Source organism: Planctomycetota bacterium, assembly GCA_035384565.1.
Lineage (GTDB): Bacteria > Planctomycetota > PUPC01 > DSUN01 > DSUN01 > DAOOIT01.
The window spans coordinates 1-57,671 of the sequence record DAOOIT010000004.1; the positions used below are offsets into that span (position 1 = coordinate 1).

At 68.9% G+C, this 57,671-nt stretch carries 40 protein-coding genes, 3 pseudogenes and 1 riboswitch (1 of these 44 running past the window's edge); of the genes and pseudogenes, 18 read left to right on the plus strand and 25 right to left on the minus strand.

Annotation, left to right across the window (positions count from 1 at the left end; translation table 11 throughout):
- Window positions 1-223: 223 nt before the first annotated feature.
- The 8 genes from PLE19_02415 to PLE19_02450 all read left to right on the plus strand — a co-directional run bounded on the left by PLE19_02415 (window position 224) and on the right by PLE19_02450 (window position 8,955).
- The gene (locus tag PLE19_02415; protein ID HPD13773.1) at window positions 224-2,008 is read left to right on the plus strand and encodes a phosphoenolpyruvate carboxykinase (GTP); all 1,785 of its coding nucleotides are present in this window, start codon (window positions 224-226) and stop codon (window positions 2,006-2,008) included.
- Window positions 2,009-2,145: 137 nt separating this feature from the next.
- Entirely contained in the window at window positions 2,146-3,543 is a 1,398-nt protein-coding gene (locus tag PLE19_02420) for an alpha-L-fucosidase (protein ID HPD13774.1), read from the plus strand.
- Window positions 3,544-3,587: 44 nt separating this feature from the next.
- Window positions 3,588-3,893: a BrnT family toxin gene (locus tag PLE19_02425; protein HPD13775.1), complete on the plus strand. Its 306-nt coding sequence runs from the start codon at window positions 3,588-3,590 to the stop codon at window positions 3,891-3,893.
- A complete protein-coding gene (locus tag PLE19_02430) occupies window positions 3,868-4,155 on the plus strand; it encodes a BrnA antitoxin family protein (GenBank protein HPD13776.1) in 288 nt (95 codons plus the stop codon). The genes PLE19_02425 and PLE19_02430 overlap by 26 nt, the downstream gene beginning before the upstream one ends.
- Window positions 4,156-4,261: 106 nt before the next feature.
- Window positions 4,262-4,954 (plus strand): hypothetical protein, encoded by a 693-nt coding sequence (locus PLE19_02435; protein HPD13777.1) that lies wholly within the window; start codon window positions 4,262-4,264, stop codon window positions 4,952-4,954.
- A 50-nt stretch (window positions 4,955-5,004) separates the two neighbouring features.
- A complete protein-coding gene (locus PLE19_02440) occupies window positions 5,005-6,288 on the plus strand; it encodes an acetylxylan esterase (protein HPD13778.1) in 1,284 nt (427 codons plus the stop codon).
- Between the two features lie 655 nt (window positions 6,289-6,943).
- Entirely contained in the window at window positions 6,944-7,528 is a 585-nt protein-coding gene (locus PLE19_02445) for a sigma-70 family RNA polymerase sigma factor (protein ID HPD13779.1), read from the plus strand.
- Window positions 7,525-8,955, plus strand: a complete 1,431-nt coding sequence (locus PLE19_02450; protein ID HPD13780.1) for a zf-HC2 domain-containing protein — start codon at window positions 7,525-7,527, stop codon at window positions 8,953-8,955. Before PLE19_02445 ends, PLE19_02450 begins: the two co-directional genes overlap by 4 nt.
- Window positions 8,956-9,029: 74 nt before the next feature.
- Here the strand turns inward: PLE19_02450 and ribE are convergent, their stop codons facing one another.
- From ribE to PLE19_02465, 3 genes are all read right to left on the minus strand, one after another.
- Window positions 9,030-9,503: a 6,7-dimethyl-8-ribityllumazine synthase gene (gene ribE / locus PLE19_02455; GenBank protein ID HPD13781.1), complete on the minus strand. Its 474-nt coding sequence runs from the start codon at window positions 9,501-9,503 to the stop codon at window positions 9,030-9,032.
- Window positions 9,504-9,620: 117 nt separating this feature from the next.
- The gene (locus PLE19_02460; protein ID HPD13782.1) at window positions 9,621-10,511 is read right to left on the minus strand and encodes a glycosyltransferase family 2 protein; all 891 of its coding nucleotides are present in this window, start codon (window positions 10,509-10,511) and stop codon (window positions 9,621-9,623) included.
- Window positions 10,512-10,565: 54 nt separating this feature from the next.
- Window positions 10,566-11,810, minus strand: a complete 1,245-nt coding sequence (locus tag PLE19_02465; GenBank protein HPD13783.1) for a hypothetical protein — start codon at window positions 11,808-11,810, stop codon at window positions 10,566-10,568.
- A gap of 176 nt (window positions 11,811-11,986) precedes the next feature.
- Here PLE19_02465 and PLE19_02470 point away from each other — a divergent pair, with 176 nt between their 5' ends.
- Window positions 11,987-13,210 (plus strand): hypothetical protein, encoded by a 1,224-nt coding sequence (locus PLE19_02470; GenBank protein ID HPD13784.1) that lies wholly within the window; start codon window positions 11,987-11,989, stop codon window positions 13,208-13,210.
- A gap of 60 nt (window positions 13,211-13,270) precedes the next feature.
- Here PLE19_02470 and PLE19_02475 read toward each other — a convergent pair whose 3' ends face one another.
- On the minus strand, window positions 13,271-14,059 hold the full coding sequence (locus PLE19_02475) for a sulfide-dependent adenosine diphosphate thiazole synthase (GenBank protein ID HPD13785.1): 789 nt from the start codon (window positions 14,057-14,059) through the stop codon (window positions 13,271-13,273).
- Window positions 14,060-14,125: 66 nt separating this feature from the next.
- Window positions 14,126-14,240: riboswitch (TPP riboswitch) on the minus strand.
- 164 nt (window positions 14,241-14,404) lie between these two features.
- On the opposite strand from PLE19_02475, the gene PLE19_02480 reads away from it, so the two are divergent.
- Complete coding sequence (locus tag PLE19_02480) at window positions 14,405-15,085, plus strand: cyclase family protein (GenBank protein ID HPD13786.1); 681 nt, start codon at window positions 14,405-14,407, stop codon at window positions 15,083-15,085.
- A 92-nt stretch (window positions 15,086-15,177) separates the two neighbouring features.
- On the opposite strand, the gene PLE19_02485 is transcribed toward PLE19_02480, so the two are convergent.
- The 18 genes and pseudogenes from PLE19_02485 to PLE19_02570 all read right to left on the minus strand — a co-directional run bounded on the left by PLE19_02485 (window position 15,178) and on the right by PLE19_02570 (window position 41,640).
- Complete coding sequence (locus tag PLE19_02485) at window positions 15,178-16,191, minus strand: TlpA disulfide reductase family protein (GenBank protein ID HPD13787.1); 1,014 nt, start codon at window positions 16,189-16,191, stop codon at window positions 15,178-15,180.
- A gap of 303 nt (window positions 16,192-16,494) precedes the next feature.
- On the minus strand, window positions 16,495-18,192 hold the full coding sequence (gene metG, locus PLE19_02490; GenBank protein HPD13788.1) for a methionine--tRNA ligase: 1,698 nt from the start codon (window positions 18,190-18,192) through the stop codon (window positions 16,495-16,497).
- 142 nt (window positions 18,193-18,334) lie between these two features.
- Window positions 18,335-19,099, minus strand: coding sequence for a DUF1080 domain-containing protein (locus PLE19_02495; protein ID HPD13789.1), 765 nt, complete (start codon window positions 19,097-19,099; stop codon window positions 18,335-18,337).
- 501 nt (window positions 19,100-19,600) lie between these two features.
- Window positions 19,601-20,539 (minus strand): annotated as a pseudogene (locus tag PLE19_02500) (MoxR family ATPase).
- 138 nt (window positions 20,540-20,677) lie between these two features.
- Window positions 20,678-21,613, minus strand: a pseudogene (locus PLE19_02505) (MoxR family ATPase).
- Between the two features lie 135 nt (window positions 21,614-21,748).
- A pseudogene (locus PLE19_02510) lies at window positions 21,749-22,015 on the minus strand (FHA domain-containing protein).
- A 31-nt stretch (window positions 22,016-22,046) separates the two neighbouring features.
- Window positions 22,047-22,892, minus strand: coding sequence for a hypothetical protein (locus PLE19_02515; protein HPD13790.1), 846 nt, complete (start codon window positions 22,890-22,892; stop codon window positions 22,047-22,049).
- A 16-nt stretch (window positions 22,893-22,908) separates the two neighbouring features.
- Window positions 22,909-25,065 carry a tetratricopeptide repeat protein gene (locus PLE19_02520; GenBank protein HPD13791.1) on the minus strand — a complete coding sequence of 719 codons (2,157 nt, stop codon included), beginning with the start codon at window positions 25,063-25,065 and terminating at the stop codon, window positions 22,909-22,911.
- On the minus strand, window positions 25,062-28,700 hold the full coding sequence (locus PLE19_02525) for a hypothetical protein (GenBank protein ID HPD13792.1): 3,639 nt from the start codon (window positions 28,698-28,700) through the stop codon (window positions 25,062-25,064). The genes PLE19_02520 and PLE19_02525 overlap by 4 nt, the downstream gene beginning before the upstream one ends.
- Before the next feature lie 126 nt (window positions 28,701-28,826).
- Window positions 28,827-29,666, minus strand: coding sequence for a hypothetical protein (locus PLE19_02530; protein ID HPD13793.1), 840 nt, complete (start codon window positions 29,664-29,666; stop codon window positions 28,827-28,829).
- The gene (locus tag PLE19_02535) at window positions 29,663-31,906 is read right to left on the minus strand and encodes a glutamine amidotransferase (GenBank protein ID HPD13794.1); all 2,244 of its coding nucleotides are present in this window, start codon (window positions 31,904-31,906) and stop codon (window positions 29,663-29,665) included. The genes PLE19_02530 and PLE19_02535 overlap by 4 nt, the downstream gene beginning before the upstream one ends.
- 11 nt (window positions 31,907-31,917) lie before the next feature.
- Window positions 31,918-32,406: a hypothetical protein gene (locus PLE19_02540; protein HPD13795.1), complete on the minus strand. Its 489-nt coding sequence runs from the start codon at window positions 32,404-32,406 to the stop codon at window positions 31,918-31,920.
- A 101-nt stretch (window positions 32,407-32,507) separates the two neighbouring features.
- The gene (locus PLE19_02545; protein HPD13796.1) at window positions 32,508-33,167 is read right to left on the minus strand and encodes a hypothetical protein; all 660 of its coding nucleotides are present in this window, start codon (window positions 33,165-33,167) and stop codon (window positions 32,508-32,510) included.
- Window positions 33,168-33,207: 40 nt separating this feature from the next.
- Window positions 33,208-35,472, minus strand: a complete 2,265-nt coding sequence (locus PLE19_02550; GenBank protein ID HPD13797.1) for a VWA domain-containing protein — start codon at window positions 35,470-35,472, stop codon at window positions 33,208-33,210.
- A gap of 257 nt (window positions 35,473-35,729) precedes the next feature.
- Window positions 35,730-36,635, minus strand: a complete 906-nt coding sequence (locus PLE19_02555; GenBank protein ID HPD13798.1) for a DUF58 domain-containing protein — start codon at window positions 36,633-36,635, stop codon at window positions 35,730-35,732.
- A 122-nt stretch (window positions 36,636-36,757) separates the two neighbouring features.
- The gene (locus PLE19_02560) at window positions 36,758-37,573 is read right to left on the minus strand and encodes a type II secretion system protein GspG (protein HPD13799.1); all 816 of its coding nucleotides are present in this window, start codon (window positions 37,571-37,573) and stop codon (window positions 36,758-36,760) included.
- Between the two features lie 107 nt (window positions 37,574-37,680).
- A complete protein-coding gene (locus PLE19_02565; GenBank protein HPD13800.1) occupies window positions 37,681-39,171 on the minus strand; it encodes a DUF4159 domain-containing protein in 1,491 nt (496 codons plus the stop codon).
- A 180-nt stretch (window positions 39,172-39,351) separates the two neighbouring features.
- Window positions 39,352-41,640 (minus strand): glycosyl hydrolase, encoded by a 2,289-nt coding sequence (locus PLE19_02570; GenBank protein ID HPD13801.1) that lies wholly within the window; start codon window positions 41,638-41,640, stop codon window positions 39,352-39,354.
- A gap of 735 nt (window positions 41,641-42,375) precedes the next feature.
- On the opposite strand from PLE19_02570, the gene PLE19_02575 reads away from it, so the two are divergent.
- The 3 genes from PLE19_02575 (at window position 42,376) to PLE19_02585 (ending at window position 46,928) form a co-directional block, all read left to right on the plus strand.
- Window positions 42,376-43,947 (plus strand): hypothetical protein, encoded by a 1,572-nt coding sequence (locus PLE19_02575; GenBank protein ID HPD13802.1) that lies wholly within the window; start codon window positions 42,376-42,378, stop codon window positions 43,945-43,947.
- A 143-nt stretch (window positions 43,948-44,090) separates the two neighbouring features.
- Window positions 44,091-46,127: a DUF2961 domain-containing protein gene (locus PLE19_02580; GenBank protein ID HPD13803.1), complete on the plus strand. Its 2,037-nt coding sequence runs from the start codon at window positions 44,091-44,093 to the stop codon at window positions 46,125-46,127.
- 18 nt (window positions 46,128-46,145) lie between these two features.
- Window positions 46,146-46,928 (plus strand): hypothetical protein, encoded by a 783-nt coding sequence (locus tag PLE19_02585; GenBank protein HPD13804.1) that lies wholly within the window; start codon window positions 46,146-46,148, stop codon window positions 46,926-46,928.
- Between the two features lie 14 nt (window positions 46,929-46,942).
- Here PLE19_02585 and PLE19_02590 read toward each other — a convergent pair whose 3' ends face one another.
- Both PLE19_02590 and PLE19_02595 read right to left on the minus strand, forming a co-directional pair.
- Window positions 46,943-50,731: an NPCBM/NEW2 domain-containing protein gene (locus PLE19_02590; GenBank protein ID HPD13805.1), complete on the minus strand. Its 3,789-nt coding sequence runs from the start codon at window positions 50,729-50,731 to the stop codon at window positions 46,943-46,945.
- 139 nt (window positions 50,732-50,870) lie between these two features.
- Window positions 50,871-51,911, minus strand: a complete 1,041-nt coding sequence (locus PLE19_02595; protein HPD13806.1) for an SMP-30/gluconolactonase/LRE family protein — start codon at window positions 51,909-51,911, stop codon at window positions 50,871-50,873.
- Between the two features lie 155 nt (window positions 51,912-52,066).
- On the opposite strand from PLE19_02595, the gene PLE19_02600 reads away from it, so the two are divergent.
- The 5 genes from PLE19_02600 (at window position 52,067) to PLE19_02620 (ending at window position 57,122) form a co-directional block, all read left to right on the plus strand.
- Window positions 52,067-52,840, plus strand: coding sequence for an SDR family NAD(P)-dependent oxidoreductase (locus PLE19_02600; protein ID HPD13807.1), 774 nt, complete (start codon window positions 52,067-52,069; stop codon window positions 52,838-52,840).
- A 116-nt stretch (window positions 52,841-52,956) separates the two neighbouring features.
- Window positions 52,957-53,640: a deoxyribose-phosphate aldolase gene (deoC, locus tag PLE19_02605; protein ID HPD13808.1), complete on the plus strand. Its 684-nt coding sequence runs from the start codon at window positions 52,957-52,959 to the stop codon at window positions 53,638-53,640.
- Window positions 53,641-53,694: 54 nt separating this feature from the next.
- Entirely contained in the window at window positions 53,695-54,735 is a 1,041-nt protein-coding gene (locus tag PLE19_02610) for an alcohol dehydrogenase catalytic domain-containing protein (GenBank protein HPD13809.1), read from the plus strand.
- Between the two features lie 104 nt (window positions 54,736-54,839).
- Window positions 54,840-55,601, plus strand: coding sequence for a glucose 1-dehydrogenase (locus tag PLE19_02615; protein HPD13810.1), 762 nt, complete (start codon window positions 54,840-54,842; stop codon window positions 55,599-55,601).
- 12 nt (window positions 55,602-55,613) lie between these two features.
- Complete coding sequence (locus tag PLE19_02620) at window positions 55,614-57,122, plus strand: FGGY-family carbohydrate kinase (protein HPD13811.1); 1,509 nt, start codon at window positions 55,614-55,616, stop codon at window positions 57,120-57,122.
- A gap of 25 nt (window positions 57,123-57,147) precedes the next feature.
- Here PLE19_02620 and PLE19_02625 read toward each other — a convergent pair whose 3' ends face one another.
- Window positions 57,148-57,671 carry the 3' portion of an SMP-30/gluconolactonase/LRE family protein gene (locus tag PLE19_02625; protein HPD13812.1) on the minus strand. It continues 547 nt past the right edge of the window, so 524 of the gene's 1,071 nt are visible here — the last part of the coding sequence; its start codon lies off the right edge, out of view; its stop codon occupies window positions 57,148-57,150.

Consider the following 57,671-nt stretch of genomic DNA (forward strand, 5'->3'; position numbering starts at 1 on the left):
GCTATCCCATGCGAGCCCTTCAGGCTCCAGAGACAATCACCCTGCCTACAATTCCTGCCCACACCCGGCCCCCGCGGGCCGGTGGACAGCGGAGCGGGTTTCTGCTATACTGTGTGTCCGGGCGTTTCCTCCGCCATCCCGGATCACGTGTCAACGGCGGGGAAACTCTATCCCGTGAATGGCGTCGCAGGGCCAGAAGGATCCCTTTTCGGCGAGGAGCACGATGACAGAGCACAGGGAACTGAACCAGTGGATCCGCGAGTGCGCAGAGCTGTGCCAGCCGGATCGGATCGTGTGGGTGGACGGCTCGGACGAGCAGCGCCGCGCGCTGCTGGCCGAGGCCTGCAAGACCGGCGAGTTCATCGAGCTCAACCAGGAGAAGCTGCCCGGCTGCTACTACCATCGCTCGGCGCTCAACGACGTGGCCCGCACCGAGGGCCTCACCTACGTGTGCACCAGCACCGAGGAGGAGGCCGGCCCCACCAACAACTGGATGGCGCCCGAGGAGGCCCGCGACAAGGCCGCGGCCATCTTCGCGGGCTCCATGCGCGGCCGCACCATGTACGTCATCCCCTTCTCGATGGGCCCCATCGGCTCCCCCTTCAGCAAGATCGGCGTCGAGCTCACCGACAGCATCTACGTCGTCATCAACATGCTCATCATGACCCGCGCGGGCAAGGCCGTGCTCGACCAGCTCGGCACAACCGGCGACTTCACCCGCTGCCTGCACGGCAAGGCCGAGCTGGACCTCAAGCGCCGTCTGATCCTGCACTTCCCCGAGGACAACACGATCTGGAGCGTGGGCTCGGGCTACGGCGGCAACGCGCTACTCGGCAAGAAATGCCTGTCGCTCCGCATCGCCGGCTACCTGGCCAAGCGGGAGGGCTGGATGGCCGAGCACATGCTCATCCTGGGCGTCGAGCACCCTGACGGGCAGGTGGACTACATCGCCGGCGCCTTCCCCAGCGCGTGCGGCAAGACGAACCTGGCCATGCTCGTGCCCCCCGAAGCCCTGGCCAGGAAGGGCTACAAGGTGTGGACCGTGGGCGACGACATCGCCTGGATGCGCGTGGGCGCCGACGGCCGGCTCTGGGCCTGCAACCCCGAGAGCGGTTTCTTCGGCGTCGTGCCCGGCACCAGCTCGAGATCGAACCCCAACGCCGTCCGGACCCTCGCGCGCAACAGCCTGTACACCAACACGGCCTTCTGCCCCGACGACCGCACCGTGTGGTGGGAGGGCAGCGACTCGCCGCCGCCCGCCAACCTGCTGGACTGGCGCGGCCAGCCCTGGCACCCCGGCATGGTGGACGAGCATGGCAAGAAGATGCCCGGCGCGCACCCCAACAGCCGCTTCACGGCGCCCGCCGCGCAGTGCCCCTCGATCGCCCCCAACTGGGAGGACCCCCAGGGCGTGCCCATCTCGGCCATCCTCTTCGGCGCCCGCCGCGAGCGCCTCGCGCCCCTCGTCTACCAGTGCTTCAACTGGCAGCACGCCGTCTACGTGGCCGCCACCATGGTCTCCGAGCGCACCGCCGCCGCCGAGGGCAAGCGCGGCGAAATCCGCCACGACCCCATGGCCATGCTCCCCTTCTGCGGGTACAACATGGCCGACTACTTCCAGCACTGGCTCGACATGGGCAAGCGCATCACCCACCGGCCCAAGATCTTCCGCGTCAACTGGTTCCGCACCGACGACGACGGCAGGTTCCTCTGGCCCGGCTTCGGCGAAAACCTGCGCATCCTCCTCTGGTGCCTCGACCGCTGCCACGGCCGCGGCGGCGCCATCAAGGCCCCCATCGGCTACGTCCCCACCTACGACAGCATTGACTGGACGGGGCTGGACTTCCCCCGCGACACCTTCGGCGAGCTGCACGCCATCTACACCGAGGACTGGCTCGAGGAGCAGGCCCAGAACCGCCAGTTCCTCGCCCAATTCGGCAGCCGCCTGCCGCACGAGCTGTGGTACGAGCACGCCGCACGCGACCACCGCCTCCGGGGCGAGGAGTAGGCGCCCGGCCCGAACCACGCACGCGAACGCCTCCCGGGGCGGCCCCAATGGGCCGCCCCGCGGCGTTCCGAGCTGCCGCGCTTGACTCGCGTCCCACGCCGCCTATGATCGGCATCCACCCTCGGAAGGAGAAACGCATGGCTGCGGTCGAATGGGCGGGCGGCATCGGACTCGGGTTGCTTCTCCTCGGCATGGCCGCCGCGGACGGCGGCGCCCAGCCCCAGGAGCCCTGGCTCAAGCAGCGCCTCGAATGGTTCCAGGACCTGCGCTTCGGCTTCTTCATGCACTGGGGGCCGTACAGCCAGTGGGGCTGCATCGAGAGCTGGCCCCTCGTGCCCGCCGACCCCTGGGCACGCCCCGACGACCTGCCCGCCTGGGCCGAGCGCGGCAAGGACCTCGCCCGCTTCCAGCGCGACTACTTCGCCCTCAACCGCACCTTCAACCCCACGAAGTTCGACCCCGCCAGGTGGGCCGCCATCGCCAAGGCCGCGGGCTGCAAATACGTGGTTTTCACGACGAAGCACCACGACGGCTTCTCGATGTTCGACACCCGCCAGACCGACTACCGCGTGACCCATCCCGACTGCCCGTTCAGCGCGAACCCGCGGGCCAACGTGGCCAAAGAGGTCTTCGACGCCTTCCGCGCTCAGGGCTTCGGCATCGGCGTCTACTTCTCCAAGAGCGACTGGCACTGCCCCTGGTACTGGTGCCCCGACTTCCCGATCAAGGACCGCAACCCCAACTACGACACGGCCAAACACCCCGAAATCTGGGCCAAGTTCCAGCAGTTCGTCTACCGCCAGATCGAGGAGCTAATGACCGGCTACGGCAAGGTGGACATCCTGTGGCTCGACGGCGGCCAGGTGCGGCCCCCGAGCCAGGACATTCAGATGGCCCGCATCGCCGCCATGGCCCGCCGGCACCAGCCCGGCCTCCTCATCGTGGACCGCACGGTGGGCGGCGAGTTCGAGAACTACCGCACCCCCGAGCAGGAGGTGCCCGAGGCCCCGCCCGACTTCGTGTGGGAGTCGTGCCTCACGATGGGCGACCAGTGGTCGTTCAAGCCCAACGACAAGTACAAGAGCACGCGGCGGCTCATTCACCTGCTCGTGGACATCGTGTCGAAGGGCGGGAACTTCCTGATGAACGTCGGCCCGCAGCCCGACGGCGAGTTGCCCGCCGAGGCGGTGACGCGGCTGCGCGAGGTGGGCGCGTGGCTGGATGTCAACGGCGAGGCCGTCTACGGCACCCGCGCCATCGCCCCCTACAAGGAGGGCCGCGTGTGCTACACGCGCAAAGGCGACGCCGTCTATGCCATCTACCTGTGCGAGGAAGGGCAGGAGGGGCCGCCGACGCAGATCGTCCTCGGCAGCCTCCGGCCTGCCCCGGGCTCGGCGGTCCACATGCTCGGCGTCCGGGACCCGCTGCCCTGGCGCGCGCAGAGCAAGGGCGCCGTGGTCGAGATCCCTGCGTCCGTGGCCCAGCACCCGCCGTCGCAGCACGCGCTGGCCCTCAAGCTCACGCTTGCCAGGTAGCGCGCACTCTTGACATGTATATGCGGGAAATGTACACTATGCCTATGGCAAACGAATACGCCGAGTTTGCCGGGTTCGACTGGGACGCGGGGAACCGCGACAAGAACCTGAGGCACGGCGTTCACAACTGGGAGTGCGAGCAGGTCTTCTTCAATCAGCCCCTCGTCGTGCTCGGCGACCCGAAGCACTCGGTTGCCGAGGAGCGGCTTGCAGCTTTCGGCCAGACCGACGCGGGGAGACAGCTCGTCGTGGTCTTCACGATGCGAGGCACGAAACTGCGTGTGATCTCCGCACGCGACATGAATAGGCGCGAAAGGCAGTTCTATGAAGGCATTGGCAAAGAAAAGTAGAGCGTTCCGGAGCGAAGATGAGGAACGCGAGTTCTGGGCGTCGCATTCGCCCCTGGACTTCTTCGACCTCACCACGGCCCGCCGCGTCCGCTTCCCCAATCTCAAGCCCTCGCTGAAGTCCATCTCCATTCGGCTGCCAGAGGACCTGTTGGACGAACTGAAGATCCTGGCCAACAAGCGAGATGTACCCTACCAGAGTCTTGCGAAGCTGTACCTCGCCTGGGCTATTGAGGCCGAGCGGCGCCGCCTGAAGGCGCCGTGAGTGCCTGCCGATGTCTCCGCGGTTGACTCTGCGCCCACGGGGCGTTATCCTCATCGCGGCGGGAGGGTGCGGCCGCGAGGCCGGGTCGGTGAAAGGAGGCCACTCAATGGCACGCACAGCTTGGTGGGCTCTGGTGTTCGGGCTTCTCGCGTGGGCGCCGCTTGCCTTGGCGGCTGAGGCCAAGCCCCCCGTAGCGCCCGAGAAGCAGGGGCCTCAGCCCCCCGGACCCTTTTCGTACGAGGGCGAATCGCTCACCGTGGCCGCCAAGGCCAGCGAGGGGAGCGTCGTCATTCAGCAGATGGCGGGGTTCGGCACCGCGTGGAGCAAGAACGCCCAGGCCCTGTGGTCGCCCACCAAGCCTGGCGCCACGCTGGGCTTCCCGCTGCTCATCGGCACCACGAAGGATGCCCTCTACGCCTTCACCTTCGCCTACACAAAGGCCCCCGACTACGGGCTGGTGCAGTTGATGGTGAACGGGGCCGCGGTGGGCGCGCCCTTCGACGGCTATGCCCCCACCGTGACCCACTCGGGCCTCGTCACCCTGGGCAACGCCATCCTCAAGAAAGGGCCTGCCTGGAACCAGATCGAGTTCAAGGTCGTCGGCAAGAACCCCAAGTCTGCCGGCTTTCTCGTCGGCGTGGACCTGATGAACATGGCGCCGGTCGAGGCCACGTACCAGATCGTCCCCAAAGGCCCCTTCGGCCCTCCCGTCAAGGGGGTGCCGTTCAAGCCCAGCACAGCGGTTCCCGTTCCAATCCCAATCCCCGCTCCTCTGCCGAAAAAGGTGTTCCCGAAGTAGCAGCCCGCAGCCGCGGCCCGACAACCTGTCCCCCCTCAATGGAGCGAGCCATGACACATGCGACCGAACTCCTGTGCGCCTTGGGCGCGATTGCGGCATTCGTCTCCCTCGCCCTGGCCGAGGCCGGCGCGCCGCCGGTGAACTACGACGAGGACAAAGTGCCGGCCTACACCCTGCCCGACCCGCTGGTGATGGCCGACGGCACGAAGGTGACGAGCGCCGAAATGTGGCGCACGAAGCGGCGGCCCGAACTCCTCGAGCTCTTCCGCACCCACGTCTACGGCCGCTCGCCCGCCAAGCCCGAGGGCCTCGCCTTCAAGGTCTTCGACAACGAGGCCAATGCCCTCGGCGGCAAGGCCACCCGCCGACAGGTCACCATCCTGTTCACCGGCAAGGACGACGGGCCGAAGGCCGACCTGCTCCTCTATCTGCCCAACGACGCCAAGCGGCCCGTCCCCGCCTTCCTCATCCTCAACTTCCAGGGCAACCACGCGGTCCACACCGACCCCGCCATCAAGCTCTCCGAGAGCTGGCACCGCGACGGCAAGGGCGTGGAGAAGAACAAGCCCACCGACGCGGCCCGCGGCGCCGAAGCCTCGCGCTTCCCCATTGACCGCATCCTCGCCCGCGGCTACGCCCTCGCCACGATCTACTACGGCGACATTGACCCCGACTTCCACGACGGCTTCAAGAACGGCGTCCACCCCGCCTTCGACCAGGGCCAACGCGGCCCCGACTCCTGGGGCGCCATTGCCGCCTGGGCCTGGGGCCTCAGCCGCGCCCTCGACTACCTGGAGACCGACCAGGACGTGGACGCCAAGCGGGTCGCCGTCCTGGGCCACTCGCGTCTGGGCAAGACCGCGCTGTGGGCGGGCGCCGAGGACGAGCGCTTCGCCATCGTCATCTCCAACAACTCGGGCGCCGGCGGCGCCGCCCTCAGCAAGCGCATCTACGGCGAAACCGTCGAGGTCCTCAACCGCAACTTCCCCCACTGGTTCTGCGAGAACTTCAGGAAATACAGCGCCAGGGAGGCCGACCTGCCCGTGGACCAGCACGAGCTGATCGCGCTCTCGGCCCCGCGCCCCGTCTACGTCGCCAGCGCCGTGGGCGACCGGTGGGCCGACCCCAGGGGCGAATTCCTCTCGTGCCTCCACGCCGACCCCGTCTATCGCCTGCTCGGCACCGAGGGCTTGCCCGTGAAGGAGATGCCTGGTCTCGACAGCCCCGTCATGGGCGCCATCGGCTACCACATCCGCAGCGGCGGCCACGATCTGACAGCCTACGATTGGGACCGCTACATGGACTTCGCGGATAGGCATTACGGGAAGAAATAGGGCGTGCGCACCTGCATGCCCGAGCGCTTGATTCCACAGCACGACGGACCTGGTCGCGTCTGCCCCGGCGGCGTTCAGACCCTGCCCGCTCCTCACCTGTGGCACCGCTGAGAGAGCGGAGGTGGCGCCGACGGGCAGGAATGGCTGCGGAAGGCCCCGGAGCGCCCAAGCACCATACTTGCTCAACTGAGGGGAGGAGAAAAGTGAGCAAGTATGGGCGGAAAGGCCACGGAACCGCCCGGATCGCCAAAGCGCCATACTTGCTCAACCCCGAGGGGGAGGAAAGTGAGCAAGTATGGGCGGGAAGGCCGTAGAGCCGCCCGGATCGCCAAAGCGCCATAGTTACTCACACCTCCTGGCGGTGGCAGGGCCGAGCGGCCACGGGGGCGCCGCGTCTGGTTTCCGAGACCTTGGCGGTGAGCAGGGGCGCAGGCGTCAGGCCGGAGAGCCATGCCCGCGGGCTGGCGATACGTTGACTTCCCAGGCCCCGGGGCTTATAATCCGGCAAACGGGCGGTTCCGCGGGCGGGCGGAATTGGTCTGAAGATGCAACCCTATTCCTGCCAAACACTTGCGGCGGAATGCCGCCCTCCCGGAAGAACGCGGGGGGAACTTTGCGCCCCCGGGATCGTCTAATACTGCGGAAGAGCGAACCGATGCCCGACGTGGAACTTGCCGACGAGGTGCTGGTGGCCCAAGCCCAACGGGGCGACCGGGCAGCCTTCGGGCTCCTCGTCGAGCGGCATCAGAACGCCCTCTTCAACGGCCTGTGCCGCATGGTCAATCAGCGGGAAGACGCCGAGGACCTGGCGCAGGAGGCATTCGTCAAGGCGTTCCGCGGCCTTGGCAGTTTCGAGGGGCGGTCGAGCTTCTACACGTGGCTCTACTCGATCGCCTACCATCTGGTCATCAGCCACAGGAGAAAGTTCGGCTCGGCCCGCCACCTCAGCCCGATGTCGCTACAGCACGGCGCCGATGAGGATGGCGGCGGCCTCCAGGTGCAGGACGATGCGGATCCCCCGGAGGCCCGCGCGGAGCAGCACGAGACCCGCCAGCGCATCGAGCGAGCCATTGCGGGCCTCGAGGACGACTACCGAGCCGTGATCGTGATGCGGGACATTGATGGCCTCGACTACCAGGCGATTGCCGAGGCCATCGGGTGCCCCCAGGGCACCGTGAAATCGAGGCTCCACCGGGCACGCCTGGCGCTCCGGGAGCAGTTGAAGGACCTGGCGACATGACGCGGGACGATGTGCGAACACAGCTTTCGGCCTACCTGGACGGCGAGCTCGGCGAGGCCGAGCGTCGCGCCGTGGAGGCCGCGCTCGAGGCCGAGCCCGAGCTGCGCGCCGAGCTCGACGCGCTGCGCCGCACCGTCCGCCTCGTCCGTTCGCTGCCCAGGGTCGCGGCTCCGGCCGGCTTCCGCGAGCGGGTCGAAGCGGCGATCGCCCGCGGCGACGAGGCCCTGCGCTCCCGGCCCGCGCGCCGCTGGCTGGCCGCGGCCCTCGCCGCGGCCGCCTGCCTGCTCGTGGCGGTGGCGGCACTGCTCAATCGCGCTGAACGCCCGCGCGATTCCGCGCGGACCGTCGACCAGACGCCCGCGCCCGCGCGGGCTGTGACGGAGGAGGACCGCTTCGACGGCGCGGCACACGACGCGCTGGCGCAGGCGAAGCCCGACGCCGCTCTGGACGAGGCCCTCCGCCGCCAGGCCCCCGCCGAGCAGCCGGCCGGCAAGGCGGACAAGGTTGTGACTGGCAAGTCGTTCGGCTACGCCGAGCGGAAGGTGGCGGTCGGCGGGCGCGAGCCCGGCGGACCTCCCACCGTTCCCGCGGCCCCTGCCGTGCGGCCGCACGAACCCGAACCGGGCGTGCAAGCCAGCGGCACGGGCCTTCGCGGCGACGCGGACCTCGTGATGGCCGAGAAGAAGAGGGAAGCCCTGGCCGAGCGCGAGCGCCACGAAAGCGAAGACCACGAGGATGGCGCCCGGGCCCCCGCGCCCGAGGCCGCGAAGCCGTCCGCCACGATGGCGGCGAAGAGCGGCGCCGCGCCTGCTCCGGCCCCCTCGAAGGCCCTCCAGGAGGCGCCGATGGCCGATGCCAGGGCGCAAGGTGGGGAACGGGCTAACCGCGAGGGCGTCATCGAAGAGGCCCGGGACGCCAACGGGCAGAGGCGTCGCATCCTCGAGCGCGACAGCCTGGTGGCCGCCATCATGCGCGACCGGGCCGCGGCCGCCCCGCCTCGGGGAGTGGGCGGCGGGCAGCGGGCCGTGGGCGCGGCCGGCCAGGCCACGCGGAACGCGATGGCGGGCGATGGGCTCGAAGTGGCCCTGGCCTACACCAATCTGTCGGCCTGCCTTGCCGAGGTGTACGCCGCGCTCGATGCCGCAGAGGTGCCCTACACCGTGCAGCCGGAAGGCGGCGGCCGATTCATCGTCGAGACCCGGCTCCCCGACGCGGCGGCGAAGGCCCTTGTGGCCCGCCTCAAGACCCGGCTCTCCGACCGCAAGGACCTGGAGAAGGCCGAGCAACAGCAGGCCGTGTCCGCCGGGATGCGAGAAGACAGGTCTCTGTTCAAGGGGAAGGTCGCCGAGACAGGCCCCGCCGTGCGCGTCGTGCTGCACTTCGAGCGCGCGGCCGCTCCCGCCGCAGAGGCGGCACCACAGAAGTGAGAGCAGAACGGGGGAAGGCACCTTTCTGGCAGAAAGGCGCCTTCCCCCGGCCGCATCCTCCAAAGACTTCTGTATCAGACTTGCTTGAGTTGTTTGAGGACGCTGACCATTTCGATGGCGGCGATGGCTGCGTCGTAGCCGCGGTTGCCGGCCTTGGTGCCGGCGCGCTCGACGGCCTGCTCGATGGTGTCGGTGGTGAGGATGCCGTAGATGACGGGCAGGCCGGTGCTCATGGCGATCTCGGCCACGCCCTTCGAGGATTCGGCGGCCACATAGTCGAAGTGCGGCGTGGAGCCGCGGATCACGGCGCCCAGACAGATCACGGCGTCGAACTTGCCGCTCTCGGCCATGTGCTTGGCCGCGATGGGCACCTCGCGGGCGCCGGGCACGCGGGCCACCGTGATGTCGGCGTCGGCCGCGCCCGACCGCTGAAGGGCGTCGAGCGCGCCGCCCAGCAGGCGCGAGGTGATGAAGTCGTTGAATCGGCTCACCACGAGCCCGAACCTGAGCCCCTGGGCCGACAGATCGCCCTCGATCATCTTCGGCATGCTCTCGTCTCCTTGTGTGTTCCCGCGTGCTCGCAGAGGATGTGTGAACGGTTCGATGGGTGGATGGGTGCCAGAGCCCTGACCTGGCGTGTCATTCATCCGCCCCTCCAGTCCCCCTCAGTCTACCATCTCCAGCTCCCCCAGCTCCGAGATGTCGCGCTTGGGAATGTCCGCCCAGTGGAACTCGGCGTCCGACGGGCCGTTCTCCTTCTCGAACATGGCCCGCCAGCGCTTCTTGAAGCGCAGGCCGTTCTTGATCGTGACGTAGCGGTAATTGATCGTCGGCGTGTCGCCCGACGTGACGTTCTCACAATGATACATTTCCACGGTCGGCAAGTAAAGCACCCGATAGCCCGCGTGGCGGGCGCGGTAGCAGTAATCAATGTCCTCGAACTGGAGGGGGTTGAAGCCCTCGTCGAGCGGGCCGAGCTCGTCGTAGAGGCGGCGCGGCATCATCCAGCAGGCGCTGATGAGGCATTGGACCTCGCGCGGCTGGTTGAAGGCGGGCGCCTCGCGCGGCTCGCCGCGCCCGAGAAAGTGCACCCAGCCGGTCGGCGTGACGGCGCCGCCGGCGAACTGGATGAGATGGGGCGGGAACGGATAGATCAGCTTGGGGCCGACAATGCCGACGCGCGGGTCGGCCTCGAGCGCGGCCCGCAGGCGCTCGAGCCACGAGCGAGTGCGCGGCACCACGTCGTTGTCGAGGAACACGATGTAGTGGCCGCGGACCTGCTGAAGCGCGAGGTTGCGGCCGGTGACCGCCCCCGCATTCTGCTCCAGGCGCGTGGGGCGAAAGGCGATGCCGGCGGCCTCGGCCCGCGGCGCGAACTCGGCGTAGAGGGCAGGCGTCGCATCGGTGGAACCGTTGTCCAGCGCCAGAATCTCGAAGGGTCGGTACGACGAGCGCACGAGGCCCTCGAAGCACCGCCGCGTGTGCGCGACCTTGTTGTGCGACAGGATGACGAGCGAGACGAGGGGCGTCGCGGGGCTTCTCGTGGCTACGGCCATGCGGGGTGCCCTCTGCCGGCACGGGGCACGGGGGGGCTTCGAGCGTGCGGGGCGTCAATGCTTGCGGATGCGGGGCTTGATGCCCACCTTGTCGAGGGCCTTGCGCCACTCCTCGGCCTCGGCGGCGCTCCCGCCCTTGCACACCATGACCACCGTGCGCTCGACCTGCTTCTGAGCCTCCTCGGGCGTGAGGCCCTGGCGCTCGACGAGCAGCTTGGCGATGTACTCCTGCTCCTGGCCGCGCGCTCGGGCGACCGAGACGTCGTAGCGCGCGCCGGCCGGCTCGGGTGCCGGCTTGGGCGCTGGCTTGGACGCGGGCGCGGCGGGCTTGGGCGCGGGCGCGGCAGCCGCGGGCCGCGCCGGCGGGGCCGGCTGCGGTGCGGGGCGCGGCTTGATCTCCATCGGGCGCGGCTTCGCGGGCGCGGGCTGGGTGATGTGGGTCTCGGTGGGCGCCTCGCGCACGGGGAGAACCATAGGCGTGGGCTGTTGCGGGGCCGCCTTTGGCTGGGTGGCGGGCTCCTTGGGTGCGGGCGCGGCAGCCGCTGGCTGCGGTGCGGGCCGGGGTTTCGGGGCCTCGGCCTTGGGGGCCTCGGGCTTGGGCGCGACAGCCGGCGCGGCGGCAGGCGCCGGCGCCGCCGCGGGCTTGGGGCCGGCCGGCTCCTCTTCCTTGGGCTTGTTCTTGAGAATCGAGTCGAGGAAGCCCGAGATCTCGGCCAGCTCGTCGCTGCGCGCGGGCTCTGCGGCGGGCACTTCCTCGGCCACGGGCAGCTCGGCCTCGACCGGCTCGGCCTCGGGAATGTCATCGGCCCCTGGGACCCCAAGGTCCACGGGCTCTGCCTCGGGGATCTCGGCCTCCGGCACCTCGGCAGGCGTGGCTGGGGCCTGGGGCGGAGGCGGGGCGGCGGTTGCGGAAGGCGACGATGGGGCGGCCGGCTCCCAGCGCCGCACGGCGAACCGCTCGCCGCACGAGGGGCACACGAACAGATTCGCCGGCTTCAACACCGCGGCGGGCGGCGCCGGCCAACGGAACTGCTTGAGCTTGCCCACGGGGTCCGCGGTCAGCCGCATCTGCGCGCCCAGGCGGCCCAGGCGGATGAGGTGCGTGCGCAGGTTCGCCGCCATCGCCGGCGAGAGTCCGCTGATGAGGACGATGGGCGCGTTGCTCACGGCGCCCAGCGCCGTCTTCAGGTCGATCGGGAACACCTCGGTCAGCTCGGCGGCGACGCTCTGAGCCTGCGCCGGGTTCACCGAGACGAGCACCAGCTTGAAATCCGCCTTTGGCGCTGCGGGCGCGGCCATTGCGACGCCTCCTTCGGGCGAGGTCGGGAATCGTAGCAAGTCTGCGGGCAATGCTAGCAGAAAGGCCAGATCGAGTCAAGGCGCCCGCGGCGGCCGCTACTCGCAGTTGCGGGCCGCCCCGTGCGCGGTATGATGAACGCGGTGCTTCGTGCCGCGCGGCACAGGAGGCCAAGCACGTGATGACCGATCAGGAGCGAATCCTCGCCACCCTCCGCGGCGAGCCGGCCGATCGCCTGCCCTGGGCGCCGCGGCTCGACCTGTGGTTCAAGGCCCAACAGCGCGCCGGCACGTTGCCCAGCCGCTACCGCCACGCCACGCTGCGCGATCTGGTGGACGACCTGGGCTGGGGGCTCCACGCCGTGGTGCCCGACTTCCGCGACGTCGTCCGCCCCGACGACCATCTCGACCGCGGCCTGGGCCTCTTCAACCTCCGCACCATGCCCTATCGCACCGTGCTCGAGAACGTCGAACGCACGGCCCGCACCGATGGCGCCCGCACCCTGGTGGAGTATCGAACGCCCCTCGGCTCGGTGCAGACCGTGGTGGTCTACGACGCGGCGATGCAGGACGCCGGGATCACCATCAGCCACGTCGAACGGCCGCCGTTCCAGAGCGAGCGCGACTACGCCCCGCTCGGCTACCTGTTCGAGAACGCGCGGGTGGAGCCGCAGCTCGAGGGGTTCGAGGCGTTCGCCGACCATGTCGGCCCGCGCGGCCTGCCGGTCGCCTGGGTGAGCGCCGCCGCCTCGCCCATGCACTTCATCCTACGCGAGCTGATGCCCTTCGACGTCTTCTTCTATGAGAGCGTGGACCACCCCGAGGCCCTGGCGCGGCTGGCCGGGCAGATCGAGGGCTACTGGCAGCGCGTGCTGGAAGCCGCCTTTCGGTGCCCGGCCCGCGTGTTCCTCGTGGGGGCGAACTACGACGCCACGGTGACCTGCCCGCCGTTCTTCCGCGACCACATTCTGCCCTGGCTGCGGCGCGCGGCGCGCGAGCTCCACGCCCGCGGCCGCTACCTGCTCACCCACACCGACGGCGAGAACACCGGCCTCCTCGAACACTACCTCGATGCCGAGGTGGACGCCGCCGATTCCGTGTGCCCCGCGCCGATGACGAAGCTCACGCTCAGGCAGGTGCGCGACGCCTTCGCCGGGCGCATCACGATCCTGGGCGGCATCCCGTCGGTGGCCCTGCTGCGCGACGCGATGTCGGACCGCGACTTCGGGCGCTTTCTGGACCGGTTCTTCGAGGACCTCGGCCGGGGCGATCACCTGGTGCTGGGCGTCTCCGACACCACGCCGCCGGGGGCCGAGTTCGGCCGGCTGGTCGAGATCGGCCGGCGCGCTGAAGCCTTCGGCCCCATCCGGCCCCCGCGGGCCTGCCGGCCTCGGGACCCCTGAGCGAGGGGGGAACCCCCTGGCCTTTGGCCCGATGTCTCGCGCGCGGCTGCACGCCCGGGGTCACTTCCTCGGCTTCGCGAGGTCGGCGAGGATCATCTCGGCGACTTTGCGGCCGCTGAGCAGCATGCCGCCGAAGATCGGACCCATCCGCGGGGCGCCGTACACGGCGTTGCACACCATGCCCGCGGCGTAGACGCCGGGGTAGATCTCGCGCGTGTTCTCCACGATGGCCAGCTCGCCGCGGGTCGCGTCCATCGGGCGTTCGCCCTCGAGCGAGCCGCTGGGCGTGTTGAGCTTCACCTGGGCCTTGTTCACGAGCACCTTGGCGATCTCGGCGGGGTGCCCCGTCGCCTCGATCACCACGCGGGCGCGGATCGTCAGCGGGTCCACGTGCAGGCCGCTCATCTCCACGGGGCTCCACTGAATCACGAGGCCGGTCACGCGGCCGTTCTGGAGCATCACGTCCTCGACGCTGATGCAATTCATGAAGCGGGCGCCGGCCGCCGTGGCCTTGTAGGTCAGCGCGGCCACCGCGTGCACCGCGTCGGCGGTCCAGTAGCCCTTGCCCGCCCTGGCGCTCTGCACGCCCATTTCGTCGAGGATGGCCTTGGCGGGGTCCTGGACGACGATCTCGTTGAACATCATGCCGCCGCCCCACATGCCGCCGCCGATGCTGAGCTTGCGCTCGAAAAGGGCCACCTGGAGGCCCGCCTTGGCCAGGTAGTAGGCGGCCGTGATGCCGGCCGGGCCGCCGCCGGCGATGGCCACGTCAGTGTCGGCCACCGCGCTCAGCTTCTTCGCGTACGACGCCACGATGAGACGCGTGACGCGGATTTCATCCAGCTTCACCGCCTCGACTCCTCTCTGGACGGGTCGTGTGTCCTGGAACGAAAACGCCCGAGCCACGCGGTGTGGTCGGGCCGACGGCTGCTTCCCTGCGCAGGCGTTACCCTGGTCAGGTTCCTGGGGTCGACCCGAGTCCTCTCAGCCGGCAGGGGCGTCTTCCCCTGCGGCTCCCCCAGCAGCTTAGGCCATTGTAGACGCAAGCCGTCGCCCCGTCAAACGGCAGGGCATGGGAGGCACGCCGGGCCCTTCGCGGCCGCCTTTGACAGCGGACAGTTCGCTGGATTTACTGAAGGGGCCATGCCTTCGCGCCCGGGTACTGCTTCCGCCTTCCTTGAGGAGCCGTTCGCCATGGCTCTCCGCATCCGCCGCGTGTTCGACCTCGCGCAGCCGTTGTTCGACAGGTGCCCCGCCTTCCCAGGCGACCCGCGCGTGCGGGTGAGGAACGTGAAGACGATTGATGCCGACGGCTTCAAGCTCGAGACGCTCTTTCTCGCCAGCCACTCCGGCACGCACGTGGACGCGCCCAGCCACCTGCTGCACCTCGACCGGGGAGCGATAACAGACTTCCGTCCCGACCACTTCGTGGGGCCATGCGTGGTGGCCGACCTGCGGCGCAAGGGCGACGATGATGAGATCGGCCCCGCCGACCTGGAGCCGTGGCGCGACCTGCTGGCGTCGGGCGACATTCTGCTGCTGGCCACGGGCTGGTCGCGCTTCCGCGGCGAGGACGCCGAGCGCTGGATGCACCACTCGCCCTACCTGACGCAGGAGGGCGCCGAGTGGGTCTGCGCCCGCGGCGTGAAGGGCGTGGGCATTGACCACTTCACCATCGGCACCACGCTCGAGCAGTTCGACCGCCCGCCGCACGAGACGCTGCTGCGCCGCCGCATCTGGATCGCCGAGGACCTGGCGATTCCCGACGAGCTGCTCGCCGAGCGTCGTAAGTGGCTCTATGTGGGCGTGCCGCTCAAGCTCCAGGGCGCCAGCGGCGCGCCGGCGCGGCCGGTGGTGCTGGATGTGGAGGAATGAGGGGACGCGGGCCGCCTGCCGCGGGCCGCGGGCGCGAGGGAGCCGGCGCGTGTGCACCCTGCACGGCGGCCGGCCAGAAGCTCGCCCGGCTCTCACTTGGCGTCGGGGTCCTGGCGGCGGCGCTCGAGTTCCTTGCGGTAGAAGGCAACCTGGGCTTCGAGGCGCGTCTTGTCTTCGCCTTCGGCCTCGGCGGCGGCCTTGGCGGCGGTCTCGGCGGCGAGGGCCACGTGGCCGAGCTCATAGTGCACGCGGGCCAGGGCGGCGAGCACGCCCACGGCCTTGGCGTCGGAGAGGGCGGCGGCCTGCTTCGCCAGTTCCAGGGCCTTGGGCAGGTCGCGGTGCTCCAGGTCGCCGGCCGTGCTGAGGGTGAGAGCCACCTCGATCAGCGCTTCGGGGTCCTTGGCGCAGCCCTTGGCCATGTCGAGCAGCACGGGCCAGGTCTCCTCGAGCTTGCCCTGGTCGCGCAGGATGGCGCGCTTCAGGCGATAGGCGTCGGGGTCGTCGGGCACCTCGCGGATGATCTCGTTGACCACCTCCATGACCCGCTCCTGGTCGCGGGTGCGGGCGGCGTCGCCCAGCTTCTGCTGAAGCGCCGCGAGCTTCTTGGCCCGGGCCGCGTCGAACTTGCCGGCCACGAGCTCCTCGATCACCTGGGCCATCTTGGTCAGCGGATGGCCGTGCCAGGCCACCTTGCCGTCGCGGTCCACCACGAAGGCGTGGGGGATGCCGGCCACGCCCTTCATGTAGGCGTTGTTCGTCTTGCCCGCGTCGTCGAGCCCCACGTGGTAGTCCATGGCCATGGTTTCCATGTACTTCTTCACCGTGGCCTCGTCCTCCTCGGTGATGCCGACGAAGACAACGTCCTTGTCCCCGTACTTCTTATGCAGCTTGTTGATGTGGGGGATGGTGCGGCGGCAGGGCTGGCACCAGGTGGCCCAGAACTCGACGACCAGCACCTTGCCCTTGGCCGCCTCGAGGGTCACGGGCTTGTTGGCGACCCAGGTTTTCACCTGGATGGCGGGTGCCGTGTCGCCCACGTCGAGCGCCAGGGCGCTTGAGCCGCCGAGAAGAGCCGCCGCCAGGACTGCCAGAAGGGTTCGGGTCATCGGGGCTGTCTCCAGAAAACTACGCCCTGCGTACGCAAAGGAACACACATCCACCTCGCCCGGACACTGAGGCTCCAACCCTGCCGGGATCATTCGCGGCGCTGCGTCGTTCCCGCTGCGAAGCGGCCGCGAGCATTCCGCTTGCGGGCCTCTTCGGCCGCTCGACAGGCGGGGCGCTTGTCGCCGCGGGAGTCCGCAACGGGAGCTACTTCGCGCCCGCGTCCTTGGCCTTCTTGTCTTTCTTGGGCTTCTTCGGCTCTTTGCGGTCGCGGTAGTTTCCTTTGGCCATGGGTGTCCTCCTGATCAGGTCTTGTTCTGCCTGCCCGCGAATCGGGCCTGAAGCTCGGCCACCTGCGCGTCCTCGATCTTGGCGAAGAGCGGCGTGGGCGCGGGGCTCACCCGGCGGCCGGTGAGGCACGCCCAGTCCTCGATGCCCGCCCAGGCCTCGGTCTCGGGCGAGCCGTCGAGGCCCAGGTTGGCGAAGAGCCGCCGCCCGGTGAAGGGGATGAACGGCGCGCCGAGGATGGCGAAGGCGCGGCACAGGTGCGCGCAGACGTTGAGGGTGGTGCCGGCCGCGGCCTTGTCGGCCTTCACCTGGTGCCACGGCTGCTTGGTCTGGAAGTAGGCGTTGGCCGCGGCCCAGGCGTCGCGCTGGGCGCGCACGGCTTTCTGGAACGAGCACTCCTCCATGGCCTCGTTGACGGCCTTCACCGTGTCGGCCAGGGTCTGGCGGATGGCGGCCTCGGCGTCGCCGGCGCCCACGGCGTCGGGCACCACGCCGCCCCAGTTCTTGTTGAGGAAGGTGAGGCTGCGGTGCACGAAGTTGCCGAGCACGTTCGCCAGGTCGCTGTTGACGGTGCTCTGGAAGCCGGCCCAGGTGAAATCGCTGTCGCCCTTCTCGGGGGCGACCATGCACAGGTAGTAGCGCCAGGTGTCGGCGGGGAAGAGCTCGATGGCCTGGTCGCTGAAGACGCCGCGGCCCTGGCTGGTGGAGAACTTGCCGCCCTCGTAGTTGAGCCACTCGAAGGCCTTGAGCATGTCGCACAGCACGAAGCCGTCGTCGGCTGCCATGATCACGGCGGGCCAGGTGACGGCGTGGAAGGGCACATTGTCTTTGCCGATGAACTGCACGAGGCGGGTGGCGGGGTCCTTCCAATAGGTCTGCCAGGCGCCGGGGGTGCCGCGGGCATCGGCCCACTCCATCGAGATGCCGATGTAGCCGATGGGCGCGTCGAACCAGACGTAGAAGACCTTGTCCTCGTAGCCCTGGAGGGGCACGGGCACGCCCCAGCGGAGGTCGCGGGTGATGCAGCGCTCGCGGAGGCCCTCGTTGAGCCACTTGTGGGCGATGCCGAGGGTGGTCTTGGGCCAGTGGGTGCGGGTGGCGATCCAGCGCTCGACGAGCGGCGTGGCCTTGGGCAGGTCGAGGAAGAGGTGCCTGGATTCGCGCACCTGGAGGTTCGAGCGCTGGCACACGGCGCAGCGCGGCTCGCGCAGGTCGGCGGGGTCGAGCAGCTTGGTGCAGCTCTCGCACTGGTCGCCGAGGGCTCGGGGGAAGCCGCAGAAGGGGCAGGTGCCCTGCACGTAGCGGTCAGGCAGGAAGCGGGCGCAGTCGTTGCAGTAGAGCTGGCGGATGGCCCGCTCGGTGATGTAGCCGTTGTGCCACAGGCGCAGGAACAGGTGCTGCGTGATCGCGCGGTTCTGGGGGCTGGAGGTGCGGCCGAAGTAGTCGAAGGCCAGGCCGAGCTGCTCGTAGATGCGTTTCTGGATGGCGTAGTATTTCGCGGCGTATTCCTCGACGGGCAGCCCCTCCTCCAGGGCCGCCAGCTCGCAGGGGGTGCCGTGCTCGTCGGTGCCGCACACGGCGAGCACGTCGTGGCCCTGCATGCGGCGCCAGCGGGCATAGATGTCGGCCGGCAGCAGCGAGCCGATCACGTTGCCCAGATGTTTCACGCCGTTGACGTAGGGCAGAGCCGAGGTGACCAGGAACTTCTGACTCATGCGGACTCCTCGCCAGGGCAACGCCCTGGCTGCCATATTTTACCATCCCCGCGGGTGACTCACAAATGGAGGAGGGGACAGGCGCCGGGCGGTGAAGCGCCGCCGCGGCCTCCGGCGCCTGACCGCGCTGCTGAGCGAGACGCTACGGGGCGGGCTTGAGACGCTGCATCTCGATGTTCCGCACGGCGCCCTGCGTGCTCCAGGAGAAGAAGCCGAGCGGCCGGCAGGGCAGCAGTTCGTCGTAGATGGTGAACTTGTGGGTGCCCCGCTCGAGGTCCACCACCTGCTTGTCGCCGACCCAGGCCTCGATCTTGGCCTTGGTGACGCGGAGGCGGAACTCGTGCCACTGGTTGTTCTTGAAGCTCATGATCTTCGTCTGCTCGTTGTCGCTGGCGTTGCGGTCGTCTATGCTCGAGAGGCCCACCACGCTGTCGCCCCAGCCGCCGCACACGAAGGTCACATGGGAGTCGCCCACCGGGACCGTGAGGCCGCCGAAGATGTCAATGCCGTTCTGCCGGCAACCATCCCAGCGCACCTCGAATTCCTCTTTCGGGAAGTCGCCTTCCCACTGGATGCCGGTGAAGGGCATGCCCTCGCCGAGTACGATGGCGCCGTCCTTTACCTCCACCTTGCCGGCGAGCGAGAAGCTGTCCTCCTTCAGCACCTTCCAGCCGTTGAGGCTCTTGCCGTCGAACATCTGGAACCAGTCGCCCGGCGGCACGGTGGCGGGGGTGACCTGTTTGGCCTTCTCGGGGGTCTTGGCCGCCTCCTTGGTCTCGGGGGCCTCCGTGGTTTTCGGCGCCTCCTTCGCTTTGGCCGGTTCGGCGGGCTTGGTATCGGGCGGGGCTGAGCAGCCGCTGAGCATTGCCGCGGCCATGGCCGCAAGGCACGCGAGCGTTGTTCTCATTGCGGTCATCCTTTCCGGCGAGGGATTCCAGGGAGGCCGCCGTCCCGTGGCGGCTGCGCGGTGCCTGCATCGTACCCGTGCCCACCTCCGATGTCAAGGCGGGGCAGGCCGCCACGCTACGCAGGCGCCGATGTGTCAGCGACGACGGAACTTGGCGCGAGACTTGAGCTTAGGCTTGCCCGCGGCAGCGTCGTCCACGATCTCGGCTTCGGGCAGAGGCTCGTCTTCGATCCACTGGCCGGCGGCGAGGGCTTCGTCGGCGGACCTGGGCTTGTCGAGTTTGGCCGCGGCCGCGGGAGCGGCCTCGATGCGACGTTCGGGCGCGCTGGGCGGCGGCACGGCGACGGTGGGGGCTTCCGTGTCGGAAGGCGAGATGGGCCGTACCAGAGGGGCCTCGCGCGCGGCCGAAGGCATGGGCGCGACTTCGGGCCGCGGGCGCGCGGCCTCTTTGGGCTTGCTCACCGGCACGTAGTCCTTCTCGCCCGGCTCGGGCACGGCCTCGAGCAGCCGCTTGATGATTTCGACGGTGCTGATGCCTTCGCTGTCGGCGTTGAAGTTGGTGAACATGCGGTGCCGCAGCACGGGGAGCGCCGCGGAGCGAATGTCGTTGCACGAGACGTTGGCTCGTCCGTCGAGCACGGCGCGGGCCTTGGCGCCCAGGATGAGGTACTGGCAGGCGCGGGGCCCGGCGCCGCAGTAGATCCAGTCGTTGATGAACTTGGGGCTCCCCGGCGTCTGCGGCCGCGTGGCGCGCACCAGGCGCGTGGCGTACTTGACCACGTGGTCCGACACGGGCACGCGGCGCACGATGTCCTGAAGGGCGAGGATTTCGGGCTTGCCGAGCACCTTGCGGGGCTTGAGCTTGGCGAGCTGGGTGGTGGCCTTGACGATCACGTTCTCGTCGGCCTCGGCGGGGTAGTCCACCCAGATGTTGAACATGAAGCGGTCGAGCTGGGCTTCGGGCAGGGGGTAGGTGCCCTCCTGCTCGAGGGGGTTCTGGGTGGCGAGCACGAAGAAGGGGAGGTCGAGGGGATAGGTTTTGCCCGAGGTGGTGACGCTGTACTCCTGCATGGCCTCGAGCAGCGCGGCCTGGGTCTTGGGCGGCGTGCGGTTGATCTCGTCGGCGAGCAGCATGTTGGTGAAGATGGGGCCTTTGATGAAGCGGAAGTTGCGGGTGCCGGTGGCCTCGTCTACCTCCAGGATGTCGGTGCCCGTGATGTCGCTGGGCATGAGGTCGGGGGTGAACTGCACGCGCTTGAAGTCGAGGTCGAGCACCTGGGCGATGGTGCGCACGGTGAGGGTCTTGGCGAGGCCGGGCACGCCGACCATGAGGCAGTGGCCGCGCGAGATCATGGCCATGACGATCTGGTCGAGGACCTCGGTCTGGCCGATGATGACCTTCTGGACCTCGTCGCGGATCTTGGCGCTGGCCACGCGCATGCGGCGGAGCGAATCGAGGTCGAGCTTGCCCTCGGTGGGCGCGTCGGCGGGCAGGCCCAGCTCTTTTTCGAGCGCGGGCGCGGCCGGTTGGTACGTGCGGGTGATGGGGGCGCGCTCGGCGGGCGGCGGCACGGTCTTGACGAGGTCGCGCACGATGTCGGTCGAGGTCACGCCTTCCGAGAGGGCGTTGAAGTTGACGAAGACGCGGTGGCGCATGACCGGGATGGCGCAGGCCCTCACGTCGTCCACCGTGGCTTCGAGCCGGCCTTCGAGCACGGCGCGGGCCTTGGCGCCCAGGATGAGGTACTGGCAGGCGCGGGGCCCGGCGCCGCACTGGACGCGCTGGTTCACGAAGTCGGGCGCGCCCGGGCCGGGCCGCGAAGCGCGCACGAGGGCCGTGGCGTAGCGGATCACGGGGTCGGGCACGGGGACGCGCCAGACGATCTTCTGGAGGGCCAGGATGTCGGCTGCGGTGAGCACCTTCTTGGGCGTGGGCATCGAGCGGTAGGTGGTGCGCTTGATGATCGTCTCTTCCTCGGGCTCGGTCGGGTAGTCCACGAGGATGTTGAACATGAAGCGGTCGAGCTGGGCCTCGGGCAGGGGGTAGGTGCCCTCTTGCTCGAGAGGGTTCTGGGTGGCGAGCACGAAGAAGGGCGGCTCGATCTCGTAGGTGTAGCCCGAGGCGGTGACGCTGAACTCCTGCATGGCCTCGAGCAGCGCGGCCTGGGTCTTGGGCGGCGTGCGGTTGATCTCGTCGGCGAGCAGCATGTTGGTGAAGATGGGGCCTTTGATGAAGCGGAAGTTGCGGGTGCCGGTGGCCTCGTCTACCTCCAGGATGTCGGTGCCCGTGATGTCGCTGGGCATGAGGTCGGGGGTGAACTGCACGCGCTTGAAGTCGAGGTCGAGCACTTGCGAAATGGTGCGGACCATGAGGGTCTTGGCGAGGCCGGGCACGCCGACCATGAGGCAGTGGCCGCGCGCGAGCATGGCGGCGAGCACCTGGTCGAGCACTTCGGCCTGGCCGACGATGATCTTGTTGACCTCGGCGCGGATGGCCTCGGAGGCGGCCTTCATGTTGCGGACGGCCTGTTCGTCAATGGCGCCTTCGGCGAGGGCGCCGGGGGCGGGCGAGGCCACTGCGCCGGCCGCGGCCTCGGGGGCGGCCTCGGCGGGCTCGGGTTCGGCCTGCTCGCCCTTGTCGAACACGAACACCACGCCCGCCACGCCCACCTGGTCGCCGTGGGTGAGCAGCCGGCGCTCGATCCGCTCGCCATTGACGAAGGTGCCGTTGCCGCTGCCGAGGTCGGTGATGACGAAGCCCTCGGGGGCCGGCTCGATCTGCGCGTGATGGCGCGACACGCGCTCACCGGCCAGGCGGATCTGGCACGAGGGGCTGCGCCCGATCTGGATCGGGGCGTTGGGCAGGCGGTAGGTGAGCTCCTTGCCGGAGCCGGCGCGGATTCTCAGGATGGGCATGGCCGGTCTCGATCCCTTTCGCTGGTGCGGGTCAGTTCTTGGGCTTGGGCTTCGGCTTGGCGGGGGCGGCCTCCTTCTCGCGCCAACTGGCCGTGTAGAAGTGCGGCCATGGGCGGCGCTTGAACGTCGCGGCGTCGAAGTCGGGCAGCGCCACCACCCCGTCGCCCACACGAATGCCGCCGAGCCCGGGCACGTAGCCGAAGGTGAGTTCGGTGCCGGGACCGCCCATCTTGCGCTCCTCGCGGAAGAGGTGGCGGTTCATCTTCACCGTCCAGATCTTGCCCGTCTTGCGCATCTCGCACAGGTCGAGGCGGCGAATCTGGATGCCCTTGAGCTCGGTGCCGCCGGGGTCGAAGGTCCGCTTGTCGCGTATCTGCTCGACGAGCAGCTTCACGGTGCCCGGGTTGCCGCCCATGCGCACGATGCGCTTGATGTTGAAGTAGTCTTCGCTCATCCAGGTGACCTCTTCGATGCCGTCGCGGGCCTCCTTGGGGAGCTCGGTCAGGCCGTCGGGCGGGTCGAGGGTGATGCCCTCGAAGACCTTGTCCTTGAACTTCAGCACGAGGTCGTACTTGCCGGGCGGGAGGCCCTGGAGGGAGACGACGCCGGCGCCGCGGTCAATGTTGGCGACGTAGGTCTTGTATTCGGTCGCCTCGACGACGATGGCCTCTTCGAGGTCGGCGATGGGCTGGACGGCCACGCGGAGGCCGCCCGGGCCGCCGGGCGGGGTGTCGTGGAATTTCTCGGCGAGGGCGGTTGCCGCCAGGAGCGCGAGGATGGAGAGGACGCGGGCGATGGCGGGGGGTGGATTGGGGAGTGCGGATTGGTGGAGAGCGGAGAGCCGAAATCCGAAATCCGGAATCCGAGATCGTCTCATCGGGCCGTCTCCTTCACTACTCCCTGACCGCTTGCTGCGCGGCGCGGCTCTTGGGGTATTCGCGCATCACCTTCTCGATCAGCTCGCGGGCCTTGGCGGTGTTGCCGAGCTTGCGGTGGGCGCGGGCCATGAGCAGCTCGACGTCGGGCAGGTAGGGCGTGAGCGGGTTGAGCTTCACGAGGGTTTCGAGTTCGACCAGGGCGCGGTCGGGCTCGCCGAGCTTGTCGAAGTAGCGCGCGGTCATGAGGATCAGGTCGCCGCTGAGCTTGCCGCTGGGGTATTCGATCTCCCAGAGCACGAGGCCCTCGCGGGCGGCGCGCAGGGCGCCGTTCTCGATGTGGGACCAGACGGTTTCGAGGAAGCCGCCCTGGCGGACGGCGATGGTGCGACGGTCGGCCTCGGCGTAGGTGATCTTCTGGGCGTCGCGGTAGGCCTCCTCGGCCTTGGCGAAGTCGCCCTGGGCGCGGTAGACGTCGCCGATCTTTACGGCGGCGATGCGTTCTTCGAGGCCGCTGCGGGTGCGCAGGATGCTCCTGGCGGCCTCGAGGGCGCGTTCGGGCTGCTTGAGCTTGTGGAGGAGGATCTCGAGGCGCTCCATCTGCGCGCGGGCCGCGTCGAGCCGGGTGGGCGCCTCGGGCACCAGGGCGGCGTAGATCTTCATCGCCCGCTCCGGCTCCTTCACGGAGCAGGCCAGGGCCAGGCGGTCAGCGGCGCGCCAGGCCTTGGGGCCCTTGACGCCGAAGCTGTTGGCGTAGGCCTCGGTGAAGGGCTTGATGCGCTCGGCGTCCTCCTCGGTCTCCACCAGCTCCCAGAGGGCCTCCATCGTGCGCTCGGAGTACTTCGTGCAGTCGGTGGCCACGATGATGCCCACGTAGCGGCGCACGGCGTCGGTGTCGAGGATCGTGAAGTTCTTCAGGGCGGGCGAGAGGGTGACGATGGCGCCGTAGGTGTCGAGCGGCTTGCCGTCCTCGCCCACGATGCGGGCCACGACGGTGAACGGCCCGTCGCCCACGTAGATGTGCTCCTTGCCTTCGCCGGTCCCGGTGGAGCCGTCGCCGTAGTCCCACAGCACCCGGGCCTTCTCGGGCACGTTGCGGCACTGGGTGTGGAAGGTGACACGGGTGAACTGCTCGAGCTCGACGGGCTCGGGCTTGGCCTCTTTTTCTTTCTCCTTGGGGTCTGCGGCGTGGCCCTTGAACTCGAGCTTGCCGGCCCGGGGGTCGGGCTTGCGGTCCACGAGGAGCTGGTCCTCCTGGGCCCAGGAGAAAGCGGCGAGGGGGGCGTTGGCGCGGCGCTCGACGGCTCCCGCCTTGGCGACCGGCGTGTGCACGAAGGCGGATTCGGGGATCACCTTCCAGCCCTGTTCGCCGGGGGGCGTCCAGCCGAGCATCATGCACGTTTCGCCCTGGGTCTTGGCGTGGTAGTATTCGATCTTGTATTCGCCCTTGTTGAGGGTGATGTCGGCGCCGTGCTGGCCCTGGCGGCCGCCGCCGGCGTCGTGGTGGCCCGGCCACTCGCAGAGCAGCTTGCCGTCGAGGAAGACGTACGAGGCCTCGCTCGAGGCGGTGTAGATGCGGTACTTGCCCGGCTTCTCGACCTTGAGGTAGCCGACGTAGTAGGAGGCGAAGAGGCTGTCGGGGCCGAAGGGGTTGATGCCGTGGAAGATGTTCTCGACGAAGCCGATGCCATGGAAGTCGCCCGCGCGCACAGCGGCCTGGATAGGCTTGTGGCTCTCGAGGGCGCCGCCGGGGCAGGGCATGGTGTGAAGGAGGAGGCTGAGCTTGGGCTCCCACGAGCCGCCGGCCGGGCGGGGCGTGTCGCCGGGGATGCGGGCGCCGTAGTAGACGAAGGCGGAGCCTTTGGCCCGCGCGGCGTTGTAGGCGATCCACGTTTCGCCGCCGCGGCGATGGGCCAGGACGCGGAAGGGGAGGGCCTGGCCCTGCTCGTCCACCACGAGGGGGGAGCCGCTGGGGATGTGGCCGCCGTCGCAGAAGGCGAAGGCCACGGTATCGGCGTCGCCGCCGCCGAGGATCTGCCGGCGGTATTCGCGGGGGGCTTTCCACTCGGCGCCCAGGCAGGCCGCCAGCGGCACGGAGCACGCCACGAGCTCCAGCACGAGGAGCCCGAGGGCCGGGCGCTTGCGGTGGGGGGCCTGGGGCGAGCGCTCTCTCACTTGACCGCCCCCGCGGCGATGGCCTTGTAGTATTCGGAGACGAGGCGCTCGAACTCGGGCGGGATCGGCTCCTCCTTGGCGTTGAGCATTTCTTCCTTGAGGGCGGTGGGGAGGCGGTGGCGCGGGTCGAGGGCCACGGCGCCTTCGCCGGCGGCGGCGCGCTTGGTGTTCTGGAGGGCGTGGACGATGCGGCGCTGGGTTTCGGCGAAGCCGACGAGGTCGCCGGCGCGGGCCTGCTGCTCGGCCTTCTGCATCAGGACGATGGCCTCGTCGAGTTCGCCGGTGGGCAGGTACATGAGGGTGGCCTTGGAGTAGACGGTTTCGGCGTCGCGGCGCACCTCGCGCTGGCGGCGTTCGAGGTCGCGCAGGGCGAGTTCGTTGCGGGGCGGGGCGGTGCCGCTGAGGCCGCCTTCGCCGCCGATGCCGCTCTGCTTGCCGCCGCCGGTGGCCTTGGCCTTGGATTCGGGGTTCTCCTCGTCAATCTGGCCTTCGCCGAAGGGGTCGTGGGTGCGGCGGGCCTTGGTTTCGCGCCCCTCGAGGTCCTTGGCCTTGCCGTCTACCAGCTCGCCGTTGGCGTTGCCTTCGCGGCCCGCGCCGGAGCGGCCGGCCATTTCGTTGGCGTTGGGCTTCTCGTTGCCGCTCTTGCCCTTGGCGCTCCAGTTCGAGATGGGGCCGTCGGCCACGTCCCAGCCGGCCGGGATGTCGGCCGTGGCGGCGTTCGAGGCGGAGTCCTGGGCCTGTTCGTCCACCTCTTCCTGCTTGTCCACGAGGTCGCCCACTAGGTCTTCCATCTCCTGGGGCAGGTCCACGAGCGGGATGTTGGGCATCTCGTTCTTGTCCCAGGCCTCCTGCTTCCATTTCTGGGCGTCGGGCTTGTCCATGAGCCACATTTCCATGTCGGCCATGCGTTCCTTGACCTTGTCGAGTGCGGCGAGCATGCCCTCGTCGCGGTCTACGGCGATTTCCTCGGCGGGTGCGCTCTCGCTGCCGGGGACCTGGGTGATGTCTTCGAAGACCTCGCGCATTTCCTGCACGAGTTCGTTGCACGAGGGCACTTCGGGGAAGAGGGCGAGGTCCTTGGCCATCTGCTCGACGGCGTCCTCGATTTTCTCTTTCACGCCTTCGAGTTCGGCGGCGCGGGTGGCGACCTCCTTGGCCTTGTCGCCGCGGTTGTCCTTCGAGCGTTCGAGTTCTTCGCTGATTTCTTTGACGGCGGCCTGGAGCTTGGCGAGCTTTTCGGCCTTGTCTTTGGCCTCTTCGAGGGTTTTCTTGAGGTTTTCGAGTTTTTCGGCGGCGGCGGCGATGATGGGGGCGCGGAGGAATTCGGCGATGGCGCGCAGGTCGGCCATCACCTTGTCTTGCTCGGGCAGGGCGGGGGCGAACTGGCCTTTCTCGATGCGGGAGGCGGCGAGGAGCATGTTCTGGCGGATCTGCCGCGAGTCGATCATCTTGGCCGCCTCGTCGAAGCGGGTGGCCTGCTCGGCGTCGGACTTGGCGATGAGGCGGGCCTGTTCCTGGAGCATTTCCTTGAGTTGGGCGAGGCGGGCCGTGAGCTTGTCCTGCCGCTGGGCGAGGGCGGGGCTGCCCTGGGCGGCGTTGGCCTCGGCGGCGGCCTGGGTGTCGGTGCGGATGCGCTGTTGTTCGCGGATGAGCTCGTCAATCACGGCGAAGATGTCGCGGAGGGCCGCCGTGTCCATGGCCCGCTGGAGCTGGTCCATGCGGCCGGTGAGGCGGGCGAGGATGACGCGCTCGGTGTCGAGTGCCGCCTTGAGGGCGTCGGCCGGCTTCTCGGCCCTGGCCACGGTGCGGAGCTGGGTGACGGCCTGGAGCATTTCGCCGTCGAAGAGCACCTGGAGGACGCCGCGGAGGGGCAACCGCTCGTCCATGAGGGCGAGGAGCTTGCCGCTGGCGGCGCGGATTTCCTCTTGGAGGGCGATGGAGGCGGCGAGCTTCTCGGCCGCGCCGGCGAGCGAGCCGGGCTGTTTGAGTTCGCTGGCGCGCAGGATCTCGCCGTCGGCGATGTTGCGTCGCTGCTTCTGGATGATCTGGGCGAGTTCCACGGCGGCCAGCTTGGTGGTCTCGCGGCTCTTGTTCTCGGCCTCTTCGGGCGAGAGGATGGTCACGGTGATGCGCCCCGAGCGGGTGACGCCGGGGCCGGTCACGTCGTTCCAGTCCTTGGCGACGACCTGGAGCGAGGCCGACTTGCCGGGCTCGATGCCCAGCTTGGCCACGGGGAGCGGATGGGTGACCTGGAGGACCTTCTGCGTCTTGCCCTCGCCCTGCCAGTCGGCGAGCACCTCATCGGTCTCCTTCGGCTCGCCCTCCTTGGCGGGGTGGAGGCGGACGATCTGGGCGCTTGCGACGCCGTAGCGGTCGGTGACGGTGAACTGGAAGGGCAATGTGGCTTCGGGCTTGACGACCAGTTGCGCGGGCGGCGAGTCGAGGGCGATCTCGGGCGGCTCGTCGGGCAGCAGCTCGATGTCGCGCGAGACGGGCTTGCTGGGGAACCCGGCCGTGTCGGTGAGGTCAATGTGGTAGCTGCCCTGGGCTTTGACGGGGAAGGAGCCGGTGACCACGGTGCCGCCCTCGATGGCCATGGCGAGGGGCTCGGCGGCCGTGGAGAGCACGAGGGCCGCCTTGGCGATCGGCTTCGAGCAGGTCGCGCGAATGTCCACCCGCGAGCCGGGCAGGGCGCGCACGGTGCCGCTGTCCTGCGAAGCGGCCGGCAGCCCGGTGTAGGCGGGCGGGGCGATCTCGAGCTTGACGTCGGTGACGGCGGGGCGATGGTGGGCGGTGATGGTGTAGGCGTCGGACTCCGCGTCGCCGGCGACGATGTGGTAGGCGAAGGTGCGGCTGACGTCGGCCATCAGGCACTGGAGCTTGCCCGGCGCGTCGCCGGGCCGCATCACGGCCACCTGCTCCTGGTCGTTCTCGGGCGTGTAGACGAGGAGCACGCTGTCGGGCAGCTTGCCGGCGAGTTGGACTCCGATCGTCACGTCGTTGCCCACGAGCACGTTCTGGTTCTTGGGCGTCACATCCACGATCTTCGTCTGGGTGAGGGGCCGGACGCCGGCGAAGGGCACGAGCACGCGGGCGAGTGCGTTGGCGAAGTGGCTGGGGTAGAGGATGCCGTAGGCGGCCATGCCGCCGAGGACGAGTGCCGCGGCGCCCAGAGCGGCGGCCAGGCGGCGCTTGGGGATGGCGGCGGTGAGGTCGGCCCGGGCCGCGCCGGCGTTGCCCTGCTCGACGACGGCGTGGATCAGCTCGCTCGCCTCCGCGTCGTCCTCGCGGGCCAGGAGGAGGGCGTTGATCATCGCGTTGTCCATCTGGGGGAACTTCTGCTCGACCTTCACGGCCATGCGTTCGGCGGTGAGCGGCTCGCGCAACAGTCGCGCCCCCCAGCGGACGAGGAGCACGGCGATGCCGGCCAGGCCGGCGAGGGCGAGGAGGCGCACGGCCATGGGCAGGTGCAGCAGGTTGTCGAGCACCATGGCCGAGCCGAGGGCCGCCAGCACGGCGGCCACGAACAGGCCGAAGGCCTCGACGAGCCAGACGCCGCGCTGGTGGTCCTGAAGCGTCTCGAGCCGGCGGCGCAACCGCCCGGCCGAGGCCGTGATCTGCTCTTTGGGGATCATGACGTGCTCCTCAAGGCGGACCCTGCACGGGATAGGACGGATCGGACTCATAGGACCGATATGACAAGCCGGGGACGGCGCGCCCCCAGGTCCTGTCTGTCCCATCAGTCTTGTCGGTCCTGGGCACTAATACTCGAACCGCTTGTCCTTCGGGTTCTTGCTGGCGATGAAGTCGTTGTACTCCTTCGAGGTCATCGGGCGGATCGAGACGTTGTCGAACCAGGCTTCGCCGGGCATGTAGGCGTAGAGCTTGACGCTGATGTGGTCGAACTGGTAGCGCTTGGGCGCCACGATCTCCTTGGTGAACGTTTGCCAGTCTGCCGGGCTGCCGCAGTTCACGTGTGCGCGGTAGCAGCGTTCGAGGCCGTCCTTGGGCTTCGCGGGGTCCATCGGGCCTTCCCAGTAGGCGCTGCCGCCCGACTGCGGTGCGCGATAGCACTCGGCGAACACGCGGGCCACCGAGCCCTTGGTCTTGCAACTGAAGGTCATCACGTAGCCCCAGGCGGGCTTCACCTTGATGAGGTAGCTCATGATGCGCACGCCCTGGTTCTCGCCGGTGGACTTGTCGAGGGTGAACTTCACGCAGTAGCCGTTGGGGCCGTGGTCGAGCGAGACGCGCTCGTGGTTGTGTACGTACCAGTCGCCGCACTCTTCGCCGCTGATGAAGCCGCGGCATTTGGGGCACAGCAGGCCGCACCAGGGCTTGCGGTCGCCCAGGTCCTGCCCGCAGGCGCAGATGTAGCGGAAGCGCATCGTGCCGCCCTCGTCCTTGCCCACCTCCTTGGGCATGAAGTCGGTGAGCTTGATGTGCCAGGCCTCGGGCACCTTGCCGTCGCTCTTCTCGAAGCCGCCGTTGGCCACGAGATTGGTCGCCCCGAGGGCCGCCCCGGCGAGGAGGCAGACCGACAGCGCGATCGAGCGCCTGCCAATGTGCCCTCCACAACCCGCAGTCCGCAATGCCCTCATTCCAGTTGCCTCCTTCGGCGCAGGACCCATTCGCCGGTCATCAGCCCGAGGAACGTGAGGAAGACCCACCATTTGTTCCACACCTCGCGCTTCTCGGTCCAGGTGTGTTGTTTGGTGTGGAAGGCCATGTCGTCGGCGATCTTCGCGGCCTCTACTGCTTCATAATACCGCCCCGCGCCTGAACTTGCAAGCCTTTTCAGGAGGTCGCGGTTGGGGTCGGTCTCGTTCATCTCGATCGAGGTGTCGCCCACCAGCACGGTGATCTGGTCGCGGCCCAGGTCGGCGCCGTCGGCCTGCGCTGTCACCACGACCTTGTACTTGCCTCCGACGTGCGGGAGGAAGCTCGCGGTGAAGGCGTCGGGCACGCCGGCCGTCGCCCCGTCCTTGGGCCGGGTGCCCGCGCGTTCGCTCACCTTGCCGTCGGGCGCGTAGATGTGGCACACCACCTTGGCGTTGGGCGCCGTGCGGCCCTCGGCGTCCACGGCGGTGACCGTGAGGTTCACCGGCTCGTTGAGTTCGTAGGAGAGCTTGTCGGCGACGACCTGGACGGCTCGCCGCTCTTTCTCGGCCTGCTCCTCGGGCATGAGCCAGGTGACGAGCTGGCGCCAGAAGAGGGTCTGGAGGTCGTCCTGCACCTGGCCCTCGGCCATGCCCAGCTTCCAGCGCCACGTGCAATCGGTGAGCACCACGATGGCCTTGCCCTTGCCGTAGCGGTGGGCGACGACCACGGGGAGGTCCGAGCCGTCGGTCGTCTTCATCAGCACGGTGGCGCCCGGCTTCACCTCGCCCACGCCCATCAGGCTGATCAGCTCGGGGGCCTTGGCCCACGACTGCGTCACGCCCTGGAATGCGGGGTGCGCCCGCCCCTCGGGCGTGAGCTCCACCTGGAAGCGGCGCTCCACGTACGACGCCGTCCGCAGGAGCTCGACGGGCAGCACCCGGGCCAGCGGCGTGCTGCCGAAGCCCTCGGTGCCGAAGCTGCTCTTGCCGCCCAGCAGCAGCACGGCGCCGCCCTGCTCGACCAGCGCGGCGATCGTCGCGAGCTGCTCGGGCGAGAAGAAGGTGTGCGGCACGTCGCCGATGATGATCGCCTTCAGGCGCTGAAGCTCGGCCGGCGCCATCGTAGCGATGCGGGCCGAGTCGGCCGGGTTCGTGCCCTGCACCGACATCTTGCCGGGCGCCGTGCGAATCACGGCCGTGTGCTCGACGTTCTTGTAGGCCGCCAGCACGCGGCTCAGGAACTTGAACTCCCATCGCGGTCGGGCCTCGATGTAGAGCACCCGCGACACGGGGTCGGCCACGAACACGGGCATCGGCTTCTCGTTGTTCGCCTTGTTCGCCTCAGCGGGGTCGGCCGGCACGCGCACGGTGTAGACGAATTGCCCCGGGCTGGTGGGCTTGAGTTTCATGGAAACCTGCCGCTCGGGGCGGTCGGGACTCAACGCGACCGCCGACGTGGCAATGACCTCGTTGTCGAGCAGCAGCTCGACGGGCACGCTGCGCGCGCCGAACCCCTTCATCCCAACGGTCACCGTGACGTCGGAGGTGTGGCCGACGACGATGCGCTTGTCATGCGAGACAGCGACGATGGAGAGGTCGGATTCCTTCTCCTTGATTTCCTTGGGCTTAGGGCGGCCGAAGCCGACGGCGAAGATGGGCGCCTCGAGCTCCTTCGCGGCCACCTGCGGGTCGCTGCCCGTGTTGTCGCGCCCGTCCGACAGCAGCACGACGCCGGCCAGGTCCTCGCCCTTGAGCTCGTCGCGAAGCTGGGAGAGCGCCATGCCCAGGCTGGTGCCCGTGCCGGTGGCCTTCTCGAGGCTGTCGAGCGCCTCGGGCTTCAGCCGCGAGAGGCCGGTGGCGAACTCGAAGAGGTCCACCGTCGCCTTCTCGCCCAGCTTCTCGATGAGCTTCGACTCGCGCAGGGCGTCGAGCGCCTCCCGCAGACGCGGCCTGTCGCGGCCCGCATCCACCACGCTCATGCTGCCCGACGTGTCGAGCAGCACGGCCACGTGGGGCTTGATCTCCTCGGTCTTTGTGAACGTAATGCTTGGCTGAACAAGGAGATACACGATCATGGCGAGTGCGCCGAGCCTGAGGATCACAATGGCCGCCGATGTGAGCGTGAAGGGCAGCAACTCGCGCCACACCAGGGCGAACGAGCCGGCCAGCGCCATCACCACGCCGACCACGGCGAGCCAGGTGAGCGTCTGACCCCACGGATAGTCAAGCGTCCAATGCACTTACGCGTCCCTCACAGGACCGGATGCACCGGCGTCTCCGGTTGCTTCATCATGCCCGGCCAGTCGGGGGGCTCCACCGCATCGTCCGTCAGCAGGTCTGAGCCGAACCAGCCGGCCACGAAGTCGGCAAGCTCCACGACGTTGAGATTGAGCCTCACGTTGAGGCCCCAGGCGATCCAGAGGCCGACACAGTACTTGTCTGCGAGCTGGGTGCCTGGGGCTGGCTTGATGGAAGTGTCGTATTCCCTTGTGGTTGTGAATGGGCCTTTGGTCTCGATTCGAGGCGGCGCCCCGGCCCACTCCAGGCTGCGGACGAAGGGCACGCCCTGGCCCTGCTCGAGCTCCGAGCCGGCGGCCGTGTAGCGCCCGTGCCAGCCGATGGCGAAAATCGTCTGGTTATCGCCTCCGGCGACGACGAAGTAATCAGTGACCTTGAGCCGGACGTAAGGCAGCGGCCCTGCGAAGCCGGCGCTCGCGTCGAAGCAGTCCGCAAAGTCCATCCACCGCTTCGCCAGGAAGCTGTCCTTAGGGGCGAAGCAGCCTGATGCAGCAAGGCTAAGCGCAACGAGCGCAAGCGCTTGCGATACCATGGCCGATGGCTTCATCGCTTCTCCTTCCCGATCTCGCCCGGCCGGCTGGGCTGCCAGTAGTCATCGCCCACGAGGTCGAGGCCGAACCAGCCCGTGAGAAAGTCGCCCAGTTCCACGAGATTGAAGTCGAGCCTGAACGCAACGAGGACCGTGGCCGCGAGGCCGGCCCAGCAACGCTCGGCTATCATCCCCCCGGGTCCTGGTTGCGCGGTGTCATAGGTGCGCGTGGTGCGCGCGAGCCACTGGGTGTGGACAGCGGTGCGCGCGACCTCCTCGTGGTTGCGATAGACGGGCAAGCCGGCATAGACGCCTACGCCCGATCCCGCCGCGCGGTACCGGCCCCGCCAGCCCGTGGTGACTGGCTGGGCGTAGCCGTTGCCGAGGACGAAGTAATCCGTAAGCTTCAGCCGGACATAGAGATGCGGCATCAGCAGACCGCGCCAGCGCGGCTGGCTCTCGGGCACCGGGATCGCCTGGCCGCCGGGGTCCATCGCGTAGCCGGTGGCCTTGGGGAACAGGAAGGGCGCAACGGGCCAGCCGAGGCCGACCTCGGCGTGAACGCAGTCGCCCAAGTCGGCCCCGCGTTGGGCGAAGTACCTGCCGACCGGCCCCGAGCACCCAAGGGCTGCCAGGCAGAGCAGGGGGACGGGAATGAGCGAGCGAATGATCACTTGTCGACTCCGGTGTTCGTTTTTCGCATGGCCTCGGCCCTCACTGGGCCACGCCGGGGTTGCGCTGGCGCAGGACCTCGAAGAGCGGGAGCTTCATGCCGCCGGCCTTGGCCGCGCGGCTCAGGAGGTTGCCGAAGAAGGACTCGAGGACGAAGAGGAGGAGGGCCAGCTTGAAGAGGGTGGGCCAGGCCTTCTCCTCCTCGCGCGACTTCTTGACCTCCTCGACGACGTCGCGCTTGGGCCCCTCGACAAAGCGGATCATGCCCGAGGGCGCGGCCGCGATGATCTTGTCGGGGTCCTCCATCGTGATGACGGATTCCTTGACGTCGAGGTTGACGCCGAAGCCGCCGCTATTCGTGAAGGCGGGATCGGCGGCAACCTGGTAGAGGCCGGGCAGATCGGTCTCCTTGAACACGCACTCGGCGTAGCCGCCCTGGAGCACGGGCGGCGGCAGCACGATGCGGCGGCCGGTGGGGTCGGTGACCACGATGCGCTCGCGGTACTGGGCGGTGAGGGCCTGGAACTTGACCGGCTCGCGGAGGCGGAAGGCGGCGCCCTGGACGTCGGCGCCGGCGAGGTAGTAGATCACCTGGTGCACCCAGGGCAGGTAGGCGCGGCGGAGGGGGAAGTTGTTCCAGTCGGCGTCGGCCGTGCTGGTGAAGAGCAGGACCTTGCCTTTGCCGAACGCGCCCTCGACCAGGGCGGGCTGGCCGTTGGTGAACGAGAGCAGGACGGCGGCGCCGGGCTTGAGCGAGGCGCGGTTCGCGCCCACGCACAGGAAGAAGCGGGCCGAGCGGAGATCGAGGGGGGTCTTGAAGAGAGGGTGCCCTTCGCGCTGCTCGCCGAACTCGAAGGCTTGGCGCCTGGTCGGGTCGCCGACGGGCTGGCCGAGGGTGATGGGGAGGAACTTCCAGTCGTTATAGTGCGCGGCGTTGACCTTGCCGCCGAGGAAGACCCAGAGGTTGCCGCCCTCGCGGAGGAAGTTTTCGATCTTCACCTGGTCGGAGCCGTCGAGCGCGGGCACGTTGCACAGGATGAGGGTGCGGAAGTCGTCGAGCTTGGCGGCCGGCAGCTCGGCGGCGGTGATGATGCGGGCGTCCACCGGCGCGGGGCCTTCGTCGCCTGGGGCCGTCACGAGGCCGGTCGCCGGGCTCAGGGCGTTGCCCAGATAGAAGGTCTCGCCCAGGGCAGCCACAGCCGAGGGGTCGCCGTCCACCACGAGCACCTTCGAGCGCTCGCCGATCTTGGCGGTGAAGTAGTGCTGGTCGTCAATCGCCAGGGCGTCCTCCTGGAGGCTCACGGTGCAGCGATAGGTGCCGGCGCCGCCCAGGCGCGTGGTGAGGGTGACCGGCACGGGGGCGCCGGGGCGGACGGCGAAGGTCTCCTGGACCACGGGCTTGCCGTTGACGCTGAGGGTGGCGACGCCGCCCGGCGAGCCGGCGCCCACGGCCCACACTTGTGCGGTGACGGTGCACTGCTCGGGGCCGGAGCCGGCGACGGCGACCGATTCGATGAAGCAGTTGGGCGAGCCCTTGTGGCCGTAGCTGGTGAGGTAGAGCGTGGCATCGGTCTGCACGGTCTTGAGGAAGTTGCTCTTGAGGGTGGCTTCCCAGGCGGAGGCCTGGAGGTCGGTGAGGAGGTGGATCTCGCGGCGGCGGCGCTTCTCCTTCTCGTCGCCGGGGGCCTTGGGCGCCGGCTCCTTGGCGTCCTTGGGCGCGGCGGCGGCCGCCCCGCTGGCCTTGTTGGCCAGGCGCAGGGCCTCGCGCAGCGCGGGGTCGAGGTTGGTGCCGAGCACGGAGAGCTTGGCCTGCCGCAGGGCCGCCTTGGCGCGTTCGTGGTCGGACGTGAAGTCGGGCAGGAGCGGCTCGACCTGCTCGTTGGCGAGCAGCGCGATCACCTCGTCGCCGGGCTTCAGGGTGCCGAGGAGGCCGATGGCGGCCTCGCGGGCCTGTTCGAAGCGGCTCCGGCCCTTGTCTATGTAGCCCATCGAGTAGGAGTTGTCGAGCACGATGACCATCGAGACCGGGGCGTCGGGGAGCACGTCGGTCTGCTCCCTGGTGCGGGTGCACTTGGCCATGCCGAGGGCGATGAGAAGGATGAGAGCCATGCGCAGAAGCATGAGGAGGATGTTCTTGAGGCGGGTGCGGCGGACGGCTTTGCGCTGGCAGGCTTTGAGGAAGCGGATGCAGGGGAAGTCCACGATCCGGGCCGTCGGGCTCTGGAGCATGTGGATGATGACGGGGATGCTGAGCGCGGCGAGCCCCGCATACACGAAACTCCAGACGGCGGGCGTGAAGCCCCACATGGGAAACCCTCAGGCTGCCATGCGGATTGCGGCTTGCGGCTTGCGGGTTGAGCGCCTGAGGCCGCCGGCAACAATCCGATCCGGAATCCGAAATCCGGCCACGCTTCGGCCGAACGAAGCAGAGTTTGCAGTGCGGCCTTCAGGCCGTATCTTCAACGTCGAGTACGGGCTAAAGCCCGCACTACGAACTGCCTCGCCCTCTGAGGCGCGTGCCTGAGGCCCCACTTCATTCGGCGGAAGTGTTACGAAATCCGAGATCATCTGACCTTCTCCCTTCGGCTCAGGTATGCGCTCAGGAAGGTCGCGTGCGGGGTGTGGGTGTTGATCGTCACGTAGTCAATGTTGTTCTCGTAGCAGGCGCGCTTGTACTGGTTGATGAAGGCGTCGAGTTCCTTCGCATAGTCGTCCTTGAGGTCCTTGGGCGCGATGCGGATCTTCTCGGCGGTCTCCATGTCGCGGAAGGTGGAGACCTTCTCGAAGGGGAAGTTGAGTTCGTCGTTGTCGAGCACGTGGAGCACGACGACGTCGTGGCGCTTCTGGCGGAAGTGGGCGAGGCCCTTGATGACGGCCTCGGGCTCGTCCATGAGGTCGGAGATGACGACGATGAGGCCGCGCCGCTTGATCAGCTCGGCCATGCCGTGGAGCGCGACGGCGGTGTTGGTGCGCTTCTGCGGCGTCACGCGGGCCAGGGCGTCGAGCATGGCCCGCAGGTGGGTGAGGGACGAGCGGGGCGGGAAGTAGTCCTCGATCTTCTCGCCGAAGAGGACCATGCCGGCGCAGTCGGCCTGCTTGATCACCACGTAGGCCAGGCCGGCGGCCAGGTGGCAGGCGTAGTCGTACTTCGACACGCCGTTCGAGCGGTAGGCCATGGAGGCCGAGGTGTCTACGAGGATGTAGGCCTTGAGGTTGGTGCTCTCCTCGTAGCGCTTGATGTAGTAGCGCTCGGTGCGGGCGTAGACGCGCCAGTCGAGGCGTTTGAGGTCGTCGCCCTTGACGTACTGGCGGTGGTCGGCGAACTCGGTGGAGAGGCCCTTGTAGGGGCTGCGGTGGGAGCCGGTCATGGCGCCCTCGACGAGCGCGCGCGAGGTCACCGAGCAGTGCTGGAGCTGGCGCAGCGCATCGGGGTCGAGGAACCTGGAGCTATCGGCCTTCGCGGTTCGCATAGGCTACCGGCTCACTGACGGGGGACGAATGGATGGTTGGATGATTGGATGAATGACACAGACGGAACAGAAAGGCGGCCCCGCGCCTTCATTCATCCACTCATTCATTCACCCATCCTCGCCTATCTCGCCAACACGGCCACGGCCCCTCCCTCGAACAGTATAGCGCCCTGAGGCGTGAGTTTCACGAGCGTGGCGCCGTTGAGCCGCTCGCCCTCGGCCAGGTTGACGGGCCGGCGGGCCGGCTCGTCGGCGAAAGCGATGAGGGCGGCCAGCGGCTTCACGCCGCCGATGGCCTTGAGCTGGAACTTCCGGGGGAGCTTGAGGGTCTCGTTGAGGTAGGCCCGGATCGAGCGGCTGTCGCCCGCGAGGCTGGTCGAGCGCAGCGAGTAGACCTGGCGCGGAAGGTCGGGCTGGGCCTTCAGGGCGGCCGTGGCGTAGGCGAACGGCTTGCCCCAGGGGTCCACGAGCATCTCGGGCGGGGCCAGCTTGGCCTTGGCCAGGGCCTCGAGGGTCTCAGGGTACTCCACGTGGGCCACCCAGTAGCGGCGGAGGGCCGCGTCGAGCTGCTCCATTTGGAGGCGGGCGAGCCAGCCGCGGGCCAGTTCGGCTGTGGCCTGGCCGAAGGGGGTGTTGGGCGCCTTGGCCGCGCGGAGGAGGGCCTCGCGCGCCTTATCGGGCTGATTGAGTTCGCGGCGGAGGAGAATGCCCTGGAGCGCCCAGGCCAGGGGCGCGCACGGGTCGCCCTCGTTGGCCGCCGCGAACGCCGCGTAGGCCTTGGCCGCCTCGGCCCAGTCCTTCTTCTCGGCCAGGGCCGTGGCCTTCTGGTGGACGGCGAGGAAGGGGGCCAGGTCGTCGGGCGCGCCGGCTGCCGCCGCGGCGGCCGCCCACGCCAGCGCCATAGCCACCAGGCAGCCGCTGAATCGGGTCTGAACCATCCGCAGTCCTCGGCGGTTAGCGAAGCCCCCTCGCACAGGAGTCCCCGCGCGAGGGGGCTGATTGGCGGAACGAGGTTGCGCGCGCGGGCATGCGCCCCGCGCAAAGGTCAGTGCGTGACGGCGTACAGCACGATGTTGACACCGAGCTGCACGGCGTCGCGCGACTCGTAGCCGACAGCGTAGGGGTGCGGCTTGAGTTCCCAGCCGCAGCCCATGTCGAAGGCGCTGTAGACGACGGCGAGCTCGCCGTTGACGAGGACGCCTTCGAGCTGCGCGGGGCCGGGGCTCTGGACCTTGCGTTGCACGACGGCGGCCTGGCTGTAGTTGACGGCGCCGATCTTGTAGTGGCCCGAGAAGATCGGGTGCTTGGGGTCGAGCGTCGTGAGCTTGCTCTCGGGCAGCACGCGGGCCATCTCGCGGCGGAAGGCGGCATCGAAGGCCTTACGCCCGCAGCAGGCATCGGCCATCAGGAAGCCGCCGGCCCTCAGGTAGCGCTGGAGGGCCGACACCTCGGCGTCGCTGAGCGTGAAGTCGCCGTGGCCGGTCATGTAGATGAAGGGGAAGGTCGTGAGCTCGGGGCTGTCGAGCTTGAGGTGCTGCGTGGCGAAGCTCACCTTCATCGAGGAGGTGCCGCTCACGGTGTCGAGCAGGGTGGAGAGGCCGGCGGGGTCGGGGTTGCAGTCGCCGCCGTGGATCACCTGGCCGATGCGGAACTTGTCCGCGCGCGAGACGTCCTGGTCCACGTAGACGCGCGACTCGGCGAGGGAGACGCCCATGGCCTTGGTGGCCGTGGCGTAGGCGATCAGGTTGGCGCCCAGCTTCAGCGCGTCCTCGCTCTGCACGCCGGCGCTGGTCGAGTGCGTGTGCATGTCCCAGCCGCAGCTCAGGTCGAGGGGCGAGAAGACCACGCCGGTGCGGCAGCCGATGTCAATGCCCTCGAGGGGCGGCGGGGCCTGGCCGGCGATGCCGGCGGCTGCTGTGTACGACACGAGCGGCACGTCGTAATAGCAGCGGTAGAGGGGATGGTCGGCCTCGAGGCGCTTGAGCGGGCGCTCGGGGAAGATGGCCGCCAACTCCGTGCGCACGGAGTCGGCGAACTCCTTGCGGCCGCAGCAGGCGTCGAAGATGATGAAGCCGCCCTTCAGTACGTACTCGCGGAGGGCCTGGCGCTCGGTCTCGCTGAAGGTGAAGGCGTGGTGGCCCGTGCGGTAGAGCAGGGGCAGGCGCTCGGAGTCGAGCGGCACCTCGGAGAGCTTCTTCTCTTCGCAACTGAAGGTGATCTTCAGCTTCGTCTGCATCCAGGCGAGCAGGTTGTTGATGTCGTTCTGGTCGGTCGCCCAGTCGTTGGGCGTGCCGGTGACGATCTTGACCACGACGACGGGCGGGGTGGGCGGCTTCTTCTTCTCGGTGCGGCGTTGCGGCGTGGCGGGCAGGGGCAGCGGGGGGAAGCCTTCGGCGCCCGACCGCTGAGCCGGCTTCGGCGGCGGCGGCTGGCCGCACGTGCCCGCATCCGGCACGCCGCCGGCCAGGATCATCCCGGCCCCCAGGAACAGCACTCCCAGCAAGACCGCTGCGACGCCGACCAGTTGCCTCTTCATGACGTTCCCCTCAAGGGTGGAAACGAGGGCACACCACAGGGCCCGCCGCCCGCGCACCAAAACACTCCCCCATGATGACCAGTGTACAAGGCGTCAGCCGTTTGTCAAGCGCGAGCGCGAATATTCGCGCCAAGCCCGATAGCGGCTGAGCGATCTCCTATGAGGAGCAGCAGACTTGACTTACGGCTTGACGGCGAAACCCCGCCGGGCCGCCGTCACCTGCGCGCCGTCCGAGAACCGCACGGTCAGCGGCGCATCCTTCATGTTATGGACCACGTGGGCCTTGCCCTTGCTGCCGCCGAAGACGGCATAGAGGGGATAATCGGCGGTCACCGCGCGGTCCACGCGGCCCAACGCCGCCAGCGCCGCGAGCCAGTGGACGAGGTTGGCCCGCGAGTTGCCCGCCTCGATGGGCATCCGGCCGCCCCGGGCCTCGAGCTGACGGATTGCATCGGGCGCGTCGTCCAGCGCACGGTACATCAGCACCAGGTCGGCCCAATCTTCAAACCCCTTGCCGCCTTTCGCCGCGGCCAGGCCGTCGTAGCACCGCCGCACGTACTCGGGATAGAGGCCGAGATAGAGCGAGCCGCCGTGGAAGGGCAGCCAATTGATGCCGTAGACGATCTCGGGCTTGTTGCTGAACCACGTTTCGCGCGTGCCCTTGCCGCCCCAGATCATCGTGAGCACGGGCGCGGCATACTCCTTCGGGCGGAGCGTGCCCGTGACGTCGAACCAGTAGGCGTGGATGGCCTCCATCTCGGTCGTGTAGAGCCAGACGCCCAGGTCGCGCATCGCCCGGTTGCCGATCGCCTCGCCGAGCAGGATGAGGGCGGCCCAGGCATTCATCGCTTCGGACGACGACTCCTGGTTATTGCCGTCGGCGAAGCGCGCGTGGCCCGAGGCCCACGAGTGGCCCGCGTAGCAGTCGAAGCTGCGGAGGAACGGGAACAGGGCATCGTCGCGGAGCGGCGAGGCGATGTCGCGCACCAGCAGCCGCAGCATCCCGCCCCACTGCTCGTCGGCGGCCCACCGGGGGTCGCGGCGGGCGATCTCCGCCGCGGCGCGCAGGAAGTAGCCGTAGTGGAAGTGGTGGTCGTTGAGCTGGTCGTCGCTGCCGTAGCTGGCGGGGTAGCCAATGAGCGTGCCCCACGTGCGGTTGTAGGCGAAGAGGCCCCTGGCCTTCGGCTTGCCCTGGGCGTCGGCGGCATCGAGCCAGCCCTCGAGCCGCTGCCGCAGCTCGCCGAGGAACGCGGCTTCGAGCTTCGAGTCCACCTGCTCGGCGATGCCGGCCAGCGTGGCCAGCTTCCCCAGCCGCTTCCCTTCCCAATACGTGTCGCCCGTTCCCGGCGGCTTACCCTTGAGTTCCTCTTCGAGGCAGATGCGCAGCTTCGCCTCATCCTCCCCGCTCACCACGGGCAGCACGGGCAGCACGCCGTGGAACGTGGACCGGGTGGTGAATTCCGTGCCCGCCGCCAGCTTCATCTCGCCGCGCACGGAGCGGTAGGCGTGGCCCGGAGCGCGGCCTTCAGCCCGCTCTTCCAGGAGGCGGCCTGAAGGCCGCGCGACGAACCGCATCCACTGGTGCGGGTAGAGGGCGAAGAGGGTGCCCTCGCCCTTCCCCTCGCGGGCGACCGTGGTGAAGGCGAACGTCGTCGTCACCTCGCTCTTCGCGGGGTCGAAGGCCCAGGCCACGCGGGTGTCGGCGACGTGGTTGTGGGCGACCCGCTCGAAGAGCCGCAGCGTCCCCGGCTTGTCGTCGGGCAGAAGGGCCAGCGAGAAGTAGCCCTTGCCCTTCGCGTCGCACGCGAGCGTCCTCGTGCCGACACCGGCCCACGTCGAGCCGCTCGGGGCGAAGAGGCCATAATGCTTGCCCCGCACCGACAGGCCGAGCGTGGCCGAATCTGCCTGGCCAGCCCACACCTTCGGCTCGGCGCACAGCGTCACCCTCGGGTTGCCGCCGCGGAACGTCGCATACACGAACGGGCTGCCGTGGCCGTAGGAGACCCGCATCTCCCTGCCCTCGCACTCGAACGAGGCGGTGACGAACCAGTCGCTCCAGCCGGCCAGCCTCGCGTCGGGGAACTCGGCGACGGCGGAGTGCCCGAGCACCAGGTCCTCGCCCCCGCCGGGCATGCCGCCCATGAGGCCGATGGGCGCCACCGTGACGCTGGGATAGCACACCCGCAACCCGCTCGGCTGCGCGCACACGGCCAGCGGATGGGCGAACTGGGGCAGCGAGTGCCGCGTCCACAGCAGCGAACTCCACCACCGGTTCGTCGGCAGCGGCCCCTTCACCGCGTCGGTCCTCCACACCTGTTCGGGCGGCCCCTTGGCTCCTGGCGGCGCCTGGGTAGCATAGCTTCCCAGACCCACCCTCACAACGCCGTCTGCCGCATCTGCCGAAAGGCACAACGCCCCCGCCGCGGCCAGGGCCAGGAGTGGACGCCCGTTGACGCCAGCACTGCCCATGCTCATGTCTCCGCTTGCCCAACCAGGGGGGAGACCGGTCTCCCCGAAAAACCGCCGCACAGCGAAGGCTCATGCCCCGCCGCCCATATTCTACGTCCCCATCGCAATCTTCGCCAACAGAGCGGGAACAACGCGCGGGCCGGCAGGCCCTGCGCCCGCCCCTGGTGCGCTCAGGGCCTTGGTTGGGCTCATCGGGTCTGGCGAGGCTGCCGTAGCCGCCGCTGGGAGCTTGGGACGGGGGCCGCGGCGCCCGCGAGTCCGCTCATAACCGTATATGCTGCAACTCTTTACGCTCTCAGACCGCCCCTATCCCATGCTCGCTCATCCCGCAGATGAGCGAGCATGGCCGGAGCCGCGAGAATCGCCAATCCTCGCCCGTCTACCCATGCTGTATCACTCTCCCCCTCTCAGGATTGATACAGCATGGGCAGGCGGCGCCCGCCAGGCGCTCGGCACAGCCCCCCCAGGAACCGCCCCGTCCGCAACGAGCAGGCGTGCCCACACCCTGCACCTGCCCAGCCGCCTGGTATGAAGGCTTGTCCCAATCCCCGCAGTTGCTACAATCGTGGGCAAGGCCCCGCGGCCGTCGCGGGAGGGGAGCCATACGGGCAACGCCGAGTCAGGCAGGAGGGGAAGACCGCCTGAAGGCGGGACCCCCAACAGGGTGCGAACTCGTTCGGAGTCCCGCCTTCACGCGGTCTTGGCTTGTCTTCACGCCATTGGGAAGGAAGCCATATGAAGCAGTTCGCCGGCGGCTTGGTGCGAATCGGGGTTCTGTGGGCCACGCTCCAGGCCATCGCCGTGGGCGCGACCGACGACCCCTACACGTGGCCGGCGTACCAGCCCAACCTCAACTACCACTTCGCCAGGGAACACCCCGAGTTCCAGCCGCCCACGAAGGTGCTGGACGATGTGACCGGCGTGGCCGGCACGGTGACGTCGGGCTGGTGGTGTTTCCGCTACGGCCGCAACGCCAACCCGCTGGTGACCGAGGCCGCCTGGACGCCGATGCTGAAGCGCATGAACGAGGAGTTCGCCTACTTCCGCGACGTGATGGGCTGGCCGCCCGACAAGCGCGCCAAGAACGGCTACTACAGCACGATCTACCTCTTCGGTTCGGGCCTGAGCACCGACAAGGCCGACAACACGGCCAAGGGCGGCTGGATGGGCAGCGTCCACTACCAGGGCGAGCACTGGCCCATGGTGCTCGTCTCGTACTACCCGGTCTACTCGTTCGACCCGAAGTGCGACTACCGCGACAAGGAGTACCAGATGGGCGGGGTCGTCCACGAGGGCGTCCACGCGATCCTCGCGGACCTGCCCGGCTGCAAGAAGGCGGGCTGGTTCCACGAGGGCGGCAACAACTGGCTGACAACCGTTGCCAACGCCCAGCGCACGGGCAACTACAGCAGCCTCGGCTGGCTGAGTGCAGGGGCCATGCTCGCCCCCTTCATGCCCATCGAGTGCTACAGCGGATGGTTGCAGGACGGGAGCTTCGGCGGCCCGTCGGCCGAGGGCGTGAACCGCCACGAGAACGGCAAGCAGCTCTGCACGTGGCGCAAGCTCCTGGGCGGCACCCAGTACGGCGAGTGCTTCCCGGTATTCCTGGGCGAAGTGGTGTCGCCCGGCAGCGTCGCCTGGGTCTGGCAGAACTGCACGGGCCGCGTCCTGGAGGGCCTCGCCACCGCCCCGGGCGGCCTGGGCGCGGAGCAGACGCGGCGGCTGATCGCCGAGTTCCGCGGCCGTCAGGCCCTGTGCGACTTCGGCCGGTGGTCCGCCGCCTACCGCGCCCTGCTCGAGAGAAACTGGGGCATGACCGTCGGGGCAGAGTACGACCCCGTCTGGATCAAGTGCGAGCCCTGGACCGCCACCTGCTACGCCGCGACGGCCTATGACGCGGCCAGCCGCACGCTGACGCCCGAGAAGCGCACGCTCCCGGGCTGGTCCGGCGCCAACCAGATTCCGCTCAAAGTGTCGAACGCCGAGAGGATCAGCGTAGAGTTCCAGCCCATGGGCGCGAACATGCGCTGCCAGTTGGCCTATCGTGCGACCGATGGCTCGGCCGTCTACAGCAACCCCGTCGCCCGCGGCGAGTGCCGCCTGAGGATGCCGAAGCCCGCACAGGACAACGTCGTGATCGCCGTGATCTGCAACACGGACTACGTCTACGAAGGCGAGGAGACGCGGAAGAAGAAACACAACTACCGGCTGCGCCTGGGCGAGGGAATCTCCGGCACGGCCGACATCCATGGCAAATGGTGGAAGCCTGCGCGGCCGGCGCCCGACCGAAGCCAGAGGCCAGGGTAACGTGTCAGAATCCCGGGGACGGACGCAGCGGGGCTTGCCGCACAGCTTATCGAGCCAGGCTCCTGTGCGACAGCACCGCGACGCCCCGCTCCTGGAGATGCCGGTCGAAGCAGGACGCCATCAACCGTGATGGAGGACACGACATGCGATTCGTCTCGAGACTCGGCCCATGCCTGCTCGCCGTGTGGACCTGCGGCGCCGCGGCCGGCGAGGCCGTGACGTTGCACTCGCTGCTCGAGGAGATGGTGGACCGCGATGCCGTGGCCCGCTGGCCGCAGCCGGCCTACACCTGCCGCCAGGCCAGCAGCTACGACCGCCGCTCGAAGACCCCCGCCGACGCCAACGGCTGGTTCGCGAACACGGACAACATGGACGGCAGCGGCGCGTCGCTCCGCTGGGAGGAGGTGGCCGGCCGCCGCGAGTGCGTGCTGGCCGACGTCGAGGGGCCGGGTGCCATCGTCCGCTTCTGGTCGGGCGGCCAGCAGCCCAAGGGCGCGCTCCGCTTCTACCTCGACGGCGCCGCCTCGCCCGTCATCGAGGCGCCGATGCAGGAGCTGATGAGCGGCAAGCTCTTCGTCCCCACGCCGCTCGCCATCCTCAACGCCGGCAACGCCCTGAATCTCTACCTGCCCGTGCCCTACGCGAAGCGCTGTAAGATCACCTACGACGAAGGCCAGCCCGGCAAGCCCAACGCCCCGCCGCCCGGCCGCTGGTACAACATCGAGTACCGCACCTATCCCGCAGGCACGAGCGTCAAGTCGTTCACGATGGCGGACCTCGAGGCCGCCAAGCCCTCCGTCGAGCGCATCTGCGAGACCCTTCGCCAACCGCCCGTTCCGGTGGACGGCAAGGCCGGCTCGCTTGACCAGACCATCGAGCCGGGGAAAGAGGCATCGGTCGAGCTTCCCTCAGGCCCCGCCGCCGTGCGGTTCATCGAGGGAATGCTCATCGGTGTGGCCCCCGACCAGGTCGAGCAGGCGCTCCGCTCCATCGTGCTGCGAGCAACGTTCGACGGCGAGGAGACGATCTGGTGCCCCCTCGGCGACTTCTTCGGCAGCGGCACGGGCCTCAATGCCCTGAGCAGTTGGCACCGCTCCGTCGCCAAGGAGGGCACGATGTCCTGCCGCTGGGTGATGCCCTACGAAAAGTCGGGCCGCCTCTCCCTCCTCAACCTCGGCAAGCAGAAGGTGGGCGTGAAGCTCAACGGCATCGTCGGGCCGTGGAAGTGGGACGAGCGCTCGATGCACTTCCACGCCGCCTGGCGCCAGCAGTTCCCCATCCCCACCAGGCCGTTCCAGGACTGGAATTACGTCGAGATCACGGGCCAGGGCGTCTACCTCGGCGACACGCTGAGCGTGATGAACCCCGTGCGCGACTGGTGGGGCGAGGGCGACGAGAAGATTTGGGTGGACGGCGAGGGCTTCCCCTCGCACTTCGGGACGGGGAGCGAGGACTACTACGGCTACGCCTGGGGCGCGCCCGCCCTGTTCCAGGGGCCGTTCTGCAACCAGGTGCGCTGCGACGGGCCGGGCAACCAGGGCCACACCGTCGTCACCCGCACCCGTGCCCTCGACGCCATTCCCTTCACGAAGAGCCTGAAGGTGGACATGGAGGTGTGGCACTGGAAGGACTGCCAGGTGGCCTACGCCGTGGCGAGCTACTGGTATGCCCGTCCCGGCGCCAAGAGCAACCGCGGCCCGCTGCCCGACGAGGCGGCCCGCCCCATCCCCCAGCCGCCCCAGCCCGCGAAAGTCAAGGACGCCCTTGAAGGCGAGACGCTGAAGATCATCGAGAAGACGGGCGGCCTCACCGAGGTCCAACACATCGGCCTGTACAACTGGAGCGGCGACCGCCAGCTCTGGTGGCGCGACGGGAAGCCCGGCGACAAGCTCGCCCTCGCCCTGCCCGTGGCCACGGCGGGCAAGTTCGCCATCGTCGTCAATCTCACCAAGGCCGTGGACTACGGGATCGTACAGTTCCACCTCGATGGCGAGAGGCTCGGCAAGCCGCTGGACCTCTATAACAACGGTGTGGTGACAACCGGCCCGAAGACCCTGGGCGAGCGGGCGCTCGACGCCGGCGAGCACAGGCTCACCATCGAGATCGTCGGCGCGAACGCCGCGGCGCTCAAGCGCCACATGGTCGGCCTCGACTACGTGAAGCTCGAAGCCGCGAAGTGAGCGCCGGGGAGACAGCGGATGGCGGAACAGGGCGGCCTCTTCGACGCGATGCACCGCCAGCGGCCCGAGGCGGTGCGCCCGCCGCGCGAGCCGGGCGCCTTCGACCGCGCGACGTGGCTGGCGCTCGGCCTCGGCGGGGCGCTGGCCGGCGTGTGCCTGGCCGTGCCGTGGCTGCGCTTCGCCCTCAGCTACCTCACCATCCTCATCCACGAGCTGGGCCACGCCGTCGTCGGCTGGCTGTTCGGCTATCCCTCGATCCCCGCGTTCGACTTCACCTACGGGGGCGGCATCACCACGGCGCAAGCCCGGTCGCGGCTCCTCCTGGGCTTCGCCTACGTGCTGTGGGCGGCGCTCGTCGCCGCAAACTGGCGGGACCGCCGACGGCTCGCCGCGTCGCTCGCGGGGCTGGGGCTGTTCATCGCCTGCGCGCACACCGCGGCCCACCAGGCGATCATCCTGTTCATGGGCCACGGCGCCGAGCTGGCCATTGCCGGCGTGTTCCTCTACCGGGCCATGAGCGGCAGCACCGTCGTCCACGAGGCCGAACACACGCTTTACGCCCTGTGCGGCTTCTTCATCGTGTTCTCGGACATCGCGTTCGCGTATCGGCTGTGGACGAGTCCCGCCGAGCGTGCGGCCTACGGCGCCGCGAAGGGAGGCGGGCACTGGATGGACTTCAGCCAGCTCGCGCGGCAACTCGGCCTCGGGCTGCCGACGGTGGCGTTTCTCTTCCTGCTCGGCTGCCTGCTGCCCGTGGCCCTCAGCGTCCTCGCCCATCGCGGCTACGGCCGCCGAGGCTGAGCCAGGCGGGCTCCTCACTCCAGCGTGGGCTTGGCGATGCCGCCGGTGAGCTGCACCTGACCGCCCTCTTTCTCGAAGACGCCGTAGAACATCGAGACGCAGTCGAGCCAGAGGGTCAGCCGGCGGAAGTCCTCGGCCGAGAGCTTGAGGTCGTGGTGGCCCTTCTCGAGCATCTCGAAGAGCTTCGAGCCGCGCGCGCCAAACTGGCCGGGCGTGGTGCGATAGCCGTCCTTGTAGGTCGTGTAGCCGTACCGCACGAGGGTGTTGTACGAGGCGTACCAGTTGCGGATGAGCGGCTCCTTGGTGAGGTTGGGCGCGCCCTTGTCCTTGTTCTTCGTGTGGCACGGCACGCAATTGCGGTCGAGCACGGGCTGCACGAGGCGCGGATAGCTGAAGGGGTTCGAGCCGTCCACGTCGGGGGTGAGCTTCGAAGGCTCGCGGCGGAGGGCGAGCGGGGCGGCGCGCGTGGCGTCGGGCGCGCGGCCCTGGGTCTCGTGGCAGCCCTGGCACGAGAGCCTCTCGCCCGGCAAGAGATAGGTGGCCGACCGCATAGACTGGACGGCGAGGCCGCGCTCGTCGAGGGCCTGGAAAAAGAGCTCGACGTTTGCGGGCACGGTGAAGTGCGCGCTGCCGTCGGCCTCGACCGGCACGGTGCCGAGCACGTAGCGGCAGGGGACGACCGAGTCGCCGGCCTCGGGCAGGCGCACGCCGGTCTCGTGGGGCGGGCCGCCGGAGGGAACGGACATGGGGAGGACCTGGAGGACGCGGAGGGCGGTGATCTTGGTGCCTTCGGGCCAGGGGCGGCGGCTGTCGTAGACGTTGAGCACGGTGAGCGTGGCCTCGGGCTTCGCGTGGTTGCCCTCGGCCAGGTGCGGGGCGGTGGTGGTGCGGCGGTGCGGCGAGGCGATCTCGATCGTCTCGAGCGGCTTGGGCCGCGGCACGAGCGGGATGGGGCTCAGGCACGCGATGTCGGGGTCGCGGTAGAGCAGTTCCTTGTTTCCAAAAGAGTCCACGAGGTAGATGCCGTAGTTGCCGGGCAGGTACGAGCTGCCCTGAAGGGCGGCGTTGCCGCGCATCAGGGAGTCGTAGACGCACAGGTAGAAGTCCTCGCTGAGGGGCCAAGCGGTGCCGTAGACCTGCTGGCCGCCCTGGCTCTCGGGGAAGCCGACCTCGGGGGTGAGGCGGCGGATGGGGCCCATCGCGTCGTCGTCGGGGGTGCGGGGGTCAATGAGGACGAGCGAGCCGTAGGCCTGACCGTGGTGGGGGGCGGCGGTGGCGACGAACTTGTGGGAGTTGGGGATGGCGCGGATGTCCACCTCCATGTCGGGCCGCGCGTTGCGGGGTGCGAAGTTGCCGTGCACGGCGCGGCTGTCGCGGCCGTCCAGCGTGGTGATCCAGGGCAGGTGGGCGGTGCAGCCGTGGCGGTCCACGTAGTCCCAGCGGGTGTAGATGATGCGGCCGTCATGGGTCACGCTGGGGTGCCACTCGTTGGTCTCGTGGGGGCTGAGGCAGCGCATGTCGGAGCCGTCGGCGGCCATGTCGTAGAGGGTGTAGGTGGGGCACACGCGGCCGCAGCGCAGGTAGCCGCCGCGGCGCTCGGAGATGAAGGCGATGCGGCCGTTCGGCAGCCAGCAGGGGTCGAAGTCGTTGAACGTGCCGTCGGTGAGCTGCTCGAGGCCGGTGCCGTCGGTGTTCACCTTGAAAATGTGCCAGGCCCAGCCCGGGTCCCAGTGGCCCCTCGAGGCGTCGGTGTGGCTCTCGTGGGTGGGCCGGCCCTTGCACTCGACGAAGGCGAAGGCGATCTGCCTGGCGTCGAAGGAGAGGTCGGGGGAGAGGAACGAGCCGCCCTGGGCCTCGGGGCCGCTGCGGCCGCCGCCGCCGTCGTACGAGGCGCGGGGCTGGTTGGGGGGGCCGCCGAGGAGCTTCTGGCCCTTGAGGCGGCCCTTCTCGACCACCGAGTTGGCCAGTACGTCCTGCACCGTGGGCTTGGGGCCGAAGGGGTCCTTCAGGATGTAGAGTCCGCCGCCGGGATGCGCGGTGATGCCGTAGTACTGGTCGCACATGTGGCTGTAGAGCGAGCGGTGGTGTTTGATGAAGAGCAGCTTGTCGAAAGAGAGCAGGGGGTTGGCGAAGGCGGCCTGGCGGCGGATGCGGCAGGCCTGGGTGTAGAGGGCGTAGCGCGCGGCGGCGCACGCGGGGTCAATCCTGGCGCTGGCGGCCTGGAGGTCAGCGACTTGCTGCTCGAGACCAGCCAGAACCTCCCGCAGGTTCGCAACCTGCGGGAGATTGCTCTTGAGGTGGGCGAGGAGTGCCGCGGTGCGGCGCAGCACCACGTCGGCCGGGTCGCGGTCGGCCTCGGCGATGAGGGATTTGGGGCGATGGGCCTCGGGGGCGACGCGGGCGAAGTGGCCCTTGTTGGCCAGGTCGGCCTGGAGGGTGGCGAACTGGGCCTGCCACTCGGCCACCATCTCGGGCGCAGGCGGGGCGGCGGCCATCTCCTGCACGCTGGCGTAGCCGAGGCGGATGGCCTGCCAGAGGCCGGCCACCTTGTCGCGTAGCTCGGGCACCTGCTGGAGGGCCGCCTCGTCGCCCTTGAGTACGCGGTCGGCCAAGCCGGCCCAGAGCTGCTCGTTCTCGGCGACCTGCCGGAGCAGCGCGTCCTTGTCGGCGTAGCGTCTGGGGAAGGCGGTGGCGAGGGCCTCGATGGATGGGCGCAGCGTGGCGAGGTCTATGTCGCCGAGCGCGGCGAGGGACTGGCCGTAGCGGGCGGCCCTGGCGGCCAGGTCGCGCCAGCGGGAGTCGTCGGCGGGCGTCTTGGCGGCGGCGAGGGCGGCGAGGTCCTTCTCCATGGCCTGTCGGACCGGGGCGAGGCGAATCGTGGCGACGGCGGCCAGCACGTCGCGCTGGGCGCAGGCGCGGGCGTAGAGGTCCAGCCAGCGGGCGTCGCCGGCGGGGGCGGCCTTGAGCAGGTCGGCGATCTCCCTGCGCAGCGGCTCGCCGCTGGCGCCGAGGCCGACGACCACGCGGTTGAACGTGCCGTACTCGAGCTGCGGCCCCTTGCGGTCGCCGAACCAGGCGAGGTGCTGGCCGCGGGCGAGGTCCTTCGTCAGCCAGGCGGCCTGGGCGGGGAAATCGGCGGCGAGGCGCTGCCAGAGAGCGGGCAGAATGTCCCTCGTGCCCGACAGCACCTGGAAGCGGGCCACGCCGGTGGCCCGGTGGGCGTCCATGCCCACCCAGGCCTCGAAGCGTTCGTACTGGCCGTCGAGGAGGTAGGCCACGTCGCTGTTCGAGTGCACCCAGATGCCGTGCTGGAACTTGCGCTCGCCGATCTGGAGGGGGTGGTTCTCCCAGTTCTTGTCGCGGAGGAGCTGGCCCCAGCCGACCGTGACGGCGAGGGGCTTGAGGGTGCTGAGGCGGGTCTCCTTGCCGGCCTTGTCAATCAGGCGGGCGTCGCCCCAGATATGGCAGTTGCCGCCGCCGTGTTCGAGCGTGGCCACCAGGCGCATCACGCGCAGCCCCGCCACGTTCACCGACACCTGCGCGCCCGGGCCGTCGCCCGCGACCGAGCCGCTGTCCCACGGCGTGAAGTCGCCCGCGCCCTGGGCCTTGTTCGCGTCGGCGAGCCAGACGAGGTAGTTGGCGCGCGTGGCGGCCATCGTGTCGGCCCAGGTGGCCTTCTTGGCGTAGATCTCGCCCTGGTGAGGCGCGTGGCGTTCTTCGAGGGCCAGGCCCGGGTCCTGGGCGGCGAAGGCGGCGGATGGCAGAAGGGTCGCTGCCCACAGGCACGCTGCAAGGCGGCTCATTGCGGTCTCCCGATGAACGGTAGGAGATGGATGGATGATTGGATAGCCGGATGGGTGGTGAAGCGGCGCGTTCCTGCCGGCCTCCGCTCTCTCACCCATCCACTCATCCACCCATCCATTCATCCAGTTCTGCCGGCCCCTATTCCCCCATCTCGATCACGGTGATCGTATGGGGCGGATCGGTCTTGTTGCCCGCGAGCGGCAAGTCAATGTTCGAGACGTACAGCCTGGTGCCGCGGATGCAAGGCTCGGATGGCCGGTCGAGCCGCCCCTGGGCGCCCGTGGAGTTGCCGTTCCTGGCGATGGTGGTGACCGCGCCCGTCTTGGGGTTCACCTTGTGGACCGCGTTGCCGAGGAAGTCGGCGATGTAGACCTCGCCCGTCTTGGGGTGCACCTTCATGCCATCGCACGAGAGCATGCCCTGGCCGCGCGCGACCAGGGTGTGGCCGCTGAGCTTGCCGTCGGGGCCGAAGGTGAACACCTCGAGCTTCGCATCGCCGAAGTTGCACACGTACATCGCGCCGTCGGGGCCGAAGCCCATGCCATTGGCGCCCACCCACTTCATGTTCTCGGTCTTCATCCGCGCGCACACATGCGGGTCGTCGCCGCCGGGCTTCAGCGCGATCGGCCGGGCAGGGTCGAGCTCGGAGAGCTTGAAGCGATAGACGCCGCTTCGCATCGGGGGCGTGGGGTCGGTGCTGAACTTGCTCTCGGTGACGTACACACTGTCGCCGTGGCAGACGACGGCGTTGGCCGAGAGCAGCCCCGTGACCAGCGCCTCGACCCTCTCGGCCTTGCCGTCCTTCATCACCACGCGCATCAGGCGGCTCTTGTAGTCGGGGGTGGTGAACGACTGATTGTCGGCGAAATAGATGTGGCCGTCGGGACCCACGTCTATGCCCAGCGGGCCACAAGGCTTCTTGGTCTCGGGGTGCTCGGGCAGCTTCACCACCTCGCTGATCTTGTCATCCTTGTCAATCTTCAGGATGAACGCCCCCGGCGCCGTGTCGTTGACGTTCGGGCACGAGAGCAGGATGTTGCCCTCCTTGTCCAGTGCCATGCCGTCGGGGGTGTTGTAGTTGCCCGTCAGTTCGATGGCCGAGAGGTTGGCAGGGACGACCGACCTGGCGCAACCCACGGCGAGCAGCCCCAGCACCGCCACCGCCAGCCGCTTCTTCACCGCAGAGTCCTCCGAAGAGATACAACGGGCGCACCCTCACACCTACCTCGATGGTAACCAGCGAGCGGGGGGCTGTCAAGCGGACCTCCTTGCAGGAATCGCGGACTTCGTGTAGCCTATGAAGCATCGCACATTCGCTCGGCAAGGAGGCAGGCATGGAATTCAGCGGGAAGACCGCGCTGGTCACGGGCGCCGCCGGCGCCATCGGCAAGGGGATCGCAGCGGCACTGGTCCAGGGCGGCGCGCGCGTGTTCGTCACCGATCTCAAGCAGGAGGCGGTGGACGCCGCCCTGAACGAGGTGGGCGCGGGCGCGCTGGGCCTGGCCGCCGACGTGACGGATGAGGCGCAGGTCAAGGCCGTCGTCGCCGCCGCGGCCAATGCCTTCGGCAACCAGGTGGACATCCTGGTGAACGTCGCAGGCATCGTGGGCCAGGGCAGAGTGGAGGAGCTCACGGCCGAGCAGTGGGACGCTGTGTTCGCCGTGAACTGCAAGGGCACGTTTCTGTTCTGCAAGCACGTGGTGCCGCTGATGAGGGCCCGGAAGTACGGGAAGATCATCAACTTCTCGTCGAAGTCGGGCAAGACCGGCTCGGCCCTGATGAGCCACTACTCGGCCGCCAAGGCGGCCATTATCGGCTTCACCCAGGCCCTGGCCTACGAACTGGCCGACTCGAACATCAACGTCAACTGCCTGTGCCCCGGGATCGTGCTCGCGACCGGCGTGTGGAGCCACGTGTCGGCCGGCTATGTCAAGAACCTCGGGCTGCCGAAGGAGGAAGTGATCAAGAAGTTCACCTCCAAGGTGCCCCTCGGCCGCCTCGCCGCGATCAAGGATGTCGTCGCCGTGACGCTCTTCCTGGCCTCGGAAGGCGCAGACTACATGACCGGGCAGGCGATCAATGTCACCGGGGGTCGCGAGATGCACTGAGAGAGGAGGAATGGATGGGTGGATGGGTGGATGAGTGAAGGAGCAAGTCTGATCCTCCCTTTCATCCATACATCCAATCATCCATTCATCCCCCAACGAGCTGAGGAGATCCGCCCATGTTCACAAGAGAGCAAGTTGCCAAAGTGATTGACCACGCCGTGCTCAAGCCGGTCGCCACGGATGCCGATGTGCGGGCGAACGCGAAGATGTGCGTCGAGCGGGGCGTGGGGAACTTCTGCGTGCGGCCGACCGATGTGGCCGCCGCGGTGAAGGCGGTGCGCGGCAGCCACACCACGGTGGCCTGCGTCGTCGGCTTCCCCCACGGCTCGAACCGCACCGAGGTGAAAGCCCTCGAGGCCCGGCTCGCCATCCAGGACGGCGCGACCGAGCTGGACATGGTGATGAACATCGGCAAGTTCCTCTCGGGCGACTACGCCTTCGTGCAGAAGGACATCGAGGCGGTGGTAGCCGAGGCCGCGCCCAAGGGCGTGCTGGTCAAGGTCATTCTCGAAACAAGCTACCTCACGCCCGAGCAGGTGGCCAAGGCCTGCCAGATCGCGGAGGCGGCGAGGGCCAACTTCGTGAAGACCTCGACCGGTTTCTCCGACGGCGGCGCCACGCCCGAGGTGATAGATATCATGTTGAAGACGGTGGGCAAGACCATGGGCGTCAAGGCCTCGGGCGGCATCCGCTCGTGGGACACGGCCGTCGGCTACCTGCGGCAGGGCTGCAAGCGCCTCGGCGTCGGCTCCACCGAGAAGGTGCTCGACGGCGCGCCCGATGCCGGCGCCGGTTATTGAGCGGACGCCCCCAGTCGGACTCGTCGGACCAGTCAGACTAGTCGGACCCAAACCATGATGAACGCCCTCATCTACCGCGGCCCCGGCGACATCCGCCTCGAGCAACTGCCCGCGCCCTCCTGCGGCGAGGCCGAAATCCGCGTGAAAGTGGACGCCTGCGCCGTGTGCGGCACCGACCTCAAGTCGTTCCTCCACGGCAACCCCAAGATCACGCCGCCCCGCATCATCGGCCACGAGTTCACCGGGATCATCCAGACCCGCGGCGGCGCCGTCAGCGGCTATGCCGTCGGCGAGCGGATCGTGATGGCCACGTCCGTCTCGTGTGGCCTGTGCGCCTACTGCCAGCGGGGCTGGACGAATCTGTGCGCGGACATGGCCGCGATGGGCTTCCAGTACGAGGGCGGCATGGCCGGCTTCGTCACCGTGCCGAGCCGCGCAGTGCGCAACGGCCACGTCGTCAAAGTGCCCCAGACCGTGAAGCCCGAGCACGCGGCCCTCGCCGAGCCGCTGAGCTGCTGCGTCAACGCCGCCGAGAACTGCGGCGTCGCCAAGGGCGACACCGTGGTGGTCGTGGGCGCGGGGCCGATGGGCATCATGAACGCCCTCGTCGCCCGCGAGTTCGGCGCCGCCAAGATCATCCTCGCCGAGATCAACGAGGCGCGGCTGCGGCAGGCCGAGGCATTCGGCTTCAACCGCCTCGTCAACCCTGCGAAGGACGACCTGGCGAAGGTGGTGAAACGCATGACGCGGGGCCTCGGGGCCGACGTGTGCATCGTCGCCGCGCCCGCCGCGCCGCCCCAGGAGCAGGCCCTCGGCCTCGTGCGCAAGCGGGGCGTCGTGTGCCTCTTCGCCTCGCTGCCCGCCGGCGGCAGCCTGCTCTCGATAGACAGCCGCCCCCTCCACTACAACGAGCTGCGCGTCGTCGGCACGAGCGACTCCACGCCCGCTCAAGTGAAGCGGGCGGTCGCCCTCATCGCCGGCGGCTCGGTGCCGGTGGACAAGCTGGCCACCCACGTGCTGCCGTTGGCTGACTTCCAGCGGGCCTTCGCCCTGATGCAGAGCGGGGAGTCGCTGAGGGTGGTGTTGACACCGTAGAGGATGAGTGGATGAGTGGATGGGTGACAGAGTAGATGGTCTCAGTGTCCTCTCTCTTTCATCCATTCCTCCACCCTTCCATTCATCCCCGTTGGAGTTCCGAGATGGACCTTGGTTTGAAGGGTAAAGTCGCCCTCGTCACGGGCGCCTCGCACGGCCTGGGCAAGGCCATTGCCTTGGGCCTCGCAGCCGAGGGGGCGAAGGTGGCCGTGAACTATCACCGCCACCCCGAACGGGCCGAGGCCACGGTGCGTGAGATCCGCGAGAAGCACGGGGTCGAGGCCGTCGCCGTCCTGGCCGACGTGGCGGCCGAGGCCGACGTGATTCGGATGTTCGACGAGGCCGAGGCCAGGCTCGGGCCGCTCGACGTACTGGTGAACAACGCGGCCATCGCCCCCGCCTGCCCGACGGCCGATACGACGCTCGAGACGTGGGAGCGCGCGTTCGGCATCAATGCGACCGGCACGTTCCTGTGCTGCCGCGAGATGGTGCGGCGACTCAGGGCCGCGAAGCGGACGGGGCGGGTCGTGAACATCTCGTCGCAGGCGGCCTTCCGCGGCTCGCAGTCGGGCAAGACGGCCTACGACGCCTCGAAGGGCGCCATCATTTCATTCACCATCTCGCTCGCCCGCGAGATGGCGCCCCACGGCATCGCCGTGAATTGCGTGGCCCCTGGCCTGATGTACACCGAAATGCTCAAGGAGCTGATTGACGCGAACCGCGAGAAGTTCGAGAGCCGCGTGCCCCTCCACCGCATCGGCAGCGTGGACGAGGTGGCGAGCGTGGTCGTCTTCGTGGCGTCCGAGCGGGCGAGTTACATGACCGGCGCCACGGTGGACGTGAGTGGGGGGTTGGCGATGCACTGAGGGGGAAATGCGGTGTACCTGCTCGGCATAGACAACGGGCTGACGATGGCGAAGGCAGCGGTCTTCACCCTCGACGGTCGCGAGGTGGCCGTGGCCTCGCGCAAGACGGAGACGCTGACGCCGAAGCCCGGCCACCTCGAGCGCGACGTGCGCGAGATGTGGGCCTCCACCGCCGCCGTCATTCGCGAGGCCATCGCCAAGGCCGGCATCCAGCCCTCCGAGGTCGCCTGCGTGGCCTGCGCCGGCCACGGCAACGGCCTCTACCTCATCAACGAGGCCGGCGAGCCCGTCCGCAACGCCATCCTGTCCACCGACTCGCGCGCCCGCGACATCGTCGCCGAGTGGCTGGCGGCTGGCGTGGACGAGGTGGTGCGGCCCAAGACCACCCAGAGCGTGTGGGCCGCCCAGCCCGGCGTGCTGCTGCAATGGCTCAAGCGTCACGAGCCGGCCGCCCTCGAACGCGCCCGCTGGGCGCTGATGGCGAAAGACTACATTCGCTACAAGCTGACCGGCGAGGTGGCGGCGGAGGTGACCGACTTTTCGGGCGCCAGCCTGCTCGACGTGCCGAAGATGGCCTACGATGACAGCCTGCTCGCCGCCTTCGGGATCACCGACCTGCGCCGCCTCCTGCCGCCGCTCCTCCGCTCGGCCGACATCGCGGGCGCGGTCACGGCGCAGGCCGCGGCCGAAACCGGCCTCGCCGCGGGCACCCTCGTGGCCGGCGGGGTGTTCGACATTGATGCCTGCGGCCTCGCGGTGGGCCTGGTGGACGAGTCGCCGCTGTGCGCGATCGCCGGCACCTGGGGCAACAACCAGTACATCTCCAGGAAGCCCGTCGTCAGCCCCGAGGTGTTCATGACCTCCTGTTACGCCATTCCCGGCTACTTCCTGATCCTCGAGGGCAGCGCCACGTCGGCCAGCAACCTCGAGTGGTTCGTCACCGAGTTCTTCGGCGCCGAGAAGGCCCTCGCCGCGAAGCAGGGCAGGTCCGTCTACGACCTGTGCAATGAACTGGTCGCCGCGAGCCGGCCCGAGGAGGCGAACATCGCGTTCCTACCCTTCCTCTACGGCTCGAACGCGGGGCCGGACGCCACGGCCTGCTTCGTCGGCCTGAGCGGCTGGCACACGCGCGGGCACGTGCTGCGGGCGATCTACGAAGGCGTGGTGTTCGGGCACAGGACGCACATCGAGCGGCTGCTGAAGTTCCGTGCCCGGCCGGCGGCGGTCCGCCTCACGGGCGGCGCGGCCCGCAGCGAGGCGTGGGTGCAGATCTTCGCCGACGCGCTTCAGACGCCCGTCGAGATCCCCGAGGGCACGGAGCTGGGCGCGCTGGGCGCGGCCATCGCGGCCGCCGTGGCGGCTGGCATCTACGCCACGTTCGAGGAGGCCGTGGACGCGATGGTGCGCTTCGCCCGTCGCCGGGAGCCCGACCGCTCGCGCCAGAGCCTCTACGACGCCAAGTTCGAGCGGTACCATCGGACCATTCGCGCGTTGGACCCCGTGTGGGCCTCGTACCGCTGACCCGCCCCTTCGGGGGTTCGGCCGCTCAGTCGTCGAGCTTGATCACCGAGAGGGTGTGGAACTTGTCGTAGCCCTTGTTCTTGAGGCCGGGGAAGTTGCCGTCGAAGTTGGAGATGATCAGCTCGTTGCCGCGGAGGAGCGGCTCGCAGGGCTGATCGAGCAGGCCCGTGCGCCCGTCGTCGTCGCCGTTCTTCCACAGGGTCTTGAACTTGCCGCCGGGCGTGAAGTAGTGGATGGCGTTGTTCTGCGAGTCGGCGATGTAGATGCGGTCGGTGCGCGGGTCGTGGCGCATGCCATCGCCGCAGGGGCAGCGCTTGTCGCGGATGTAGACGGTGTTGGAGGTGACGTTGCCCTTGTCGTCGAAGGTCAGGCGATGGATCGAGCCGTCGCCGAACAGCGAGCAGTAGAGGTTGCCCGAGTTGTCGAAGGCCAGGCCGTCGGCGCCCGCCGAGTCCTTGCGCGGGTTGGGCAGGGTGGTGAAGGTGGCGATGAGGTGGGGGTCCTTGCCGAACGGCTGGAGCTTGATGCCGCCCTTCTGGAGCTCGTCCA

Excerpts from the sequence above, each read along its gene's own strand:
- PLE19_02415 (HPD13773.1), top strand. The coding sequence starts at position 224 with ATGACAGAGCACAGGGAACTGAACCAGTGGATCCGCGAGTGCGCAGAG.
- PLE19_02420 (HPD13774.1), top strand. The coding sequence starts at position 2,146 with ATGGCTGCGGTCGAATGGGCGGGCGGCATCGGACTCGGGTTGCTTCTC.
- PLE19_02425 (HPD13775.1), top strand. The coding sequence starts at position 3,588 with ATGGCAAACGAATACGCCGAGTTTGCCGGGTTCGACTGGGACGCGGGG.
- PLE19_02430 (HPD13776.1), top strand. The coding sequence starts at position 3,868 with ATGAAGGCATTGGCAAAGAAAAGTAGAGCGTTCCGGAGCGAAGATGAG.
- PLE19_02435 (HPD13777.1), top strand. The coding sequence starts at position 4,262 with ATGGCACGCACAGCTTGGTGGGCTCTGGTGTTCGGGCTTCTCGCGTGG.
- PLE19_02440 (HPD13778.1), top strand. The coding sequence starts at position 5,005 with ATGACACATGCGACCGAACTCCTGTGCGCCTTGGGCGCGATTGCGGCA.
- PLE19_02445 (HPD13779.1), top strand. The coding sequence starts at position 6,944 with ATGCCCGACGTGGAACTTGCCGACGAGGTGCTGGTGGCCCAAGCCCAA.
- PLE19_02450 (HPD13780.1), top strand. The coding sequence starts at position 7,525 with ATGACGCGGGACGATGTGCGAACACAGCTTTCGGCCTACCTGGACGGC.
- ribE (HPD13781.1), bottom strand. The coding sequence starts at position 9,503 with ATGCCGAAGATGATCGAGGGCGATCTGTCGGCCCAGGGGCTCAGGTTC.
- PLE19_02460 (HPD13782.1), bottom strand. The coding sequence starts at position 10,511 with ATGGCCGTAGCCACGAGAAGCCCCGCGACGCCCCTCGTCTCGCTCGTC.
- PLE19_02465 (HPD13783.1), bottom strand. The coding sequence starts at position 11,810 with ATGGCCGCGCCCGCAGCGCCAAAGGCGGATTTCAAGCTGGTGCTCGTC.
- PLE19_02480 (HPD13786.1), top strand. The coding sequence starts at position 14,405 with ATGGCTCTCCGCATCCGCCGCGTGTTCGACCTCGCGCAGCCGTTGTTC.
- PLE19_02485 (HPD13787.1), bottom strand. The coding sequence starts at position 16,191 with ATGACCCGAACCCTTCTGGCAGTCCTGGCGGCGGCTCTTCTCGGCGGC.
- metG (HPD13788.1), bottom strand. The coding sequence starts at position 18,192 with ATGAGTCAGAAGTTCCTGGTCACCTCGGCTCTGCCCTACGTCAACGGC.
- PLE19_02495 (HPD13789.1), bottom strand. The coding sequence starts at position 19,099 with ATGAGAACAACGCTCGCGTGCCTTGCGGCCATGGCCGCGGCAATGCTC.
- PLE19_02515 (HPD13790.1), bottom strand. The coding sequence starts at position 22,892 with ATGAGACGATCTCGGATTCCGGATTTCGGATTTCGGCTCTCCGCTCTC.
- PLE19_02525 (HPD13792.1), bottom strand. The coding sequence starts at position 28,700 with ATGATCCCCAAAGAGCAGATCACGGCCTCGGCCGGGCGGTTGCGCCGC.
- PLE19_02530 (HPD13793.1), bottom strand. The coding sequence starts at position 29,666 with ATGAGGGCATTGCGGACTGCGGGTTGTGGAGGGCACATTGGCAGGCGC.
- PLE19_02540 (HPD13795.1), bottom strand. The coding sequence starts at position 32,406 with ATGGACTTTGCGGACTGCTTCGACGCGAGCGCCGGCTTCGCAGGGCCG.
- PLE19_02550 (HPD13797.1), bottom strand. The coding sequence starts at position 35,472 with ATGTGGGGCTTCACGCCCGCCGTCTGGAGTTTCGTGTATGCGGGGCTC.
- PLE19_02555 (HPD13798.1), bottom strand. The coding sequence starts at position 36,635 with ATGCGAACCGCGAAGGCCGATAGCTCCAGGTTCCTCGACCCCGATGCG.
- PLE19_02560 (HPD13799.1), bottom strand. The coding sequence starts at position 37,573 with ATGGTTCAGACCCGATTCAGCGGCTGCCTGGTGGCTATGGCGCTGGCG.
- PLE19_02565 (HPD13800.1), bottom strand. The coding sequence starts at position 39,171 with ATGAAGAGGCAACTGGTCGGCGTCGCAGCGGTCTTGCTGGGAGTGCTG.
- PLE19_02570 (HPD13801.1), bottom strand. The coding sequence starts at position 41,640 with ATGGGCAGTGCTGGCGTCAACGGGCGTCCACTCCTGGCCCTGGCCGCG.
- PLE19_02575 (HPD13802.1), top strand. The coding sequence starts at position 42,376 with ATGAAGCAGTTCGCCGGCGGCTTGGTGCGAATCGGGGTTCTGTGGGCC.
- PLE19_02580 (HPD13803.1), top strand. The coding sequence starts at position 44,091 with ATGCGATTCGTCTCGAGACTCGGCCCATGCCTGCTCGCCGTGTGGACC.
- PLE19_02585 (HPD13804.1), top strand. The coding sequence starts at position 46,146 with ATGGCGGAACAGGGCGGCCTCTTCGACGCGATGCACCGCCAGCGGCCC.
- PLE19_02590 (HPD13805.1), bottom strand. The coding sequence starts at position 50,731 with ATGAGCCGCCTTGCAGCGTGCCTGTGGGCAGCGACCCTTCTGCCATCC.
- PLE19_02600 (HPD13807.1), top strand. The coding sequence starts at position 52,067 with ATGGAATTCAGCGGGAAGACCGCGCTGGTCACGGGCGCCGCCGGCGCC.
- deoC (HPD13808.1), top strand. The coding sequence starts at position 52,957 with ATGTTCACAAGAGAGCAAGTTGCCAAAGTGATTGACCACGCCGTGCTC.
- PLE19_02610 (HPD13809.1), top strand. The coding sequence starts at position 53,695 with ATGATGAACGCCCTCATCTACCGCGGCCCCGGCGACATCCGCCTCGAG.
- PLE19_02615 (HPD13810.1), top strand. The coding sequence starts at position 54,840 with ATGGACCTTGGTTTGAAGGGTAAAGTCGCCCTCGTCACGGGCGCCTCG.